The sequence below is a fragment of the Ruminococcoides sp. genome, assembly GCF_057037865.1.
Window position 1 is genome coordinate 57,672 of record NZ_DBLZMS010000009.1, and the last position, 43,340, is coordinate 101,011.

43 protein-coding genes (1 of these 43 only partly in view) are annotated in these 43,340 nt (G+C 38.8%); 41 read left to right on the forward strand and 2 right to left on the reverse strand.

The features are described 5' to 3' along the window. From AC2HW8_RS08750 to hisE, 10 genes are all read left to right on the forward strand, one after another. A protein-coding gene (locus AC2HW8_RS08750) for a PolC-type DNA polymerase III (RefSeq protein ID WP_484327434.1) crosses the window boundary here: on the forward strand, positions 1-2,340 show its 3' portion. 2,019 nt of this gene lie to the left of the window's left edge; 2,340 of the gene's 4,359 nt are visible here — the last part of the coding sequence; the start codon falls outside the window, past its left edge; its stop codon occupies positions 2,338-2,340. Positions 2,341-2,352: 12 nt separating this feature from the next. Further along, entirely contained in the window at positions 2,353-3,672 is a 1,320-nt protein-coding gene (locus AC2HW8_RS08755) for an AI-2E family transporter (protein WP_101069576.1), read from the forward strand. A 97-nt stretch (positions 3,673-3,769) separates the two neighbouring features. Continuing rightward, positions 3,770-4,936 carry an ATP phosphoribosyltransferase regulatory subunit gene (gene hisZ / locus AC2HW8_RS08760; protein WP_101069577.1) on the forward strand — a complete coding sequence of 389 codons (1,167 nt, stop codon included), beginning with the start codon at positions 3,770-3,772 and terminating at the stop codon, positions 4,934-4,936. 24 nt (positions 4,937-4,960) lie between these two features. After that, on the forward strand, positions 4,961-5,590 hold the full coding sequence (gene hisG, locus AC2HW8_RS08765) for an ATP phosphoribosyltransferase (protein WP_021883052.1): 630 nt from the start codon (positions 4,961-4,963) through the stop codon (positions 5,588-5,590). After that, positions 5,587-6,879 carry a histidinol dehydrogenase gene (gene hisD, locus AC2HW8_RS08770; RefSeq protein ID WP_303666382.1) on the forward strand — a complete coding sequence of 431 codons (1,293 nt, stop codon included), beginning with the start codon at positions 5,587-5,589 and terminating at the stop codon, positions 6,877-6,879. The genes hisG and hisD overlap by 4 nt, the downstream gene beginning before the upstream one ends. A gap of 16 nt (positions 6,880-6,895) precedes the next feature. Further along, on the forward strand, positions 6,896-7,948 hold the full coding sequence (gene hisC / locus AC2HW8_RS08775; protein ID WP_484327435.1) for a histidinol-phosphate transaminase: 1,053 nt from the start codon (positions 6,896-6,898) through the stop codon (positions 7,946-7,948). Between the two features lie 4 nt (positions 7,949-7,952). Beyond that, on the forward strand, positions 7,953-8,531 hold the full coding sequence (gene hisB, locus AC2HW8_RS08780; RefSeq protein ID WP_021883055.1) for an imidazoleglycerol-phosphate dehydratase HisB: 579 nt from the start codon (positions 7,953-7,955) through the stop codon (positions 8,529-8,531). After that, entirely contained in the window at positions 8,531-9,250 is a 720-nt protein-coding gene (gene hisA, locus AC2HW8_RS08785; protein WP_117950850.1) for a 1-(5-phosphoribosyl)-5-[(5-phosphoribosylamino)methylideneamino]imidazole-4-carboxamide isomerase, read from the forward strand. Before hisB ends, hisA begins: the two co-directional genes overlap by 1 nt. A gap of 7 nt (positions 9,251-9,257) precedes the next feature. After that, entirely contained in the window at positions 9,258-9,572 is a 315-nt protein-coding gene (hisI, locus tag AC2HW8_RS08790; RefSeq protein WP_015523877.1) for a phosphoribosyl-AMP cyclohydrolase, read from the forward strand. A 13-nt stretch (positions 9,573-9,585) separates the two neighbouring features. Next, positions 9,586-9,918 carry a phosphoribosyl-ATP diphosphatase gene (gene hisE, locus AC2HW8_RS08795; RefSeq protein ID WP_046432104.1) on the forward strand — a complete coding sequence of 111 codons (333 nt, stop codon included), beginning with the start codon at positions 9,586-9,588 and terminating at the stop codon, positions 9,916-9,918. Between the two features lie 67 nt (positions 9,919-9,985). Here hisE and AC2HW8_RS08800 read toward each other — a convergent pair whose 3' ends face one another. Next, a complete protein-coding gene (locus AC2HW8_RS08800; protein WP_021883058.1) occupies positions 9,986-10,225 on the reverse strand; it encodes a hypothetical protein in 240 nt (79 codons plus the stop codon). Between the two features lie 118 nt (positions 10,226-10,343). Here AC2HW8_RS08800 and mtaB point away from each other — a divergent pair, with 118 nt between their 5' ends. Continuing rightward, complete coding sequence (gene mtaB / locus AC2HW8_RS08805; protein WP_296177725.1) at positions 10,344-11,636, forward strand: tRNA (N(6)-L-threonylcarbamoyladenosine(37)-C(2))-methylthiotransferase MtaB; 1,293 nt, start codon at positions 10,344-10,346, stop codon at positions 11,634-11,636. Here mtaB and AC2HW8_RS08810 read toward each other — a convergent pair. Further along, positions 11,628-12,860 (reverse strand): glycoside hydrolase family 10-like protein, encoded by a 1,233-nt coding sequence (locus tag AC2HW8_RS08810; RefSeq protein ID WP_484327436.1) that lies wholly within the window; start codon positions 12,858-12,860, stop codon positions 11,628-11,630. The two genes, mtaB and AC2HW8_RS08810, sit on opposite strands and share 9 nt — an antisense overlap. A 23-nt stretch (positions 12,861-12,883) precedes the next feature. On the opposite strand from AC2HW8_RS08810, the gene AC2HW8_RS08815 reads away from it, so the two are divergent. From AC2HW8_RS08815 to AC2HW8_RS08960, 30 genes are all read left to right on the forward strand, one after another. After that, positions 12,884-13,156, forward strand: coding sequence for a DUF1294 domain-containing protein (locus AC2HW8_RS08815; RefSeq protein WP_303992041.1), 273 nt, complete (start codon positions 12,884-12,886; stop codon positions 13,154-13,156). Further along, positions 13,149-14,024 carry an RluA family pseudouridine synthase gene (locus tag AC2HW8_RS08820; RefSeq protein ID WP_484327437.1) on the forward strand — a complete coding sequence of 292 codons (876 nt, stop codon included), beginning with the start codon at positions 13,149-13,151 and terminating at the stop codon, positions 14,022-14,024. The genes AC2HW8_RS08815 and AC2HW8_RS08820 overlap by 8 nt, the downstream gene beginning before the upstream one ends. Before the next feature lie 498 nt (positions 14,025-14,522). Further along, on the forward strand, positions 14,523-15,770 hold the full coding sequence (locus tag AC2HW8_RS08825; RefSeq protein ID WP_304004350.1) for a hypothetical protein: 1,248 nt from the start codon (positions 14,523-14,525) through the stop codon (positions 15,768-15,770). After that, complete coding sequence (locus AC2HW8_RS08830; RefSeq protein WP_484327438.1) at positions 15,767-18,112, forward strand: hypothetical protein; 2,346 nt, start codon at positions 15,767-15,769, stop codon at positions 18,110-18,112. The genes AC2HW8_RS08825 and AC2HW8_RS08830 overlap by 4 nt, the downstream gene beginning before the upstream one ends. 26 nt (positions 18,113-18,138) lie before the next feature. Further along, entirely contained in the window at positions 18,139-19,014 is an 876-nt protein-coding gene (locus tag AC2HW8_RS08835; protein WP_021883064.1) for an ABC transporter ATP-binding protein, read from the forward strand. A gap of 214 nt (positions 19,015-19,228) precedes the next feature. Further along, on the forward strand, positions 19,229-19,357 hold the full coding sequence (locus AC2HW8_RS08840) for a hypothetical protein (RefSeq protein ID WP_278299855.1): 129 nt from the start codon (positions 19,229-19,231) through the stop codon (positions 19,355-19,357). Between the two features lie 224 nt (positions 19,358-19,581). Beyond that, on the forward strand, positions 19,582-20,316 hold the full coding sequence (locus AC2HW8_RS08845; RefSeq protein ID WP_484327439.1) for a YveK family protein: 735 nt from the start codon (positions 19,582-19,584) through the stop codon (positions 20,314-20,316). Continuing rightward, positions 20,313-21,032 carry a CpsD/CapB family tyrosine-protein kinase gene (locus AC2HW8_RS08850; protein ID WP_101069587.1) on the forward strand — a complete coding sequence of 240 codons (720 nt, stop codon included), beginning with the start codon at positions 20,313-20,315 and terminating at the stop codon, positions 21,030-21,032. The genes AC2HW8_RS08845 and AC2HW8_RS08850 overlap by 4 nt, the downstream gene beginning before the upstream one ends. An 81-nt stretch (positions 21,033-21,113) precedes the next feature. After that, a complete protein-coding gene (locus AC2HW8_RS08855; protein ID WP_118101652.1) occupies positions 21,114-21,761 on the forward strand; it encodes a sugar transferase in 648 nt (215 codons plus the stop codon). A gap of 394 nt (positions 21,762-22,155) precedes the next feature. Next, positions 22,156-23,403 carry a nucleotide sugar dehydrogenase gene (locus tag AC2HW8_RS08860; protein ID WP_117950842.1) on the forward strand — a complete coding sequence of 416 codons (1,248 nt, stop codon included), beginning with the start codon at positions 22,156-22,158 and terminating at the stop codon, positions 23,401-23,403. A gap of 16 nt (positions 23,404-23,419) precedes the next feature. Then, positions 23,420-24,421: a GHMP family kinase ATP-binding protein gene (locus AC2HW8_RS08865; protein WP_117950841.1), complete on the forward strand. Its 1,002-nt coding sequence runs from the start codon at positions 23,420-23,422 to the stop codon at positions 24,419-24,421. Positions 24,422-24,425: 4 nt separating this feature from the next. Continuing rightward, a complete protein-coding gene (gene gmhB / locus AC2HW8_RS08870) occupies positions 24,426-25,757 on the forward strand; it encodes a D-glycero-beta-D-manno-heptose 1,7-bisphosphate 7-phosphatase (protein WP_117950840.1) in 1,332 nt (443 codons plus the stop codon). Between the two features lie 13 nt (positions 25,758-25,770). Beyond that, positions 25,771-26,199 carry a serine O-acetyltransferase gene (locus tag AC2HW8_RS08875; protein WP_117950839.1) on the forward strand — a complete coding sequence of 143 codons (429 nt, stop codon included), beginning with the start codon at positions 25,771-25,773 and terminating at the stop codon, positions 26,197-26,199. A gap of 7 nt (positions 26,200-26,206) precedes the next feature. Next, the gene (locus tag AC2HW8_RS08880; protein ID WP_117950838.1) at positions 26,207-26,857 is read left to right on the forward strand and encodes a D-sedoheptulose-7-phosphate isomerase; all 651 of its coding nucleotides are present in this window, start codon (positions 26,207-26,209) and stop codon (positions 26,855-26,857) included. Between the two features lie 4 nt (positions 26,858-26,861). Beyond that, complete coding sequence (locus AC2HW8_RS08885; protein ID WP_484327440.1) at positions 26,862-27,614, forward strand: WecB/TagA/CpsF family glycosyltransferase; 753 nt, start codon at positions 26,862-26,864, stop codon at positions 27,612-27,614. Beyond that, complete coding sequence (locus AC2HW8_RS08890; RefSeq protein ID WP_117950836.1) at positions 27,615-28,751, forward strand: glycosyltransferase; 1,137 nt, start codon at positions 27,615-27,617, stop codon at positions 28,749-28,751. A 4-nt stretch (positions 28,752-28,755) separates the two neighbouring features. Beyond that, positions 28,756-29,892 carry a polysaccharide pyruvyl transferase family protein gene (locus AC2HW8_RS08895; RefSeq protein ID WP_484327441.1) on the forward strand — a complete coding sequence of 379 codons (1,137 nt, stop codon included), beginning with the start codon at positions 28,756-28,758 and terminating at the stop codon, positions 29,890-29,892. A 14-nt stretch (positions 29,893-29,906) separates the two neighbouring features. Further along, positions 29,907-31,052, forward strand: coding sequence for a Coenzyme F420 hydrogenase/dehydrogenase, beta subunit C-terminal domain (locus AC2HW8_RS08900; protein WP_484327442.1), 1,146 nt, complete (start codon positions 29,907-29,909; stop codon positions 31,050-31,052). Between the two features lie 29 nt (positions 31,053-31,081). Continuing rightward, positions 31,082-32,302 carry a glycosyltransferase family 4 protein gene (locus AC2HW8_RS08905; RefSeq protein WP_117950833.1) on the forward strand — a complete coding sequence of 407 codons (1,221 nt, stop codon included), beginning with the start codon at positions 31,082-31,084 and terminating at the stop codon, positions 32,300-32,302. After that, a complete protein-coding gene (locus AC2HW8_RS08910; RefSeq protein ID WP_117950832.1) occupies positions 32,299-33,480 on the forward strand; it encodes a hypothetical protein in 1,182 nt (393 codons plus the stop codon). The genes AC2HW8_RS08905 and AC2HW8_RS08910 overlap by 4 nt, the downstream gene beginning before the upstream one ends. After that, positions 33,452-35,779 carry a polysaccharide pyruvyl transferase family protein gene (locus tag AC2HW8_RS08915; RefSeq protein WP_181979473.1) on the forward strand — a complete coding sequence of 776 codons (2,328 nt, stop codon included), beginning with the start codon at positions 33,452-33,454 and terminating at the stop codon, positions 35,777-35,779. The genes AC2HW8_RS08910 and AC2HW8_RS08915 overlap by 29 nt, the downstream gene beginning before the upstream one ends. Positions 35,780-35,796: 17 nt before the next feature. Then, positions 35,797-37,257 (forward strand): lipopolysaccharide biosynthesis protein, encoded by a 1,461-nt coding sequence (locus tag AC2HW8_RS08920; protein ID WP_117950830.1) that lies wholly within the window; start codon positions 35,797-35,799, stop codon positions 37,255-37,257. Between the two features lie 140 nt (positions 37,258-37,397). Continuing rightward, positions 37,398-38,300, forward strand: coding sequence for a sugar phosphate nucleotidyltransferase (locus AC2HW8_RS08925; RefSeq protein ID WP_313708611.1), 903 nt, complete (start codon positions 37,398-37,400; stop codon positions 38,298-38,300). 3 nt (positions 38,301-38,303) lie between these two features. Continuing rightward, positions 38,304-38,918: a VanZ family protein gene (locus AC2HW8_RS08930; protein ID WP_484327443.1), complete on the forward strand. Its 615-nt coding sequence runs from the start codon at positions 38,304-38,306 to the stop codon at positions 38,916-38,918. 441 nt (positions 38,919-39,359) lie between these two features. Then, positions 39,360-39,704: a hypothetical protein gene (locus AC2HW8_RS08935; RefSeq protein ID WP_484327444.1), complete on the forward strand. Its 345-nt coding sequence runs from the start codon at positions 39,360-39,362 to the stop codon at positions 39,702-39,704. 410 nt (positions 39,705-40,114) lie between these two features. Further along, positions 40,115-40,780, forward strand: a complete 666-nt coding sequence (locus AC2HW8_RS08940; RefSeq protein WP_293639798.1) for a hypothetical protein — start codon at positions 40,115-40,117, stop codon at positions 40,778-40,780. 255 nt (positions 40,781-41,035) lie between these two features. Continuing rightward, a complete protein-coding gene (locus tag AC2HW8_RS08945; protein WP_484327445.1) occupies positions 41,036-41,806 on the forward strand; it encodes a hypothetical protein in 771 nt (256 codons plus the stop codon). After that, complete coding sequence (locus tag AC2HW8_RS08950; protein ID WP_117886938.1) at positions 41,803-42,375, forward strand: hypothetical protein; 573 nt, start codon at positions 41,803-41,805, stop codon at positions 42,373-42,375. The genes AC2HW8_RS08945 and AC2HW8_RS08950 overlap by 4 nt, the downstream gene beginning before the upstream one ends. 17 nt (positions 42,376-42,392) lie before the next feature. Beyond that, entirely contained in the window at positions 42,393-42,854 is a 462-nt protein-coding gene (locus AC2HW8_RS08955; protein ID WP_117886937.1) for a hypothetical protein, read from the forward strand. A 250-nt stretch (positions 42,855-43,104) separates the two neighbouring features. Further along, a partial coding sequence (locus AC2HW8_RS08960; RefSeq protein WP_484327446.1) for a hypothetical protein occupies positions 43,105-43,340 on the forward strand: 236 nt, incomplete at its 3' end.

Below are 43,340 nucleotides of genomic sequence, written 5' to 3' on the forward strand. Positions count from 1 at the left end.
GCTTGTTGTGCAGGTCAGCTTTATATGGCAATTCTCGAGGGCAAGCCGTGGGGCGAACTCAAACAGATTGCGTCATTCTATGATTATCTTGAAATTCAGCCTGCAGGCAATAACAGCTTTATGATTCGTGACGGCAGATTTAATTCTGTTGACGAACTTCATGAAATTGACCGTACAATAATTAAGCTTGCAAAAGAACTCGGCAAGCCTGTATGCGCAACCTGCGATGTTCACTTTATGGATCCGACAGATTCCGAATTCAGAAAAATTCTTATGGCAGGTCAGGGATTTAAAGATGCCGAACAGCAAGCTCCGCTTTATTTCAGAACAACCGCTGAAATGCTCAAGGAATTTGAATGGCTCGGCAAGGATAAAGCCTATGAGTATGTAGTAGAAAATCCCAATAAAATCGCCGATATGTGCGAATATATCAGACCTATTCCAAAGGGTACATTCCCGCCTAACATTGAGGGCGCACAGGAACAGCTTATTGATATTACATGGAAAAGAGCAAAAGAGAAATACGGTGATCCATTGCCTGAAATCGTAAAGGCAAGACTTGACAAGGAACTTAATTCAATCACAACCTACGGATTCTCGGTGCTTTATATGACTGCGCAAAAGCTTGTTGCAGACAGTGAGGCACACGGATATCTTGTCGGTTCACGAGGATCGGTAGGTTCGTCTTTCGTAGCTACTATGTCCGGTATTTCGGAGGTTAATCCGCTTTGTCCGCACTATGTATGTCCAAACTGCAAACACAGCGAGTTCATAACAGACGGCAGTTACGGCTCAGGCTTTGATATGCCGCCAAAAAACTGTCCCGAATGCGGTACTCTTATGGATCAGGACGGTCACGAAATTCCGTTTGAAACATTTCTTGGCTTTAAAGGCGACAAAGTGCCTGATATCGACCTTAACTTCAGCGGTGAGTATCAATCAAAATCTCACCGTTACACGGAAGAGCTCTTCGGTAAGAATAATGTGTTCAAAGCGGGAACAATTTCTACAGTAGCCGAAAAAACAGCACTCGGCTTCGTTAAGAAGTTTGCACAGGAGCGAGGTCTTGTAATGCACAAGGCTGAGGAAAAGCGTCTTGCAATCGGTTGTACGGGTGTTAAGAGAACCACAGGTCAGCACCCCGGCGGTATGGTTGTTGTGCCGAGAACAAACGATGTTTACGATTTCTGCCCTGTTCAGCATCCTGCAAATGATGTTAACTCAGATAACATTACAACGCACTTCGACTTCCATTCAATTCATGATACAATCACAAAACTTGATGAGCTCGGACACGATGTTCCGACAATCTATCATTATCTTGAACTCTACACAGGTATCCCCGTAATGAAAGTTTCTATGAGCGATCCCGAGGTTATGTCGCTGTTTACTTCTCCGAAAGCACTCGGAGTTACTGAGGAGGATATCGACTCAAAAACCGGTACATTCAGCCTTCCTGAATGCGGTACGGCTTTCGTAAGAGGAATGCTCATTGAGGCACAGCCAAAGACATTTACCGACCTTTTGCAGATTGCAGGTCTTTCGCACGGTACCGATGTATGGCTCGGAAACGCTCAGGAACTTATTCATAACGGAACCTGTACAATTTCGGAAGTAATCGGTACTCGTGACTCGATTATGACTTATCTTATGCACAAAGGTCTTGAACCGGGCATGGCATTCAAAATAATGGAGATTGTCCGTAAAGGTAACGCAACAAAACTTCTTACGGAAGAACACTTCAAGGCTATGCGTGAACACAATGTTCCCGAATGGTATATTGATTCATGTATGAAAATTAAGTATATGTTCCCGAAAGCCCATGCCGCAGCCTATATGATTGCAACGCTCAGACTCGGTTGGTACAAGGTTCACAAGGCCGTTGAATATTATGCGGCATACTTTACCGTACGAAGTGAAAATCTTGACGGTGCAATTGCCATGCAGGGACATCAGGCTGTCCGTGACAAGATGAACAACATAAAACAAAAACAGAGTGTTCACGAAGCAACAGCCAAGGATGAAGCAGAGTTCCAGACCTTGCAGATTGTCAACGAAATGATGGCAAGAAAAATTGAATTTCTTCCTGTTGATATCTACAAATCCGAGGCTAAAATGTTCAAGGTAGAGGACGGGAAAATCAGACTTCCGTTTTCATCCTTACCCGGTGTAGGCGGTGCTGCCGCAGATTCACTCGCAGAAACGGGCAAGCACACAGAATATCTTTCAATTGAAGATATGCAGATAAAAACAAAGGTTACTAAGGCTGTTATTGAAACACTGAAAGATGTCGGAGTTCTCAAGGATTTGCCTGAAAGCTCACAGATGTCATTATTTTAAGGAGTTGTCTAAATGAAAAAACTGCTTTCGCTAAAAACTTTGCTGATTTGCATTTCATTTACAGTATTTCTTTTACTTGTAAAAGATAATATGGATGTTGTGTGGTCGGCAATCGGTTGGATAACAGGCATAATCACTCCGTTTGCAATCGGGTTCCTTTTTGCTTACATCCTTAACTATCCTTACAAATTTTTCTACTCCAAAGTTTTCGGCAGAATGGGGCGAAAGCGAAAATTCCTTGCTAACTTCAGAAAACCCCTTGCGCTTATTATAACCTATGCAATTGTAGTAGCAATTTTTGTTGTTATAATCTCAATTGTAGTTCCGCAGATTGCAGCCAGCCTGTTCAGTCTTATTAACAGCCTGCCGCAGTATGCAGGCGTACTTTCTGACATGACAAAAACAGTAGTGCATTGGATTAACCATACATTCAGTATGGAAATTGACGCAAGTGAAGTAATAAACAACTTCTTCAAGTATATTACAAACTTTATTTCGGCAGGCAATATCACCAGTTTTCTCGGCAACTCTACAAATGCCGTATTCAGCGCAATTATGTCTACGTGTAACGGTGTGTATAACTTCCTGCTCGGAATCGTTATTTCAGTTTACTTCCTTGCCGCAAAGGAAACACTTTGCCGTCAGATAAAAAAGCTTGCTGTTGCTTTTATTCCGATAAAGTATCTTCCTAAGATTTATGAAATTGTCGATATTACAGATACAAAATGCGGCCGTTTTCTCGTTGGCGATATCATTGATGCGGCTTTTCTCGGTGTTCTCACATTCATTACAATGTCAATTTGTCAATTACCGTACGCACCGCTTATTGCGGTTCTTATCGGTGTGACGAATATTATTCCGTTCTTTGGACCGTTCATCGGTGCAATTCCGAGTGCTTTTATCCTCTTGCTTATTGATCCTATTTACATGATTATTTTCATAATCATTATAGTTATAATTCAGCAGCTTGACGGCAATCTTTTCAAGCCGAAGATTATCGGCAGTCAGGTCGGTCTTTCAAGCTTCTGGGTACTGTTCAGCGTAATTGTCGGCGGAGGAATGTTCGGTGTGCTCGGTCTTATTCTCGGCACACCAATCTATGCCGTAATCTATGCTCTTGTCGGCAAGAGAGTTAAAAACAAAATTGACTCAAAGGGTAGAATTGCTCAGGAGGCTCTTGATTTTGAGGTGCTTAACTATACCAAAATTGCCGCAGAGCAGAAAAAACTTCGTGAAGAAAAAGAAATGCAGCAAAGAGAAAAATTTATGAAATTCATCAACCGTAACAAAACAAATGATGAAGACGAATCCTCAGATAATACAAATGAATAATCGTAAAATTTTCGTTTCATCTGAATAGTGTTGACAAATCAAATTTAGTGTGTTAATATATTACCATATTAACACACTAAAGCGTTGAGAGGTAATTATGAAAAAGAATTTAAAAATGACTCCCGAGGGAACAAAGGACTTTCTGTTCGCTGAATGTTCCGCTATGGATTATATCTGCACAAGCATTGAAAAGGTATTTGTCAAAGGCGGATTTAAACGGGTAATAACTCCTGCTCTTGAATTCTATGATGTGTTCTCAATTCCGTCAAGCGGAATCTCGCAGGAATCAATGTTCAAGACAACCGATAACAAAGGCAGACTTCTTGTTGCCCGTCCTGATTCCACTCTGCCGATTGCAAGAATGGTTTCTACAAGACTTAAAAACAATACACTTCCTGTTCGACTTTACTACAAGCAGGCAGTATATCGCAACAATCCGTCACTTGCAGGAAGAAGAAACGAATTTCTTCAGATGGGTGTTGAACTTCTCGGGGCAAAAGGAAAGAGAGCCGACCTTGAAATTCTCACCTCGGCAATAAAAAGCATTTCAGCCGTTGCCGATGATTTCAGAATTGAACTCGGACATGCCGAAGTATTCAATGCTCTGTCAAAAGAACTCGATATTGATAACGATTACAAAGAAAAAATCAGGGTATCAATCGAAAGTAAAAACTACTCGGCGCTTAACAATCTTCTTGACAAACTCAAGCCTTGCAAGACTGTTTCCGCAATCCGTTCGCTCCCGTCACTTTTCGGCGGTGAAGAAGTGTTTGATGAGGCATATGACATCTGCAAAGGTACAGGCGCCGAAAACGCTCTTGATTATCTCCACTCAATCTATAAAGAACTTTCCGTGCTTGAACTCGGCAACAAGCTTATCATCGACCTCGGACTTGTTCAGAGAAACGATTACTATACGGGAATCGTATTTTCAGGGTATATTAACGGAATCGGTGACGCTGTTATTTCGGGAGGAAGATATGACGATCTTCTCAGCGAATTTGACGCTCCTATGGGTGCGGCAGGCTTTGCGATTGATACAGACGCAATTACAATGAAACATCTTTCCGATGATGATGTAAATTATTCAGATAATCCCGATGTTCTCGTTTTTGCAGAAAACGGACATGAAATGAAGGCTCTCAGATATGTTGACGAGCTTAATGAAAAGGGAATAAATGCACAGTTCAGCGTACTTGAAACTCTTGAAGAAACAGAACAGTTTGCAAAATCAAGAGGAATTGCAAAAGTTGAAAGTATATAATCAAGCTGTCGGAAAGGATTAAATATGAAACCATTAAGAATTGCTCTGACAAAGGGCAGACTTGAAAAGACCACAATTGAACTTCTTGAAAAAATCGGATATAATTGTGATGAAGTAAAAAACAAGGGAAGAAGGCTTATTCTTCCGATCGGCAACAATGATTTTGAAGTTGTGCTTGCTAAAGCCGCAGATGTAATTACATATGTTGAGCACGGTGTGTGTGACCTTGGTGTCGTTGGCAAGGATACAATTCTTGAAAACGGTTCATCTTTTTATGAACTTCTCGACTTAGGATTCGGTAAATGCCGTTTTGCTCTTGCTACAAAAAAGGACTCCGATTTTTACGGCGGTTACAAAACAAAGACAATTGCGTCAAAATATCCCAATGTAACCAGAGCATTTTTTGACGATAAAAATATGGATGTAAGAATCATTAAGATTGAGGGCTCGGTTGAACTCGCTCCTCTTGTAGGTCTTGCAGACGGTATTGTAGATATAGTAGAAACGGGTTCAACGCTCAAGGCTAACGGACTTGAAGTAATTGAATGGGTATGTGATATTTCAGCAAGACTTATTGCCAATACGGCAAGTCTTAAACTGCGCAAGGCTGAAATTGAAGAATTGCAGAAGAAACTGGAGGCTGTCACAAAATGATTACAACTGTTGTAGCAGACGGAAAAAACGAATATGAATTTATTGATTTGCTCAAAAAGAGAGCGCAGAATTCAGATAAAAATGTAGTTCCGATTGTTTCGGAAATCATCGAAAATGTAGCAGAAAACGGTGATAAAGCCGTAAAGGAATATACCGTTAAATTTGACGGAAAAGCACCTGAAAAGGTAGAAATTACTTCCGATGAAATCGACAGCCTTATTGAAAAATGCGACAAGGATTATCTCAAAACAATCAAAAAGGCAGCCGCAAATATTGCAGACTTCCATAAAAGACAGGTTCAGCAAAGTTGGCTCACAACAAAGAATAACGGCGTAATGATGGGGCAGAGAATCAGAGGCCTTAAAAGAGTAGGTATCTATGTTCCGGGCGGCACTGCAGCATATCCCTCATCAGTTCTTATGAACGCAGTTCCCGCTAAAATTGCAGGTGTTGAGGAAATTATTATGTGTACACCTCCTCAGAAGGACGGTACACCAAATCCGAATATCATCGCCGCCGCAAAGGTAGCAGGTGTTGACAGAATCTTCCTTATGGGCGGTGCACAGGCAGTAGCCGCACTTGCATACGGTACAGAATCCGTACCAAAGGTTGATAAAATAGTAGGACCCGGCAATATCTTTGTTGCAACAGCAAAAAAACTTCTTTACGGAACAGTTGACATTGATATGATTGCCGGTCCGAGTGAAATACTCATCATTGCCGATAAGTCTGCAAATCCAAAATTTCTTGCCGCAGACCTTATGAGTCAGGCAGAGCATGACCGGCTTGCGTCTGCAATTCTGCTTACCGACTGCGAAGAGCTTGCTAAAGAAACTGAAACAGAGCTTGAAAAGCAGATGACCGCTCTTTCAAGAAAAGATATTATCCGCTCATCGGTTGACAATTTCGGTGCAGTTATTGTATGCAGTGATATGTCACAGGCGATTGAATTTGCTAACGAGCTTGCTCCCGAACATCTTGAGGTTTGTTGTGAAAACCCAATGGAGTATGTCGGCAAGCTTGATAATGCCGGCTCTGTATTTCTCGGCAACTACAGTCCCGAGCCTCTGGGCGACTATTTTGCAGGTCCTAATCATGTTCTTCCGACAAGCGGCACGGCAAGATTTTTCTCACCTCTTTCGGTAGACAGCTTTGTAAAAAAATCAAGCTTTATTTACTATACGGAAGACGCTTTGAGAAAAGACGCCGAAGATGTAGTTCGCTTTGCAGAAACAGAAGGACTTACAGCACACGCAAATTCAATTAAAGTGCGTTTTGATATGAAATAAGAATGGAAGTTATGCAATGTCTTATGAATTAAACAAAAAAATCCGTGAACTTGAACCGTATGAACCAATCAGCGGTACATATAAAATTCGACTTGATGCAAACGAATGTCCTGTAAATTATCCTGATTTCATCAAAGAAGAAATCAAAAATGCAATTGATACAATTGATTTCAACCGCTATCCCGATCCGCTTGCGGAAAAGGTTGTTACGGCTTTTGCGGATTATTACGGAATCAATCCAAAATATGTAACCGCAGGCAACGGCTCAGATGAACTTATCTTTTTGATTGAAGCCGCATTTATGGAAAAAGGGGACAGGATGCTTTGCGTTGCTCCCGATTTTTCAATGTACAAATTCTATTCATCAATCTGTGAGGTTGAATGTGACACATTTATCAAATCCGACGACCTTTCAATTGATACGGATGCACTTATTGAAAAGGTAAATCGTGACAATATCAAACTTCTACTCTTTTCAAACCCATGCAATCCGACAGGACAGGGTATGACCGCCGAAGATGCACGCAGGCTTGTTACAAGCGTAAATGCACTTGTAATTCTTGACGAAGCATATATGGATTTCTGGGATCAGAGTCTTATAAATGAGGTTGAAAAGTATTCAAATCTCATTATTTTCAGAACCGCATCAAAGGCAGTAGGCTCAGCGGCACTCAGACTCGGTTTTGCCGTTGCAAATGAAACAATTTCAAGAGCTGTAAAAGCGGTAAAATCTCCGTACAATGTGAACACATTTTCTCAGGTTGTCGGCAGTATAATATATAAAAATAAAGATTATCTCAAAAACAGACAAAAAACAATTGTCAGAAACAGAGAAAAGCTGTATAATGACTTATTGGAGTTGTCCGCTCTTTCCAATGATTTTAAGGTTTACAACAGTTGTGCAAACTTTGTTTTTGTTAAAACATCATTCGGCAAAGACTTGTGGAACTATCTCAAGGACAATTCAATTGTAATCCGTTTTATGGGCGATTACATCAGAATTTCCGTTGGCACAGAAGAAGAAAACGAAGAACTGATAAGTTGCATTAAAACTTATTTATCGAGGTGATTATATGCGCAGTGCATATGTTGAGCGTAAAACGAAGGAAACCGACATAAAGCTAAAACTTAATCTTGACGGCGGCGATATTAAAATTGATACAGGCATAGGCTTTTTTGACCATATGCTAAATTCGTTTGCCACTCACGGCAGATTCGGGCTTGAGGTTTCGGTAAAAGGCGACCTTTATGTTGACGAACACCACACCGTTGAAGACACAGGTATAGTTCTCGGCAAAGCATTTGCAGAGGCTCTTTCAACCAAAGAGTCAATTGAGAGATTTGGCAGTTTTTATGTTCCTATGGACGAAGCGCTTGCGTTTGCATCTGTTGACATCAGCGGCAGACCTTATCTTGTATTCGATGCTGATTTTCCGCAGGAAAGATGCGGCGGCTACGACTGTTCAATGACAGTAGAATTTATGCGTGCATTTGCATTTAACGCACAAATCACACTTCACCTCAAATCTGTTTACGGTGACAACTCTCACCATATCACAGAGGCTTTGTACAAGGCTTGCGCACACGCACTCCGCCTTGCAGTAAAGCAAAATTCTTCAAATGTACTTCTTTCTACTAAAGGAGTGTTATAATGATTATTTTACCCGCTATTGACATAAAAGACGGCAATTGCGTCCGTCTTTTCAAGGGTGATTATGCAACCGTTCAGAAGGTAGCAGAGTCCCCGTATATTGCCGCTCAGGGCTTTGCTGACGCAGGTGCAGAGTGGATGCATATGGTTGACCTTGACGGTGCAAAAGATGCAAAGCTTGTTAATGCCGATCTTATTGCGGATGTTGCAAAAGCTTCGGGACTTTCTGTTGAGGTCGGCGGAGGAATCCGTGATATGAAAGCGGTTGAATATTATCTTTCAAGAGGAATAAACCGTGTTATTCTCGGTTCAGCCGCAGTTAAAAATCAGCAGCTTGTTATTGATGCCGTAAAAGAATACGGTGAGAGAATTGTAGTTGGCATTGATGCAAAGGACGGCATGGTTCGTGCAGAAGGTTGGATTGACAATTCGGAAATCAACTACATTGAGCTTGCAAAGCGTATGGAAGATGTCGGAGTAAAGACTATTGTGTTCACAGACATTGATCAGGACGGTACTCTTGCAGGTCCTAACCTTAAACAGCTTAATGACCTTGCTCACGAAGTCAGCTGTAATATTATCGCAAGCGGCGGTGTTGCAGTTCTCAAAGATATCATTAATCTTGCAGAACTCGATGTCTACGGTGCAATCTGCGGTAAGGCTATCTACACAGGTTCGCTCGATTTGAAACAGGCGATCGAAGTAACAAATAAAATCTGAGGTAATTATGGATCTTGATAAATATTTTGTAAAATCCGAACTTATTCCCGCAATTATTCAGGAAAAGTCAACGGGTGAGGTACTTATGCTTGCATATATGAACCGTGAAAGTATGCAAAAAACTTTTGAAACCGGTTACACATGGTTCTGGTCAAGAAGCCGTCAGGAGCTTTGGAACAAGGGTGCAACATCAGGTCATTTACAAAAGGTAATTGATATATATGCCGACTGCGATGACGATACATTGCTCATCACTGTTGAACAGACAGGTGCGGCCTGCCACACGGGAAATCATTCCTGCTTTTTTAAAAAATTAAAATGAGGAGAATTTTAATATGAACGACAGAGAAGTCCTTGAAGCACTTTATGCTACAGTAGAAAACAGACGAGATAATCCAAAAGAGGGTTCATACACTTGCTACCTTCTTGATAAAGGAATTGACAAGATTCTTAAAAAAGTAGGCGAGGAGTGCAGTGAAACAATCATTGCGGCAAAAAATGATGATAACAGCGAAACTGTTTATGAAATTGCAGACCTTATCTATCATCTTACTGTAATGATGGTAAAGCTCGGCATTCCGCTTGAAGATGTTCTTGCCGAACTTGACAAGAGAAGCGAAAAGACAGGAAACCTTAAAAAGTTCCATGTTGTTGACAAAAATTCATAACTAAAAGCACAAACAAAAAGGCCCTATGACTTTGGTCATAGGGCTTAACAGTATGTATATATTATTTTTATGCATTAACAAAAGCAAATTTAGAAATCGCCTGTTTGAGATTATCATCAGGTTCTGATTCAAGAAGAAGTTCAATCGGAATTTTTTCGTCAATTGCAAAAAATCCCATCAACGAATGAGCATCAACAGTATTATCGCCGTTTCTTAGCATCATTACTGTATCCGGAAAGTGAGCAAGAGTTTCAAACATATCGATCATTTCTTTTTTATTTTTAACGGAAACCGGTACAGAAAACAAAATCTCACCTCCATTGTTCATCTAGTCTATATTTTATCATTAATTTTTGTCTAAATCAACAACGAATTAATGAATTTTTGCAATTTCAACTATTTACCCAAAAAAGGATGGTTAGTGAATGAATTTTAATATAATTACACTCGGCTGCAAGGTTAATCAGTATGAATCACAGGCAATGCGTGAAGATATGTTGAAGAACGGATTTCTTCTCTCGGATGACAGGGACAGGGCAGACATAACAATCGTTAACAGCTGTACGGTAACATCCGTAAGTGACGCAAAAAACCGCAAGATTCTCAACCGTGTCCGCCGTGAAAATCCTGACGGAATTGTTATTCTCACCGGCTGTATGCCACAGGCTTTCCCCGAAGAAAGCGAGAACTTTTCAAATTGCGATATCGTACTCGGCAACGCAAAGAGAGCCGAACTCGTTCCTTCAATTTACAAGTTTCTCGAAGAAAAACAGAAATTTGTTCATATAACAGAGCATATCGGAAAAGGCGAAAAATACGAAAACCTTTCCGTATCGTCACTCGGAGAGCATACAAGAGCTTTCATTAAAATTGAGGACGGTTGCAACAGATTCTGTTCTTACTGCATTATTCCGTATGCAAGGGGCAGAGTACGTTCAAAATCTCTCGAAGATTTAAAGGCAGAGCTTATTCAGGTTGCCGCAAACGGTTACCGTGAGGTTGTTCTTGTTGGTATTAACCTTTCCGCCTACGGTCTTGACGAAGATTTTGATCTTGCGGATGCTGTAGAATGTGCTTGTTCCGTTGACGGAATCGACCGTGTAAGACTCGGTTCAATCGAACCCGAAAGAATGGATAAAGAAATGATTGCCCGTCTTGCCGCACAACCAAAGTTCTGTCCGCAGTTTCATCTTTCACTGCAGAGCGGTTGCGATAACACACTCAAAGCAATGAACCGTCACTACAATTGTGCAGAATACGCTGAAATTGTTACAAATCTCAGAAACGCTTTTGAAAACAGTTCTATGACAACCGATGTAATGGTTGGATTTGCTGGTGAAACAGAGGAAGATTTCAACGCATCTCTTAAATTTGTAAAGTCAATCGGCTTTGCAAAGGTGCATATCTTCCCGTATTCACGCCGTAAAGGCACTGTTGCCGATAAAGCACCAAATCAAATTGATCCGCAAATCAAAGAGCAGAGAGCCAAAATTATGGAGCAGGTCTGCGATGAAACCAGAAGGGAATTTCTTAAAGAGCAGGTTGGCCTTTGTGAATCTGTTCTCGTTGAAAGACTTCGTCACGGTTATCTTGAGGGTTACACAAAAAACTACACGCCTGTTCATATTAATTCCGAAGATACAAGTCTCTGCGGTAAAATTATTGATGTGAAAATTACAAAATCATTTGATGACTACTGTGATGCTGAATTAGTTTAAAGCGTTAATCAGATTATTAATCTCTTTTTTTGCAGTATCATCCTCAAGGCTATTATAGCTGTAAAGCATAAAGCCCCTGACAGATTTATTGTTACGCAAAACATCGTATTCATCGGCAAGAATACTGTCACTTAAAAGCCATGTTTCTTCGTCATATTCGCCGTTACCTGCCTTATAACCGCCAAGACCTACATACAGTTTTACATTTTCGTCAAAATCAAGAGATGTCCAGCTGTCAAGGCAATCTTCAAAATTAAGAGCCGGGTTTTCAAGGCTAAAGTAAATTTGCGGACAGATGTAATCTGCAAAGCCTTTGCAGGTACACCACGATTTTACATCGGCATACAATCCGTCATTGTTACCTATATTGCCTTGCGGTGATATGCCGAACTCAACTGACGAATCCACACTTTTTATTGTTCTGTAAACCTTACAAATCAGCGTATTTACATTTTGCATTCGCCAATTATCAAGACTCATAGAGTTTTCTTTACCGTATTTTTCAATATAAGCCTCATACTGCTTTTTATCAAAACTTTCATCCTCAGTAGGGTAGAAGTAGTCGTCAAATTGTATCCCGTCAACATCATAATTTTCCGCAATTTCCTTTACACCGTCACTAATCAGCTGTTGTGCAGTTTCATTTGACGGATCAAGAAAAATTCCGTTATCGGTTTTTATACCTATTTCGGAATTCTTTATGTAAGGATTGTTGTCTGAAAGTTTTTTCGGAGTTTCATTTGAACTGACTCTGTATGGATTAATCCACGCATGAATTTTCAAACTGTTTTCTTTGCATATATCACACATAATTTGCAGTGCGTCATATTGAGGATTTTCACCCTGCGTACCCGTGAGAATATGTGACCACGGAAAATAGCTTGACTTATATAATGCGTCACAAAAGGGGCGTACCTGTACAATAAGCGTGTTGAAACCGCTTTCACGGCATTTTTGTGCTATTTCGGTAAATTTATCTTCAAACGCTTTTTGTGTTTTTGAGCTTTCATTTTCCATAGAAAGCTCCATATACGATACCCACACGCCACGCATTTCTTCATCACTTTCGAGTGTGTCGGCGGTTGCCTTTGATGATAAGGCTGCAATGTTGTTGATATCATTCTGCTTTTTCGGCGGTTTTTCTCTTGTAAATGAGCTTATGCAGATAACGCTTAACATAGCTATTACAGATACAATAATCGGAACAATCTTTTTGTTTTTCAATCAAATCATCCTTTGGAGTTCTCATGGAAATTTTCATCATATACATTTGCATCATCAGCCTGATATCAATTGTTGTAACAGTCTGTGACAAATACTTTGCAATTCACCGCAAATGGAGAGTAAGAGAAAGCACATTGCTGATTCTCTCCGCACTCGGAGGAAGTGTTGCAATGTACATTACAATGCAATTAATCAGACACAAAACAAGACACATTAAATTTATGCTCGGCATACCGATAATATTTATTATTCAGCTGATAATTCTGTTTTTTGTTTGGAGGATGATTTATGTCTGACAGACTGTATTTTTCCGTACATGACGAATGTGACAATATGCTTGCTCAAAGATTTCTGCGTGATAAATGCGGGCTTTCTGCAAGAATAATAACACGACTGAAAAGAGAAAAAGACGGTATTTTGATGGACGGGAAAATTTTAAGAACAATTGACTGTGTGCAAAGCGGAAAAACCGTTTCAATTGCAATTCCCGATGAAAAATGTGAAATTGAACCGACAAAGGGGACACTTGATATAAGATATGAGGATGAACATTTTCTTGTGGTAAACAAACCGCATTCCATGCCTGTTCATCCTGTAAAGCAGCACCAAAGCGATACGCTTGCAAATATTGTTTCGTACTATTGCATTCAAAACGGCAAGCCGTTTGTATTTCGGGCAATTAATCGGCTTGACAAGGATACCTCAGGGCTTGTTCTCATAGCAAAAAACCGTTTTACAGCCAATGCCGTAAAAAATAAAACGCACAAAGTCTATTACGCTTTATGCGAGGGTGAAATAAATATTGAAGGTATAGTTGATAAGCCAATGGATTTGCGTGATGATTCCAAAATGGTGCGAATTGTCCGTGATGACGGAATGAAAGCAGTTACGCACTATAAACCGCTTGTTACAACAAAAGATTTTACATTGCTTGAATTGTGGCTTGAAACCGGCAGAACACATCAAATTCGGTGTCATATGGCTTATTTAGGGCATCCGCTTATGGGTGATGACTTGTACGGCGGAAAGCTTGATAAAATTTCAAGGCAGGCACTTCATTGTGCAAGGCTTGAATTTTATCATCCGATAAAAAATGAATACATTACGGTTACTGCCGAAATTCCCGAAGATATGCAGTATGTAATAAACAACAAAGAGGATTGAACAATAAAAAGGTTCAATCCTCTTTAAAACTTACAAACTTTTATTGACAATGTCCGGACAAAAAAATCTATGTGCGTTCCTCACACTTGCAATGACAGCAACATTATTTGCCGGTTGTTCCGGACATTCCGATTCATAGGATTGTACTACTATCTTCCAAACGGTTTGCAACAGTGGGCTTTTGTATATCTTATATTTGGTCTGTTTGTACCTATATTGATTAGCATTATTTTAAATAATTATGTTATATTGCACAAAAATGCATAATAAAATTTGTTATAAATAATATCTAAAAAATCATTGTGCTTATACTCTTGATATGTTAAAATATCTTATATAAATAAAATGATTAGTGAATATAATCATAACGACAAAGCTATATTGCAAATATAAAATATTGAAAATTGCTTAATTTTAAATTACAGAAGTAGAGAATTGATTTAAAAATATAAATTCCAAAAATTGTTTTAAAAAAGAAAAACTGTGAGAGGTATTCCAATGAAGAAAACAACTGCAATGATGGCATTACTTTTAATAATTTGTGCTGCTGTATTTTTTTATGGCTGTACGAATAAATCTTCATACTCAAATTCCGATGATGCATATATAAATTATGCAACAGATATGCAGCTAATGTACCATATTGGCGGAAATGCACCTATGACAAAATCAGATAAAGGTTATTATTATATCGGTGAGGACGGAATCGTGATTTTTATTGATAAAGAAACAAAAAAGGCTACTCCTCTTTGTTCAAAACCAAATTGTACTCACGATGACCCTGAAACTTGCGATGCTTATTTAAACTTAACGGAGATGCCCCAAATACAATATAATGACGGATATTTGTATGCTTTATGCGGAGAGTATGACAAGAGCTATATAAATTACAATACATATCTTATGCGTATGAAGCCTGATGGAAGCCAAAGGGAAAATCTTACGGGAAACTTTAATTTTTATGCTTTTGAATGGTTCATACACAGGGGATATTTTTATTGCTCTACTGATTCATCAGTAATCAGAATACCTCTTGATTCACCTAAATCAGAACCGCAGATTCTATACAAAACGGATTACTATATTGAGTCCGGCTTGAGAGCTGTTTCTCAAATATGCGCGTATAAGAATTATTTTTACTTTACTGCCGACGAGAGAAATGAAAAAGAGGAAGGACCCGGTTTAAGTATCAAATGTATCAATTTGGATACATTAGAGATTAATGACATTCCTAAAGCTAAAGGCTATCAGGTGTCTTATAATTTCTTTTTAGACGACACAATGATTGCGTCCTATTACGATAAAAATTCGGATGAAAATGTTTATCTTAAATGCGATTTGGATGGAAATGTAAAGGAAAGCTTTTTCACAATAGCTCATAAAGATAATTTGCAATATTCAACCGATGGAAAATACATATATGGTGATAATTGTGTGCAGGTTACTAGAAAAGATGCAGAAAAACAGATTATTACGGTTTACGATTTAAATATGAATGAGATAGATTCGTATGTTCCGCCTGAATTTGAAAATAAAGTATGCAATAATATTAATCCACAGGATAATGAATATTTTATTTTTGAATCTGTAGATGATAACGGAGAACGAATTTTAGCTATGGCGGATAAAAGTCAACTCGGCTCAATCGGCGGCGAAACTATAAAATTCACCAAGCTTTGCAAGCTGAAATGGGCTGAAAAGAAGGACAGCAATTACTATGTAGAGGGACAGGCGAGAGTTGAATGAGAATTGCAGGTAGCGAATATTTAAAGCTGTTTTCAAACAAAATATTTCTTATTTGCATCATCGCCTTTTTCTGTGCTGATTCTCTGTTTTTCGTAATGCTTCAATCCTCTGATTATGAAAATTCGGCAATTTCAAGTGATGTCGGGGCATATGAACAGCTTATTCGGGAATGTAACGGCGCAGAGGATAAAAATGCGTTCTTTGAAAGCAAGAACACGGAGATACAGATTGCACAAATTCTTTTGCACAACGGAAATGCAGATGTATACAGGAAAAAATATCCAAAGCTGTATGACAATGCGGCAGGCTTGGACTTGAACGATGATGAGCTGTTTAACCGCTCGGTTATGCTAAGCAACATACAGGCTCAGCTCTCTCACATAGACAGCTATGAAGAGTTTATTTCCAATATGAAGTCGAGAGCCGAGCAACAGAGCAGCTTTTCCATTTTTGCAGAGCCGGACAGCTTTTCGTTCAGAAATATTGAAAAAACTCCCATGGATTTTGCCGAGGTTAAAGGTGTTAAGCCCATCCTCGGCAACAACAAGGCGGTTGAAGCCGCAACCTCATATGAGGTTTCAAGCTATATTTTGCTGATTATCGTATTACTTGTCAATATTTTGATGTTCTCCGTTGAAAGAGAAAAGGGACTTTATGTTCTTGTGCGGTCAACGGCAAAGGGCAGACTGTCAACAATAGCCTGCAAGCTCTTGGTTGTTTTGAGCGTTACGGCGGTTGTTAGTCTGCTGTTCTATGCGAGCAACATTATGATGGCAGGCACAGTCTACGGCTTTGGAGATTTGAGCCGCCCCGTGCAGTCGAGCGAGCTGTTTTTAAACTGCGCATTAAATGTTACAATGCTTGAATACCTGATTTTGTGGGTACTCGGCAAAACGCTTTTGCTCTGCTCTCTGTCAATGCTCACGGCATTTTTATTCGTGGTCATCAAGTCCTCCGCAAAGACCTATTTAATCTTGGCGGCGGCACTGATTTTTGAATTTTCCTGCTTCATTTTCATTGACGGTAGCTCTGTGTTGGCTTCGCTAAAATTTATAAATATTTTCTACCTTATCAGCGGCAACAATATTTTCGGCTGTTATCAGAATGTCAATATTTTTTCACAGCCGATTAACATAATCACCGTTTTCATCGGCTTAGCTATAGCTCTCTTCGTTGTCGGAGTTTTTGGAACGACATTGGCGTTTTCAAGGCTGTCACAGCATAACGGAAAGCTCGTTTTGCTCGACAGGCTTATGTCACGGCTCGGACGGTTTAAGAAAATCAACGGAAGTGTGAGAATATACAGCGGCGAGGCTTACAAGCACTACAAAACCTCCTTCGCCCTCGTCGCAGTAATTATCCTCGTGGCTCTCGGCTTTGTCAGCTACAATGATGATTTGAGTATTATATTCATAAGTCCTCAGGAAAGCGCCTATGACACCTATATGCAAACGCTTGAGGGTGAGCTTGACGAGGAAAAGTATGATTTTATCGAGAGTGAAAGAGCTTATTTTGAGGAGCTTGCAAGAGAAGCCGAGGAGATTTCAGCCGACAACACGATTTCGGCTGAGGAAAAAACGAACAGGCTCAATACCATTGATGGTATTTTAAGCATAAGAGGAATGGCATTTGAGGACATTTGCGCTCAGCTTGAATATGTTAACGGAAAGGCTGAGCTGACGGGCGAAAAGCCTGCACTTGTCAATGAAGTGGTGAACAAGCGGCTGACTATGGACACCTTTAGGGAGTGGGAGTATTTTGCTCTGCTCTTAGCCGTGGTTATCTTCTGTACCTCCAACATTTTGGCGATTGAATACAAGACCTCTATGGTTAACTTGATTTCGGCAAATAAGCACGGCAAAGCGAGGCTGTTGATTATAAAGCTCTTAACCGTCCTGATTACCACGGTGATTTCCTATATCTTAATCTATCTGCCGTATATGCTCAACTTTATCAAGACCTTCGGCACGGCATCATTTGATTTACCGCTTGCATATTCAAGAGATTTTTCGGCTCTGACAAGCGGCATAACCGTGGGCGGATATATTCTTGCTCTCGGCTTTGTTCATCTGCTTGCGGCAGTCGGCGCAACGGCTTTGGTCTATCTGCTCTCCTACATATTTAAAAATCAGTTTGTGACAATGATAATTTCAAGCGGCTTGCTCCTTATACCCTGCGTGGTGTTCATTGATAACAGCAAAATCCGTATGGTATCGGCATTTTCAAATAATGCTCAGACAGCCGTTATCGGCATAATCACCGCCGTTTGTCTGCTGATAATCGCAGTATCGGCTCTGATTATCTTTGTCCCCAAGCGCAAAAGTACGAAATTTATAATTTAAGTTTCAAGGCAAAAGAGGTTGTAAATATGGAATTAGCTTTAAATTGTATCAGCAAAACCTATAAAAAGGGCTCGGTAAAGGCGCTTGATAATTTCAGCGTTACCTTAACTCCGGGAGTATACGGCTTGCTCGGACCGAACGGAGCAGGCAAGTCCACGCTGATGAACATTATCACCGACAACCTCAATGCCGACGGCGGAGAGGTGGTTTACGGCGGTGAAAATATCAAAAAGCTCGGCAAGGATTACCGAGCCGTACTCGGCTATATGCCCCAACAGCAGGGCTTGTATGATGATTTCACCCTCAACCGCTTTTTGTGGTATATGGCGGCTTTAAAGGGCTTAAAAAAGAAAGAAGCCAAGGAAAAGATCACTCAGCTTCTTGAAACGGTCAATCTGACAGATGCCGCACATAAAAAGTTAGGCTCGTTTTCGGGCGGTATGAAGCAGAGAGCCTTGATTGCTCAAGCGCTTCTGAACAATCCCGAAATCCTGATTTTGGACGAACCCACGGCAGGACTTGACCCGAAGGAGAGAATACGCATACGCAACTTCATCAGCGAGATTGCCGAGGATAAAATTGTCCTAATCTCCACCCATGTTGTGTCGGATATTGAGTTTATCGCAAAGGAGATTATTTTGCTTAAAAAAGGTCAGCTCATCTCCCACGATTCCCCGAATAAGTTGACAAAGGAGCTTGAAAATAAAGTCTTTGAGGTCGAAATTCAAAGGGAAGATTTAAAATATTTTCAAGACAATTACCGTGTTTCAAATCTCTGTCACAACGACAACAGCATAATAGTCCGCATCGTGACCGATAACCCGCCGACAGACTGCCAATACACAACCGCAAAACCAACTCTTGAAGATTTGTACCTCTATATTTTTGAACAAGGAATGTGATATTAAAATTATTGCCGACAAGTAATGGCGTTCTATGCTAATACTTGTCAGTGTTTTTATGCACTTTTTACATAAAATCGGAATGGCAAAACGGAATATAAATACAAAAATCCTCATATGCCGATAGTGTGGATAGGCTTTGCAATATTTATGTTGCTATGCAAAGGCTTTACAACACAGCTTGTTTCAATATGGTTTGTTTTCGGCTCGGTTTATGTTTACGGATTTAAGCGATATTGATGAAACAGCTCAGGCAAAGGTCGGTGCCGAAATATGGACAGTAAAGTCCGATAAAGCACCGCATTCAAAAGGAACAAAAAGCAAGGCAACTGTACTTACATAACTTTCTCTACGAAAAGCCTTTATGTGTTTATGGTGATAATTACTAATTTCTTGATATCTTAGTGTACAATAATAAATTAGTCACACAAACTTTGTCAATAGTGGGAAAAAATAAAATATTGTTGTTGAAATAAATTGGATATTGGATTATAATAATAACTAATAATGCAGAAAAATGCAGAAAAATGCAGAAAACGAATGAATATGTAAAACGGAGGTAGTTCTATGGAAGAAAAGGATGAAATTATTATTTCATTGTCAGATGTATGGAATATTATTAAGAAAAATGCAGCTTTTATTATCGTAGTTACGCTTATTTGTGCTATCGGAAGCTTTTTCATAACAAGATATTTTATTCCAAAGTCATACACGTCTTCAATTCAGTTATATGTTGATACGTCAAATGATGATGAAAATAAAAACAACCTCAATATACTTTCTGAGCAAACCTATGCACAGAATCTTGTTGCTACATATATTAAAATGCTGAACACAAATACTTTTTACACAGAGCTTTCCGAGCGTATAAACAACAAATATACCGCTAAACAGCTTAGCGAAATGGTTTCTTTCAGCAGTGACGAAAAGACAGAGATATTTGACGCTAAGGTTACTACTCCTTCTCCAAATGATTCAAAGCTTATAGCTGATGCGGTTGGAAAGGTTGCACCTGAGGCTATTTCAAGACTTAAATCCAAAGCAACGCTAAAAATAGTTGATTATGCTCAGTTGCCTACTGCTCCTTCATCTCCGAATGAAATAAAGAACGTAATAATTGCAATGATAGCAGGACTTGTTATATCTGTCGGAATTTCATTGCTCAGAGCGTTCCTTGATAAGAAGATGAGATACAACGAGGAAATGACTATGATTGGAGATATTCCAATTCTTGCAGCTATTCCAAAATTTGACGCAGTAAATAAATCTAACAAAAAAAAAGATAAGAGGGAGTCAGTATGAAAAAATATCCAAAAAGAGGCTCTTTTCAAGATGTAAAACTCAATGCAGAAGCTGTCGGCTTTCAGATTAAAGAGTCTTATAAAAAAGCAAGAACAAATATTGCTTATTCAATTGTAAAAAAAGGCTGTAAAATGGTATCTGTTACAAGCTCTGCAAAATCCGAAGGAAAGACTATTACTGCAGTTAATATAGCTATTGCACTTGCACAGCAGGTTGATACCAGGGTACTGATTATTGATTGTGATTTGAGAAGACCTCGAATTCAATCGGTGCTTGAAATACCTGTTGACAAGGGAATTACAAATTACCTCAATTTTGAATGTGAGGTATCTGATATAGTTTACACTTCTAAATTGGACAATCTTGACGCTATCTGTTGCGGTACGATTCCTCCGAACCCGTCGGAGCTTTTATCAAGTGACAATATGAAAGAATTAATCAAAGAACTTTCAAAACAATATGATTATATTATATTTGATACTCCGCCAATTGGCGTAGTAATTGACGCTTTACCTATAATAAAGCAAACTGACGGTGTTGTTGTTATAGTCAGAGATAATGTTACCGACATCAGGGACTACAAAAAAACAATTGATATTCTCAAACGCTCCGAAGCTAATATTATCGGTGTTATATTTAATGATGTTGAGCCTGTCGGTAAACGCAAATACGGCGGAGGATACAAATACGGTTACTACGGCGAATACGGCTATTAATTTTTTTGTTAGAGGGGTGTAGTTTTGGCGAAAAGAATGTATGCAAATGAAAGAAAAAACAATATTTTCGAAAAAAAGGTTATGCCTGAAAATAATATTTATTATGCAACCTTAAAAACAAGACACGGTTACCGGTGCTTAAGAAGATTTCAGGATATTTTGTTCTCTCTGATAGCTATTATTGTTCTTTCTCCCGTTATGCTGATTACAGTTATTTCTATCATTATTGATGATCCCAAAGGAGGTCCTGTTTTTTCGCAGATAAGAGTGGGAAAAAACGGTAAAGAGTTTAAAATGTATAAATTTCGCTCAATGGTTGTTGATGCGGAAGACAGGCTTAAGGAACTGCTGGAAGAAAATGAAATGGATGGACCTGTTTTTAAAATTGCCGATGATCCGAGAATTACAAGAGTCGGAAAATTTATAAGAAAAACAAGTATTGATGAGCTTCCACAGCTTTTTAATATTCTAAAAGGAGATATGAGCATTGTGGGACCTCGTCCTGCTTTGCCCAGAGAGGTTGAGCAATATTCTGCTTATCAAGCCCAGCGATTGTTTATTACACCTGGTCTTACGTGTTATTGGCAAATTCAGCCAAACAGAAATGACATTTCTTTTGATGAATGGGTCGAGATGGATATACAGTATATCCGTGAACGCAGTTTTCTTGTGGATTGGAAAATCATATTTAAAACAATTATCGCAGTTCTTACTAAACAAGGAAGATGATTTGGGAGGTACATATGAAAGGCATAATTTTAGCAGACGGGTCGGGTACCCGACTTTATCCGCCATGTGGCAGGTAAGCCGACAAAGTGATATTACCGATTTTGAAGAAGTTGTAAAACCGGATTGAATGATATATACAGTTTTAACAAGATTCATGCACTGACAGTGTTCGATTCAACAATCCAACACTTAGAAAAAACATCATTGCAGGGTATACAGGGTTCGACTGTATAAAACAAGGGCAATATGATTGTCGGGGTAATTGGATACGACAGCATAAGAAAACACTTAGCCGTGTGAACGGTAAGAGGAATTAGAGAGAAAGGCCATCCATATGGATGTGTACATAGAAAATTAGAGGATATGCCCGATGAGGGTCGGAGGAGTAAATAACATGAAGAATTACAAAATCGCCGTTGCGGGCACTGGTTATGTGGGTTTGTCAATTGCCACACTGCTTTCTCAGCATCATCAGGTAACTGCAGTTGATATTGTTCCAGAGAAGGTTGAGATGATCAACAATCACAAGTCCCCAATTCAAGATGATTATATTGAAAAGTACCTTGCAGAGAAGAAACTGAATTTGACCGCAACACTTGATGCAAAGGCTGCATACTCTGATGCTGACTTTGTTGTAATTGCGACCCCTACAAACTACGATAGCCACACTCAGCACTTTGACACATCTGCAGTTGAAGTTGTGATCAAGCTGGTTATGAAATATAATCCAAACGCCATCATGGTCATCAAATCTACTATTCCTGTGGGATATACCGCAAGTGTGCGTGAGAAGTTTGGCAGCAAGAACATCATCTTCAGCCCGGAGTTCTTGCGTGAGTCCAAGGCCCTATATGACAACCTGTATCCGAGCCGTATCATTGTTGGCACTGATCTGAACGATGAGCGATTGGTAGAGGCGGCACACGAGTTCGCTGGTCTGCTGCAAGAAGGTGCTATCAGGGAGAACATCGACACTCTGTTCATGGGTTTCACCGAGGCAGAGGCTGTTAAACTGTTCGCCAATACATATCTGGCCCTGCGCGTGGCTTACTTCAACGAACTGGACACCTATGCAGAGAGCAAGGGGCTGAATACCCAGCAGATTATCGATGGTGTCTGCCTTGATCCGCGTATCGGTAGCCATTACAATAACCCGTCCTTTGGTTATGGCGGCTACTGCCTGCCCAAGGACACCAAGCAGCTGCTGGCGAACTACGCTGATGTTCCAGAGAACCTGATTGAAGCAATCGTTGAGAGTAATAGAACAAGAAAAGACTTCATTGCAGACCGTGTTCTGAAACTGGCTGGCTACTACGGCTATGATGCAGAAAATGAGTTTGATGAAGACAAGGAGAAAAATGTCACTATTGGTGTTTACCGTCTGACCATGAAGAGTAACAGCGATAATTTTCGCCAGAGCTCTATTCAGGGTGTCATGAAGCGCATCAAGGCAAAGGGTGCCACGGTTGTGATTTATGAGCCGACACTGAAAGACGGTGAAACCTTCTTTGGATCAGTAGTGGTTAATGATCTGGCTAAGTTCAAGGAAATGAGCCACGCCATCATCGCAAACCGCTATGACAAGTGCCTAGATGATGTGAAGGATAAGGTTTACACCAGAGATATTTTTCAGAGAGATTAACAAGGTGGGAAAAACTATGATTATTACACAAACACCTTTCCGTATGTCCTTTTTTGGTGGCGGAACAGATATGGAAAGCTTTTTTAGAGAAAATGGTGGCTCTGTTTTGTCTACCACATTTGATAAGTATTGTTATGTGAATGTAAGACACCTGCCTCGTTTTTTTGATTACTCTACTGAGTTGTCTTACTCAAAGACTGAGCGTGTGACAAGTATTGATGACATTCAGCATCCAGCAATTCGTAATGCGATGAAGATGCTGGATATGCACGAAATTCGTCTTACATATGAAGCTGATCTTCCTGCACGTTCTGGGTTAGGAACATCAAGTTCTTTTGCAGTAGGAATGCTGAATGCCTTTTATGCGCTAAAAGGAAAATATGCTGATAAGAAAAAATTGGCAGATGAAGCAATTTATCTGGAGCGAAATTTGTGTCAGGAAGCAGGTGGCTGGCAGGATCAGATTGCAGCATCATTTGGTGGATTTAATCGTATCAACTTTAATGCGGATGGATATGAAGTCCTACCTGTGATCATTTCACCTGAGAGAAAGAAGCAGCTAAATCAAAATTTAATGATGTTTTTTACTGGTTTTACTCGGTTTTCTTCTGAGGTTCAGAAAGCGAATGCAGCAGATAAGGTTGATAAAACAGCACAGTTAAGAGAAATGCTGTCATTGGTTGATGATGCAGAGAAAGTTTTAACGGATAAGGAAAAGAATCTTGACGATTTTGGTAGACTGTTGGATCACACATGGAAACTTAAGCGTCAGACGGGATCTGCTGTTTCTACAAATAGCATTGATGAACTTTACGCAAAAGGTATTGCTGCCGGCGCGTTGGGCGGAAAACTTCTCGGCGCTGGTGGTGGTGGGTTCCTTGTATTTTATGTACAGCCAGAACATCAAGATGCAGTTCGTTTGGCAATGCGCGACCTACTCTATATTCCGTTCAAATTTGAAGATGGTGGAACACGTGTAATCCATTATACACCGGAAGACTATACACCGAAGGATTGAAAACATGAAAGTAGTGATTATGGCAGGCGGGAAAGGCACTCGTATTTCCTCTGTAGCGAGTGATATTCCTAAGCCGATGATAAAAATTGAAGGCATTCCGGTGTTGGAACGAGAAATCAAATGTCTGAAAGATCAGGGATTTGATGACATTATTATGACGGTAAGTCACCTGGGAAATATCATTATGGATTACTTTGGTGATGGTTCTGAAAACTCTCCAGCAACAGGAAAGCCGTTTGGCGTACATATTGAGTACTATTTTGAAAAAGAGCCACTCGGCAATGCCGGTGCGCTGTTTAAAATTAAGGATAAGCTGACATCTGATTTTTTGCTTTTAAATGCAGATGCGATGTTTGATGTGGACTTTAATCGATTTGTTGCTTTTCACCGGAAGCGTGACGGATTGGTTACACTTTTTACGCATCCGAATAGTCATCCCTACGATAGCGGACTAATTGTTGCGGATAAAAATGGCGCAGTTGAAAAGTGGTTGGCCAAGGAGGATGCACGGCCACAGTACTACAGAAATCGTGTGAATGCAGGTTTACATGTTATTAATCCTAAAGTACTGGAGATTTCCGGTATTGATGCCGATTCGGTAGGGAAGATTGGCGAGGATGGTAAGCCTGTAAAAGTTGATTTGGATCGTCAGTTGTTAAAACCGTTAGCAGGAACAGGAAAGATGTTCTGCTATGACAGTCCAGAGTATGTCAAAGATATGGGTACTCCAGAACGATATTATTCCGTTTGTTCGGATTATAAAGAGGGCAGAGTCTCTGGAAAGAATCTAAGAAACAAACAAAAGGCATTATTCCTTGACCGGGATGGAACCATTAACAAATATGTTGGGTTTCTTAGAAATATAGATGATTTTGAATTGATTGATGGTGTTGCACCGGCAATCCAGAAGATTAATGAATCTGGTTATCTAGCTATTGTCGTGACAAATCAGCCAGTTATTGCCCGTGGAGAAGTGTCTTTTGATGAACTTGAAGAAATTCATAATAAGATGGAAACACTCCTTGGAAAAGAAGGCGCATATTTGGATGCTATTTATTATTGCCCGCATCACCCTCATAAGGGATATGAAGGGGAGCGTCCGGAACTGAAAATTGAATGTAAGTGTCGTAAACCAAAGCCAGGAATGCTGTTGAAAGCGGCAGAAGAGTTTAACATAGATTTGTCACAGTCATGGATGATCGGTGATGGTGAAAACGATGTTATAGCTGGTATCAATGCTGGATGCAAGACGGTGCTTTTGAGTGATGATGATAAAAACTATGGTCAGACAGAAACGATGAAGTCTCTGGATGAATTCACAAAATCTTTGTTTTGAGGAGAAAACATAGATGAATAAATTATGGAGGATTGGAAATCACCTTTCAAAAATGGGGTGGGTGCCACGAAAAATATCAAGGATTCTTGAATTAATAAATCATCTGATTTGTGCCTGTTCAGTATCTATTGATGCCGAAATAGGTAATCGGACAATTTTTTACCATAGAGGGATTGGTTGTGTGGTACATCCAAAAGCCGTTATAGGTGAAGATTGTAAAATATTTCAGGGTGTAACAATCGGAAGCAAATGGTCTAAAGCAAGTTGCTTGGGTGAAGCACCTCGCATTGGAAATAATGTAATGATAGGTGCGGGTGCCGTAATTCTAGGAAATATCACAATTGGGGATGATTCTATTATTGGTGCAAACGCTGTTGTTACACATAGTATACCTAAAAATTCACTTGCGGTAGGTGTTCCAGCAATAATTAAGAAGTTGTGAGGGAAGAATGAAAACAGAAATTTATAAACACATTGAAGTGCTTGTTAATAGATACCCAGTATTAAACTCTGTCAAAGATGAAATTGTAGAAGCATATTTTTTGCTTGTCGAGTCATATAAGAATGAAGGCAAATTATTGATTGCTGGAAACGGTGGATCAGCTGCGGATGCAGAACATATTGTTGGAGAGTTGATGAAAGGTTTTAAACTCCCTAGAAAACTAAATGAAAATTTCACAGATAAGCTTATTAGTGAAAATGAAGAGCTTGGGACTGTTCTGGCAGAAAGCTTGCAAGGCGCGCTGCCTGCTATTGCATTAGATGGACATCCTGCATTGTCTACTGCGTACATGAATGATTGTGAACCGCTTCTGTGTTTTGCACAGCAAGTAAATGGCTATGGTAAAGCGGGAGATGTGTTTTTAGGCATTTCTACGAGTGGTAACAGTAAAAATATATTGTATGCTGCTACTACTGCACATGCGAAAGGCATGAAAGTAATAGGTTTGACCGGTGCAAAAGATAGTAAGTTGACGCAGATGAGCGATGTATGTATTAAGGTTCCGCAGACTGAAACGTATATGATTCAGGAATTGCATTTGCCAGTTTACCATTGCTTGTGTTTGATGCTAGAAGATGAATTTTTTGGGGAGAACTGATGTGATGAAAAAACAGGTTCTGCTTAATACATATATAAATAATGTAACAATGACGGAAACGATTGCGGATATTGAGCAGATGATTAAAGGTAATAAAAAATCGTATGTGGTCGCAATTAACGTCGATGTTGTGATGAAAATAGAAGACGATTCATATCTGAAAAAAGTTGTGGATGATGCAGATATGGTTTTAGTTGATGGTAAACCTTTAGTTTGGATTTCAAAATTACATGGTAAACCACTGAAAGAAAAAATCTCTGGTTCTGATTTAGTCCCCTTGCTTTGTGAAGTGGCTGCTGAAAAAGGATATAAGATTTTTATTATTGGTGGTAAGGATGGTATTGCAGAACAGGCCAAACAGAAACTTGAAGTTAAACATCCCAATATTAGAATTGTTGGAACCTATGCACCACCATTTGAGTTTGAAAAAAACGATGGCGAATTAAATAAAATCAATCAGATGATTTCAGAGATGCATCCAGATCTGCTGATTGCTTGTTTTGGTTGCCCTAAACAGGAAAAATGGATATATGAGAACATCGAAAAATATGATGCCAAGGTATCAATTTGTGCCGGTGCTACAGTTGACTTTCTTGCGGGTAATGTAAAACGTGCACCTCGTTGGATGAGTGAGCATGGGTTGGAATGGTTTTACCGTTTTTTGCAGGAACCAAAGAGAATGTTTAAACGATATTTTGTGGATGACATTAAGATTGTGAAATTGATTTTTAAGTATGCAAAAAAAGGAGAAGAATGAATGGATAGCGAAAACAACATTAAGATTCTTCACTTTTTGCCTCGCTGGGACAATGGAGGCATGGAGCATGCAGCGTTAGATATTGTCACTCATTTTGAGGGAACCTGTACTTATGAGATTTGTACGGCATTTCTTGAATCTGAATTTGCAGTTGATGATTTGAAAAAAAGAGGAATAAAATTCACTACACTCTATCAGAACAGAGAATACAGTTTTAAAGACTGTGTAAAAGGACTGCACAACTATTTGAAGGAAAATAAATATGATATTGTACATTGTCATGTGAACAATGCGATAGGGTTGATTTTTGCGGCTGTCTCGAAGCGTGCAGGGGTGAAAAGAGTAGTTATACACACACACAATAATTCTTTTGGAGCAGGAAATCTGGCACTGAAAAAGCTGCTGAGGATTATATCAATAGGGGTGTTTGGGAGCATACCAGATCTTTATTTGGCGTGTTCAGAGGAAGCGGGAAAGTGGACGTTTGGTACAGGTATAGAAAGAAAGGAAAATTATCATGTGATCTATAATGGAATAGATCAACGCAAGTTTCTTTATAATATGGAGAAACGAAATAAATTAAGGAAATACTATTCATTAGCAGATAAATTTATTGTAGGGCATATCGGACACTTTAATTACCAAAAAAATCAGGCTTTTTTGTTGCAGACCATTCAAGATGTGTGCAGAAAGATTCCAAATGTCTGCTATTTCTTTGTGGGAACGGGAGAAACAAAAAATGATTTTTTGAAGGAAGTGAAGGATAAACATCTTGAACCCTTTGTCACGGTGATTGATGCAGTAAATAATACACAGGATTATTATTCCATGTTTGATGTTTTTGCATTTCCGTCACATTTTGAAGGGTTTGGGATTGTAATGATAGAGGCGCAGATGAGTGGCCTTCCAGTTGTGTGCTCAGAAAATGTCCCAAAGGAAACAGCGATAACACAGAATGTTGAATATTTGTCGATTGATACTAAGGAAAGTGTACAGCTTTGGGCGAAGGCAATCGTGAATTGCAAAAATAAAATGCAGGAAGTAAACCGTACTGAGTCAATGCTATGCGCAAAATACGATATAACAGAGATTTCAAAGAAAATTGAAGGATATTATGAGAATTTGATGGAGAGATAATGATATGAAAGTTGGAATCATTACCTGGTGGAGAAATAATTATGGGTCGATTCTACAGGCACTTGCATTGCAACAAAAATTAAACCAGTATAATGATTTACAGTATGAAATCATTTGCCAATTTGGGAAAAAGGCTACGTCGGTGGACAATGTTTTTGACAAGATAAAAAGTGTTGGATTGGCAGAAACATGCAAGAGAGTTTTTTGGAAAGTTGCATTCAAAGGACTGCGTTTAAGAAATAAAAAAATGCAACAATTTGTGGACGAAAAACTAAAAGTATCAAATCTGCAATATAATGAACACGATATTGCGGATAGTAATAAATACTATGATACCTATATTTGTGGGAGCGATCAGATTTGGAATCCGGATTTAGTTCCAACGGATAGTATGTATTGGCTTCCATTTGTGGAAAAGGGTAAAAATAAAATTGCGTATGCGCCTAGTTTTGGAGCCAGTACTGTCTCAGAAAAGCAAAAAGAGCAAATCAAAGCAAATTTAAGCACATTCAAAGCCGTGTCTTGTCGTGAGAACTCTGGAGCAAGAACAATTAACCTAATTATTGATGAAAAAAAATGTGAAGCTGTTCTTGATCCAACAATGCTTATTGAAAGAGGCTTTTGGGATACAATCTCTGAAAACAAAATCTATAATGAAAAATATATTTTTGCCTATATGTTAAGAGGAACAGCCACGCAGAGAAAATATATAGAAAATATCGCAAGAGAAAAGAACCTGAAAATTGTATCGATCCCATTTTTGGATTATGAAAAAATAGATCTGTATGATTTAAAATTTGGAGATTATAAACTCTGGGATGCAGATCCAGCAGAATTTATTAGTGCGATTCGACACGCAGAATATGTTTTTTGCGATTCGTTTCATTGTATTGTTTTTAGTATTCTGTACCATCGGCCGTTTTTTGTTTTTCCGAAAGTTGGTGCGAATGGGAAAGTGAAAGAAAGCCAGATCAGTCGAATGACGGATTTGTTGGAACTTGCGGAAATAAAGAATCGAATTCTTTTTGATAACGAAGAAGCGGATTTGGATGCTGAGATTGATTGGAACAATTCAGATAAGAAAATTCAAAAAGCGCGATGTGATTCAGAGCGATATTTAGAGCAGGCGCTATTTATGTAAAGAGGAATGAAAGAATGGAAAATGATGTAAAGACGGTTTGTGCAAAGAATCAATGCGTGGGATGCATGGCGTGCTTTGATATGTGCCCGAAAAGTGCAATTACGATTGTAGATACAAGGCAGGCTTATAATGCTGTAATAGATGAAGAAAAATGTATTCATTGCGGTATTTGTACAAATGTCTGCCAAAATAATAAAGAGACTACATTAAAACACCCAGAAACATGGTATCAGGGATGGATTGAAGATGAAAAATTGCGGAGAAAATCATCTTCTGGTGGCGCTGCAAAAGCAATTTCTAGGCAATTTATTTCGGAGGGCGGCGTGGTTGTCAGTTGCTGCTTCAAAAACGGAGTATTTGGTTTTGAATGTGCGGCGAGTTTTGAAGAGCTTGAAAAATTTACAGGATCAAAATATGTAAAGAGCAATCCGAGTGGAACATATAAAAAAGTGCAGGAGCTTTTAAAGGAAAAGAAAAAGGTTTTGTTTATTGGCTTGCCGTGTCAGGTAGGAGCATTGAAAACGGTTATTAAAGAAAACGATAATTTGTATACAGTGGATCTTATTTGTCATGGAACGCCATCCCCAAAACTTCTGCGAGATTACCTTGAACTGCATAATGTGAATTTGGAAGAAGTAAGCAGTATTTCTTTTCGCTATAAGGATGTGTTTGGCCTTGCACAGGATCGAACTCCACTTTCACAACCGGGGTCGTGTGATAATTATTTACTTGCATTCTTGTGTGGGCTGGATTATACAGATAATTGCTATGAATGCAAATATGCAGGAATCAATCGGGGAAGTGACATCACGATTGGTGATTCATGGGAAAGCGACCTAGCCGAAGATGAACAGCGACGTGGAGTTTCAATTATGCTGTGCCAAACAGAAAAAGGCGAGCAGCTGCTAAAAAAGTCGGATGTGAAACTGTTCCCAGTAAATTTGGAACATGTGGTAGCTGTCAACGATCAGCTAAGGGAGCCTTCTCTTAAAACGAAAAAACACGATTTGTTTTTTGAGAAGTACCCCAGCAAAAGTTTTAACTATGCAACATTTTGTTGCTTGCCATCAAAGTGTATGAAACAAAGAATAAAAGCTATCCTGCTGAAGATGAAAATTCTTCGGGGGGGGATGAATTATAATATTTCGATTACAAAATAAAACGAATAAGATGGCGTAGAGGAATTTAGATGAGAGTACTTATTGTAAATACATTTTATTATCCTAATATGCAAGGTGGCGCAGAGCAAAGTGTAAAACTACTTGCAGAAAATCTTCTGAGGCATGGCAACACTGTGGCCATTTACTGTGCCGATGCGAAGGAGGGACAAAAGACAGTCGAAGAAATCAATGGCATTACAGTTTATCGCTGCACAACCGGGAAGTTTGATCTCTATAAATATAGTTATAAGAAAAATAGTGTTAGTGCACTCGAAAAAGTGACACAAAAATTGAGGTGCTACTGTAATCCGGATTGTGTGAAAGATTTTGAAGAAATCTGTAATCGGTTCAAACCGGATGTTATTCATACCAATACGCTTTATGGAATACCTTGCTCCGTATGGAAAGCTGCCCATAGAAAGGAAATTGCGGTGGTTCATACAATTCGTGATACGGCGATTCTTTCTCCTGTACAGCACGGACATAAAGTAAGCCCACTTGTGGTAAAAGCACATCAAAAATATATGTGCAGTGTATCTAAATATGTGGATGCGGTAACAGCACCATCGGAGTATACCCTTAGAACTTCTTTGGCTACGGGGGCTTTTGATAAATCAAAGGTCAAGGAATGTGTTTTCAATAGCGTACAGATTGACTACGATCTGCTTCAGCGCATGGTGGAAGAACGGAAAGCTAGAACATCACAATGTATAAAATTTATGTACGCGGGTAGATTGATTTATCTGAAGGGCATCCGTCAGATGCTGGAAGCGTTTTCTAGAATAGAGAATGAAAACTGTGAATTACATATTTGCGGAACAGGCGATATGGCGGATTATGTAAAGGAACAGGCACAAAAAGACTCCAGAATTATCTATCACGGAAAACTGAATAGTGAAGAACTTGCAAAACAGTATCAGGATTGTGACGTTCTCCTGTTCCCGTCTGTATGGCCGGAGCCGTTTGGCCGCGTTTTTATTGAGGGCAATATGTATGGAATGCCGGTGATTGCGGGCGACTGCGGTGGAATTCCCGAAATTCATGCAGTGACGCATGGCGGCGATTTGTGCGATTGTGATAAGATAGAAGAGTTGACGAAACGAATGAAGCTGTATTTAAACCGAGATTATATCAATCACTTCTATGAAAGTATTGTAAACAATATTGAGGTGTTTGATATTGAGAAGCAAATAGAGCTTTTTGAGAAAATATATCTAGAAGTGACTGTACAAGAAAGAAAGAAATTATGAAGGTTCAAATAAAAAAATGTACATTTTATAGTGCTTGGATAATATATATAATAAATTATGTGCTTTTTGAGCAGAGCCAGTTTAAAAACATACTTGGTAGTGGTACTTTTACAAGAGGGATAAAAGCTTTTGTTGTTATATTATTACTGATTTGTATTTTTCTACGGAGAAGCGTTTCTATAAGATTCATTAAACTTGGAAGCCTAGTTGGCGCAATTTTTTTGATGGCGTATTTTACTGCAGACTCGTGGACGGTTTTGTTTTGGGGCTTGTTTTCATTAGCCGCTGTTGACAATATTGAATATCGTGAATTCTTGAGAATTGATATACCGGCAAGAACTCTTTTATATCTGTTTGTTTTAGTCTGTGCATTTACAGGTGTCTTGAAAAATGATTCGATTGTTGTCTATGGTAATGAAAAGGTTACACTAGGATATATTCATTACAATATGTTTGGAATGAATATGGGTGTTTTAGTTACGGAGATTATTGCATGGTTTAGAGATGATAAGAAGAATACACGAAGAATGTATCTTTTAGTAATAGCAATTTGTGCAGTTCAGGTTCTCGTTGGTGTTGGAAGGACTGGATTATATGCGAGCACAGTCATAATAGTTTTATCTATCATACTTGAAAATAGAAAAATAAAGGCATTTGTTGAAGATCATTGCTCATTTTTTTCAGTCAGTTCTGTTATATTTGCTATAGGATCCTATGGAATATCTTTCGCGTATGACAGCGGAAATAAGATTATGCAGGTGTTAAATCTCATTTCTTCTACACGCATAGCTTTTTCGAATTTATATCTATCACGCTATGATTTGTCTATATTTGGACAACAATTATATATTAATAATGATGCAGCAAAGGGTCAGTATAGTGCACTTGATATGGGATATATACGAGTCGGACTAGAATATGGACTTCTAATACTTTTCCTTATGGTGCTTATGTTTTATATTATACAAAAAGAATCACTGAAGACAAACAATGTAGGCTTATATTTAGCATCATTGTATTTTTGTATGACATTGCTTGTTGCTACCAGTGTTATGAATGTTGCAAATGACTGGATATTGATATTTACAATTCAGATATTAGTTAGAAGAGATACATTCTTTGAACAAAAGATAAGTGGAGGAAGTAATTTTGAAAGTAGGCTTATGCACACCATATAAAGTTGATAATTATGGTACGAAGTTACAGGCGTACGCTGTGCAGGTAAAAATAAAAAGTCTTGGGTATGAAGTTGAAATCGTTAATTTTGACCGCAGGAGTGATCATCGCTTTGTAAAGCTTTTGAAGCGCTACGCAAACAAAGAATATCTTCAGGGAAAACTGAGAAAAAAGACCGATGCTCGTAAGAACAGCGCATTGATGCGGGTAAATCTTATAGTTCGAAAAGATGCGATCAACAGTTTTGATAAGTCGCATTATAAATTGACTCCGTTAATCAAGGGATACCATGAACTTTGTCACTGTGCAGAACAGTATGATGCAGTGATTTGCGGAAGCGATCAGATTTGGTTGCCGGGCAGCATCAATAATCCGACAACCACTCTGGAGTTTGCGCCTAAGAACTGCAAGCGCATTGCGTTTGCACCGAGCTTTGGAATAAGCAATGTGCCCGATAATCGAAAAAAAGAATATGCAAAATTCTTAAAAGAGTTTGATGCTCTGTCGGTTCGAGAGGTTCAAGGTGCGGAGATTGTGAAAGAACTTACTGGTATGGATGTGCCGGTTGTTCTGGATCCTACATTATCTGTAGAGCCATCCGTTTGGAGTAAACTGGCTGATGAGGGGCGTAGTCGTGTTCAAGAACCATACATGTTTTGCTACTTTTTAGGGAGAACGGAACAGCACCGTACGGAAGCTAGAAAAATTGCGGATCGTCTTGGCCTGAAACTCGTGATTATGCCGCATTTCAAGGAATATGTTCCGGCGGATGAAGCTTGTGCGGACGTATGCTTGTATGACGTGACACCGAGTGATTTTGTAAGAATGATTCGTGATGCAAGTTATGTGTGCACGGATTCTTTTCACGCAACGGTGTTTTCAATTTTAAACCACAAGCGATTTATGACGTTTGAACGATTTAAATCAACGTCGGTCAATTCGGCAAATTCAAGAATCTACTCTCTCTTGGGACAGTTGAATTTGCTGGAACATATTTGGTCAGAAAAAACGACTGCAATACAGGAAGATACATTGCCTAACTATTCAGAGGTAGAGCGGATTCTTTTGGATTTGAGAAAAAAGACAACAGAGTATCTGCAAAATGCTCTGAAAGATGTGCCAAAGGAAGAGCAAGTACAGGTTGCATTGCATAAGAAAAAGCAGGCGGATTGTTGTGGATGCGGAGCATGTGCATCTGTCTGTCAGAAAAAATGCATTGAAATGCAGCCAGAAGAGGGAACTGGCTTTTACTATCCGCGGCTTGTGAGGCCAGAAGCATGTATTCACTGCAATCAATGTAATGCAGTTTGCCCGAATGAACAGCCGCGTAATGTGTGTCATTCCGTAGCAGAGTCTTACTGCGTGGTGAATAGGGATCCGGAGATTTTGTCTGAAAGTTCTTCCGGTGGAGTTTTCTATCCGTTGGCCATGCAGACGCTTGGGGCAGGCGGATATGTATGTGCCGCTATTTACAATGAAAAGTTTGAAGTTTGCCATACGATTATACATACGGAAGCGGAACTGAAACCTCTTGTAGGTTCTAAGTATGCTGAAAGCAATTTGGGAGATTGCTTTGAGAGAATACAGCAGCTCCTAAAAGCTGATCAGAAAGTGCTTTTTTGTGGGACACCTTGTCAGGCACATGGTTTGTGTTCCTATTTGAAAAAGGATTATCAAAATCTTTTTGTAGTTGACCTTTTGTGCTATGGAATACAGTCACCGAAGGCGTGGGAAAAATACAAAGAATTCATTGTACCAGAAGGAAAGAAAATCTGTGCAGTCAATATGCGCGATAAAAGCGATAGCTGGCAAAACTATTCGATAAAGATCGACTTTGGCGATAGCACAAGCTATGTAGCGGACAAGCAAACAGATCTGTACGCAAAAACATATAGCAAGGGATATTTCATTCGTCCGGCATGTTATAGCTGCGATTTGAAAGCGTTTCCACGAAAAAGTGATGTAACGATCGGTGATTTCTGGGATATTGACAAGATTATGCCGGAAAAGAACGATGGACACGGAACAGGGATCCTTTTTCCGCAGACAGAAAAGGGAATGGAAGCAATTCGAGTTCTGGAACAAGAGGGTACGATTGAATGTCTCAAAATTGATGCGGATACATTACGGCAAGTTCATCCATTGTTCTGCCTGAATGCGAAGAAAAACCGTAAGAGTGAAAAGTTTATGAGTATGCTCAAAGAGGATAACACGTCCTTTGATACTATTGTAGAAGCATGCAAACAGGGACGAACGGAAATTATCCTTAGAAGCATATATCGTAAAATCAAGAGACGATAATTTCCGTGGAGGAAAAAATGACAAAAATCAAACAGTTTATAAAAAAATATGAAAAAATGCCAGTCGTAGCACGTGCATCGCTATGGTTTGTAATCTGTGGCTTCATGACGCGTGGTGTTTCGCTACTTACAACGCCAATTTTTACACGGCTGTTGACAACAGAACAGTATGGCGTTTACAGCGTATTTAATTCATGGCTGGAAATCGTTACAATTTTTGCATCGTTGAAGCTTGGTTATGGTGTTTATATCCAAGGACTTGTAAAGTTCAACGATGATCAGGATAGATTTTCATCTTCGCTTTTGGGATTGGCAACAACTTGGTGCGGCGGAGTTTTTCTGATTTACTTACTGTTCCATAAAACATTCAACAGTCTGCTGGGATTGGAAACTCCTATGATGGTCTGTATGTTTATTATGGTGATTTCAACGGTAGCGTTGGATTTTTGGTCGGCAAGAAAGCGAAATGAATTCAAATACGCAACACTGGTAAAAGTGACAATGTTCATTGTTGTTATGAAGCCAGTGCTCGGAATCATTGCAGTTCTACTGACAAATGATGCCTACAAAGTGGAAGCGCGTATTGCGACCTTGGCATTGGTTGAACTGGCGGTTGGAGTTATTCTATATATTCAAATCATGTCCCGTGGGCATGAATACTATAATAAAAAGTACTGGAAGTATGCGTTGTTGATTAATCTTCCGCTGGTTCCGCACTTTTTATCACAGGTGATTTTGAATCATTCAGACAGAATCATGATTCAAAAAATGGTTGGAGAGAGTGCAGCGGGCGTTTATAGTCTTGCTTACAGTATGGCAATGATTTTGTCCATGATAAACACGTCGATTCTGCAAGCTATACGCCCATGGGTATTCCAAAGGATCAAAGCCGGTGAAAAAGAAAAAATTCAACCGGTAGTTGTAAGTGCAATTTTGGTAGTAGCATTTTGCAATATTATGTTGATTTCGTTTGCACCAGAACTTGTGGCAATTTTTGCCCCGGGGTCGTATTCCGGTGCAATTGATTTGATGCCGCCGATTACATTAGCTGTTCTCTTTGCCTTTCTGTATAATCTTTTTGTTGATATTGAGATGTACTTTGAAAAAACAAAGTCTGTGATGAACATTGCTATTGTGTGCGCTGCAATCAATCTGATTACAAACTATTTTGGAATAATGTGGTTCGGCTATGCCGCGGTAGCTTATACAACACTGGCATGTTATATTTTGATGGCAATACTTCATTACTGTTCTATGGAAAGAATGCTCCGAAAAAATAACATCAAGGGTAAAATTTATGATGCAAAAATAATAGTTGCTATATCATTGGCTTATGTCCTCATTGGAACAGTTATGGGCGTTCTTAGCGGTCATTTGTTTCTGAGATTGATTGTAATGGCTATCTTGGCCGTAGTGCTTTATCTTAATAGAAGTAGATTTACGCAAATTTTTGTGCTTATAAAAAACAAGCGACACTGATAGATAATAATTGAGAACAACTTAACCGAAGCTAGAAAATAGAATGGTAGAACAACTATCTTTCAATATGGATGGTTTGACTCTCGAAAGAACAAAAAGAGTTTTCTAAACAATCTATAAGTAAAATTGGGATGGGTATGATGAATACAACATTACTTATCATGGCGGCCGGAATAGGCAGCCGATTTGGAACAGGAATAAAACAGTTGGAGCCGGTCGATGATGCAAACCATATCATCATTGACTACTCAATTCACGATGCGATTGAGGCTGGTTTCAATCATGTGGTATTTATTATCCGTAAGGATATAGAGAAGGAGTTCAAAGATGTCATCGGAGATCGCATTGCCTCAATCTGCAAGTCCCACAATGTAACTGTGGACTACGCTTTCCAGGATATCAGCGATATTCCGGGAGAACTTCCGGAAGGCCGTACAAAGCCGTGGGGAACCGGACAGGCTGTGCTTGCTGCTAAAAATGTGATTGATACCCCGTTTATCGTTATCAACGCAGATGATTACTATGGCAAAGAAGGTTTCAAGGCTGTCCATGAGTATCTGGTGAATGGCGGCAAGTCCTGCATGGCTGGTTTCGTTCTGAAGAACACGCTGTCTGATAATGGCGGTGTGACCCGTGGCATCTGCAAGATGGATGATCAGAACAATTTGACTGAGGTTGTGGAAACCAAGAACATCGTAAAAACTGCAGATGGAGCAGAGGCAGACGGTGTGGTTGTTGATGTGAATTCTCTGGTTTCCATGAATATGTGGGGCTTGACTCCTGATTTTCTGGATGTGCTGGAAAATGGTTTCAAGAAGTTTTTTGAGAAAGAAGTACCGAGCAATCCTCAGAAAGCCGAGTATCTGATCCCAATCTTCATCGGTGAGCTGCTGGAGCAGGGCAAGATGTCCGTAAAGGTTCTGAAGACCAACGACACTTGGTACGGCATGACCTACCATGAAGATGTCGCAGCAGTAAAGGATAGCTTCCGGAAGATGCTGGAGAACGGTGTATACAAGGCTGACTTATTTAGTGATCTGTAAACGATGATGAAAGAAACGATTGATTTACTCGGAAAGATCCTCACAAACATCCTGACTGCTCTTTATGAACCTTTTGGATTCTCACTGCTTCTCTCGTTCTTTGCAATGTTTTTCTACCTGTATGCGTATGAGCCAATACATGCCGGCAAAGGGTGGAAGAGTGCCATAGTAACATGGTATCAGAAATTCAAAGAGAGTGTGTTTTTTCGGAAGTTGTTTTTCTTATTTTTTGTGACCTCACTTATTCTGTTCCGAACCCTGTTAAACCGGAGCCTATGGATGAATCCTTTATCTGATGTTATGGGCGGCTGGGGCATCTGGGAGACAGTGAACGGCGAACAGAAGCTGACAACGGAGTGTATTGAGAACGTAATCATGTTGGTGCCGTTCTCAGCAGTAGTGATGTGGACATTCGGAGAGAAGATAGGAAACGGCTGGAAGAAAATACTGTGGCAAAGCGGTAAGATAGCGTTCATCTTCTCGATAAGCATTGAGATGTTGCAGTTATTGCTTCGTCTGGGAACATTCCAGCTATCAGACATCTTCTATAATACAGTAGGCGGAATGATTGGCGGCTTGATATATTGTGCAGTGATGAAGGCAAGAAAGCGTCTGTAAAGCTGGATGAAATTGTGATATACTGTGAGCGGTAGTTCCCATGTTGCTCTGATAATCACACACCTCTCCGCTTTGAACTGCAAACCGTACCAATGTAGATTGTAAAATAAAGTGTGTAAGTTAAAAAATAGCTTGCACACTTTTTCAATTTTGGGAAAGTGTGCTACAATGAAAGGAAGGGCGTAACCTTCAATACGGCTACGGATTTGACGGTTATCAATCAAGTATCCATAGCTGTATGGAGTTTCAAAAGCTCCTTAATATTTACGACCTTCAGCTCAGTTATATCACGAATGTTGGTGCAGGACAGGGGGGTTCTCAAGGTTAGCAGCTCTCTTGTTCCGTTTGTCAATAAATTCCCACGCAATACCGAGCTTTACAAGCTGATGACGAGCAATGTAAAATGCTGAAATTGCGGTGTTCGCGTTGTATTGTGAGAGGTTGGCGAAAATAATCGTCTTGATTAGTGCGAAAATTCAAGGAAATTTCATTGATTATTACACGAATATCTGCTATAATGCGGATATAGTAAGTGTACCTGATAGTATTGGGATAAATATAAAAAAACATCGAAATCAATGCGATAAATGGTTATTTAATAAATTGAATGAGCATGAATTTTGGGAGAAGGATGACTCTGGAAATAAATTAGGGGTTGGTGTTTGTAGTGAATCGTTCATATATTGGTTGAATGAATTTGTTTTAAAAGATTCTAAAGAGAAAGCATACATTGTGCGAAAAAGTATTAATAATTATGATGAAAGTTTGCCTACCATATATTATTGATGAACAGAGCATATTGACAACTTATGTGAACTATTTATTCTTTTGTACAAAAACTAATCTGTTGTAATTTAATGCACGAGTCCCAATGAAAAGCAAACAATAAAAAATTTAAAAATGTAATAAAAAAGATACCTTATTTTGGCAAAAAGATCCTTTCAAAAATTAAATTCAAAAAATTTGAAAATATGATAGCAGGAGCGACGAACTCAGCGATAGTAAATAAATTTTTAAATTATATAATTGAAAATGTCGATATAGTGTTATCAGTAGGCGGAGCAATTAACAGCTAAAGAATACATTTCATATACCGATAACTATATTCATCCGCTGTGGGGATTTTCTTCCGATTCCGGCATTCTAGATTATATATTTGATAAAAGTATAAATAATGTTATATGGGAATTTAAATTATGGTGATAAAAATATCATGTAAATACATAAAAGATAATGCTTTTGATATTACAGTTGGGCAGGAGACACACACAATTACCCACGAAAACAATCAGGCTGTTTTTAAGTTGAGCGAATCAAAAAATTACAATATTAAAATTTGCAAAAAGTCTTGCAAAAGCAATCATTCTTTCAGTAATATTTTGATTTTCTTTTTCACTATGATATTGCAAGGCATTTTCAATATTCTATTGATGAACACCGACTCAAAGTGGTATAATAAGTTAAGTCCTTACATTATTAAAACTAACTTTAATGTTTTCATAGATAAAGATACCGATTTGGAATTTATTTACAACGAAGGATATTTTTATTATGACAGGAAAACTAAAAAGTTACCCACGATAAGTTGGATAGATTGCGATAATATAGTTCTCGTTAAAACGGAATATACCATAGATAAGGTCAATTTGACCAATGCATATTGTAAATATGTTAAGAAGTTTATTTCTTGTGCATCAGTCTGTGAGCTGATATTCTTATTGCTAATACTACTTGCTGTTTCTTACAATAATTTTACAGCAGCTATCATTTGCTGTATACTTTTTGTTTTGGTAATAATTATTCAAATTATTGTTTTTAAAAAAGAGTTTATGAGATTAAAGAAAATAGGTGATGTGCTTTAATTTTAGCCCCAAAATACTTTATGTATTCCTGTATTTCTGTATCTTAGTGTAGCTTTTTGTTATTTTCTATTTTAACTTGCTATGTAAAGAAATATTGGCTCATATGACGGGAGCAGAACTACACAGGTCAGAACTGTCCGCAGTGACGGTACTCTTGTATTTAATACAGACTATGAGTACGCAAACGGTAAGGCTGAAAATTCAACAACTAACCTTGTCAGCAAGTACAGTCAGTCATACGGCAGTGACAGCGTTTTGTCATATGATTATTCTTATGATGCAAACGGCAATATTACCGAGATTAAGCAGAACGGCAAACTCATAAACAAGTACACTTATGACAGCCTTAATGAGGTTAAAGAAGAATACGATTATGTAAATAAGTTCTACATTAACTATTCTTATGACGGAGCAGGAAACCTGCAAAATAAATATGAACAGGTTCTTGATCCCACCTACGGTTATCCGACAGGAACGCAGAACGGCAATACTTATGAGTACACCGATACAAGCTGGAAGGATAAGCTGACAAAGGTTAACGGCAGTAATATTTCATACGATGCAAACGGCAATCCGCTTTCATACCGTGACGGAATGAGCTTTGAATGGGAGAACGGAAGAATCCTTAAGAATATAAACACTTCCGATAAAGCCATTCAGATGAGTTATGATTCAAACGGTATGAGAACACAGAAAACCGTTGACGGAATTAAGACCAACTATTACTATGACAGCAACAAAAACCTTATTGCCCTTGTAAAGGGTAATGATACTCTGTTGTTCCACTATGACAGTGACGGAAGTGCAACCTCATTCTCATATAACGGTACAATGTACTTTTATGTAAAAAACTTGCAGGGTGATGTAATCAGAATTATTGACCTCGCAGGCACAGAAGTAGCAAGCTATGTTTATGACGCTTGGGGTAACATAAAAGATACCAAAGGCGAGCCGACAATTCGAGAAATAAACCCGATTCGTTATCGTGGCTATGTTTATGATACTGAAACAGACTTGTACTATTGAATTATCTTGATCCTAATGGGTATGTAGCCCTAGTTGATGATTTAGTTTATGCTTTAATAGCTTTAACTGCAGCAACTGTAGCGATTTGTTCCACTTCATTTTTCCAAAAAGGTTGGTCTGCTTTTTGTAACGCAGTCGGTAACGGACTATCATCTATCGGTAATGCAATTTGGAATGGTGCGTCTGCTACATGGAATTGGTCTAAAAATAAGGTTAAAAATGCAATTAATGCAGTTAAAAAATTTAATACTGCTGTTAAATCAGCAAATAATATACGATCCAAATTGAAAAAAGAAAGAAAAAACAATAAACGATTTTATACTATAACATTTAATAGTGATGATGTACCTATACTTGGAAGTAAACTTACTAAAAGTAAAGTTGAATCAAAGTTGCGGCAAGGCAAAGATGTAATAACTTATTATAAGAGTGATGCGTTAAATATAGCAAACTCAGTAGGCAGCACTAGAAGTAAGTGTGATCCCAAACATAGAGGGTCTGCTTCTTTTAAGTATTATCATGTTAAATATAAAAATATAAAGTTGAGTATCCATTCGTTTTATGTATAGGGAATACAGGTGGTATTATGGTTTATACTTTTATGAATTATGACGATTTTAATAGTAAATATAACGATATATTAAAAATTGCCACTTGCTATAGCGAGAATTTTAGTTTTTTTACTGTGAGACAGATCCATAAAAAGGATCATTCTAATGAATATTTTAATTTCTTGGATGGTTTTAGAAATCATGAAATTCCATTAGGCAAAATAAAAACACCCAGATATACTGCAGGACAACAAATCCATTGTTTCAGAATTAATAAAATAACAACGGCTTTATTGATGAAACCTATAGATTTTTCTTCTTGGAATGCTTATGATTATCCTGAAGATTTGGCTTTTTATAAAAATTGCATACCGTGGTTTCGCTGTATTTCACATGAAAAAATGGTGTTAGTCAATGAGACCAATTTTAGAGCATTTAATGAGTTAAAAAAAATAGGCATAAATTTTAGATTGATTAATAATTCTAACTATATTTGAAAAAATTTAAAACGAATGTGGGTAAGTAGGCTCATTTGAGCCTACTGATACCTAAAATTATTCAAGCGGCGAAACCTCATATTACTACTACACATTTGACGGTTCGCTTGAAAGCGAATATCGCACATCATCAAACGGCAGTCTTACTCATTACATTGTTACCGATTCAGACGGTAATACGGTAGAAAAGACATTTGTAAACGGTCAGACAAAGACTATTACAACAGGCACAGATAAGGGAGCAAAAAACATGAAAAAAATAATACAACCAATATCAATATTGTTGATCATAACGCTGTTATCTGCGATATGTACAATACCATATGCAGCGACTATCGTTAACAGTGGTAATTACGAATTTACGGTTGTGGATGCAACCAAGGTCCAAAAGTATGTTGTAGGTATGATTGACTTAACTGATGATGAGAAATTCCTTTACGATACTAATGGTGACAATGTGTTGACCGTTATTGATGCCACTAATAT

Coding starts and splice junctions, on each gene's coding strand:
- AC2HW8_RS08860 (WP_117950842.1), top strand. CDS start 22,156: ATGAAGAATTACAAAATCGCCGTTGCGGGCACTGGTTATGTGGGTTTG.
- hisI (WP_015523877.1), top strand. CDS start 9,258: ATGGATCTTGATAAATATTTTGTAAAATCCGAACTTATTCCCGCAATT.
- AC2HW8_RS08850 (WP_101069587.1), top strand. CDS start 20,313: ATGAAAAAATATCCAAAAAGAGGCTCTTTTCAAGATGTAAAACTCAAT.
- AC2HW8_RS08920 (WP_117950830.1), top strand. CDS start 35,797: ATGACAAAAATCAAACAGTTTATAAAAAAATATGAAAAAATGCCAGTC.
- AC2HW8_RS08940 (WP_293639798.1), top strand. CDS start 40,115: ATGGTGATAAAAATATCATGTAAATACATAAAAGATAATGCTTTTGAT.
- AC2HW8_RS08815 (WP_303992041.1), top strand. CDS start 12,884: ATGGAAATTTTCATCATATACATTTGCATCATCAGCCTGATATCAATT.
- AC2HW8_RS08865 (WP_117950841.1), top strand. CDS start 23,420: ATGATTATTACACAAACACCTTTCCGTATGTCCTTTTTTGGTGGCGGA.
- hisC (WP_484327435.1), top strand. CDS start 6,896: ATGTCTTATGAATTAAACAAAAAAATCCGTGAACTTGAACCGTATGAA.
- AC2HW8_RS08890 (WP_117950836.1), top strand. CDS start 27,615: ATGGATAGCGAAAACAACATTAAGATTCTTCACTTTTTGCCTCGCTGG.
- gmhB (WP_117950840.1), top strand. CDS start 24,426: ATGAAAGTAGTGATTATGGCAGGCGGGAAAGGCACTCGTATTTCCTCT.
- hisZ (WP_101069577.1), top strand. CDS start 3,770: ATGAAAAAGAATTTAAAAATGACTCCCGAGGGAACAAAGGACTTTCTG.
- hisD (WP_303666382.1), top strand. CDS start 5,587: ATGATTACAACTGTTGTAGCAGACGGAAAAAACGAATATGAATTTATT.
- AC2HW8_RS08880 (WP_117950838.1), top strand. CDS start 26,207: ATGAAAACAGAAATTTATAAACACATTGAAGTGCTTGTTAATAGATAC.
- hisB (WP_021883055.1), top strand. CDS start 7,953: ATGCGCAGTGCATATGTTGAGCGTAAAACGAAGGAAACCGACATAAAG.
- hisE (WP_046432104.1), top strand. CDS start 9,586: ATGAACGACAGAGAAGTCCTTGAAGCACTTTATGCTACAGTAGAAAAC.
- AC2HW8_RS08895 (WP_484327441.1), top strand. CDS start 28,756: ATGAAAGTTGGAATCATTACCTGGTGGAGAAATAATTATGGGTCGATT.
- mtaB (WP_296177725.1), top strand. CDS start 10,344: ATGAATTTTAATATAATTACACTCGGCTGCAAGGTTAATCAGTATGAA.
- AC2HW8_RS08835 (WP_021883064.1), top strand. CDS start 18,139: ATGGAATTAGCTTTAAATTGTATCAGCAAAACCTATAAAAAGGGCTCG.
- AC2HW8_RS08845 (WP_484327439.1), top strand. CDS start 19,582: ATGGAAGAAAAGGATGAAATTATTATTTCATTGTCAGATGTATGGAAT.
- AC2HW8_RS08955 (WP_117886937.1), top strand. CDS start 42,393: ATGGTTTATACTTTTATGAATTATGACGATTTTAATAGTAAATATAAC.
- AC2HW8_RS08900 (WP_484327442.1), top strand. CDS start 29,907: ATGGAAAATGATGTAAAGACGGTTTGTGCAAAGAATCAATGCGTGGGA.
- hisG (WP_021883052.1), top strand. CDS start 4,961: ATGAAACCATTAAGAATTGCTCTGACAAAGGGCAGACTTGAAAAGACC.
- AC2HW8_RS08855 (WP_118101652.1), top strand. CDS start 21,114: ATGCCTGAAAATAATATTTATTATGCAACCTTAAAAACAAGACACGGT.
- AC2HW8_RS08825 (WP_304004350.1), top strand. CDS start 14,523: ATGAAGAAAACAACTGCAATGATGGCATTACTTTTAATAATTTGTGCT.
- AC2HW8_RS08755 (WP_101069576.1), top strand. CDS start 2,353: ATGAAAAAACTGCTTTCGCTAAAAACTTTGCTGATTTGCATTTCATTT.
- AC2HW8_RS08830 (WP_484327438.1), top strand. CDS start 15,767: ATGAGAATTGCAGGTAGCGAATATTTAAAGCTGTTTTCAAACAAAATA.
- AC2HW8_RS08820 (WP_484327437.1), top strand. CDS start 13,149: ATGTCTGACAGACTGTATTTTTCCGTACATGACGAATGTGACAATATG.
- AC2HW8_RS08840 (WP_278299855.1), top strand. CDS start 19,229: ATGTTTACGGATTTAAGCGATATTGATGAAACAGCTCAGGCAAAGGTC.
- AC2HW8_RS08875 (WP_117950839.1), top strand. CDS start 25,771: ATGAATAAATTATGGAGGATTGGAAATCACCTTTCAAAAATGGGGTGG.
- AC2HW8_RS08885 (WP_484327440.1), top strand. CDS start 26,862: ATGAAAAAACAGGTTCTGCTTAATACATATATAAATAATGTAACAATG.
- AC2HW8_RS08925 (WP_313708611.1), top strand. CDS start 37,398: ATGAATACAACATTACTTATCATGGCGGCCGGAATAGGCAGCCGATTT.
- AC2HW8_RS08930 (WP_484327443.1), top strand. CDS start 38,304: ATGATGAAAGAAACGATTGATTTACTCGGAAAGATCCTCACAAACATC.
- hisA (WP_117950850.1), top strand. CDS start 8,531: ATGATTATTTTACCCGCTATTGACATAAAAGACGGCAATTGCGTCCGT.
- AC2HW8_RS08905 (WP_117950833.1), top strand. CDS start 31,082: ATGAGAGTACTTATTGTAAATACATTTTATTATCCTAATATGCAAGGT.
- AC2HW8_RS08910 (WP_117950832.1), top strand. CDS start 32,299: ATGAAGGTTCAAATAAAAAAATGTACATTTTATAGTGCTTGGATAATA.